Annotated in this window: 58 protein-coding genes and 1 tRNA gene (1 of these 59 running past the window's edge); 24 read left to right on the forward strand and 35 right to left on the reverse strand. The window is 37.1% G+C overall.

From position 1 onward, the window contains the following. Positions 1 to 58 precede the first annotated feature (58 nt). The 3 genes from PXG98_RS08315 to PXG98_RS08325 form a co-directional block, all read right to left on the reverse strand. A complete protein-coding gene (locus PXG98_RS08315; protein WP_276390248.1) occupies positions 59 to 991 on the reverse strand; it encodes a peptidylprolyl isomerase in 933 nt (310 codons plus the stop codon). Positions 992 to 1087: 96 nt separating this feature from the next. Next, a complete protein-coding gene (locus PXG98_RS08320) occupies positions 1088 to 2485 on the reverse strand; it encodes a M20/M25/M40 family metallo-hydrolase (protein ID WP_276390249.1) in 1398 nt (465 codons plus the stop codon). Continuing rightward, positions 2482 to 3363 carry a PPK2 family polyphosphate kinase gene (locus PXG98_RS08325; protein WP_276390250.1) on the reverse strand — a complete coding sequence of 294 codons (882 nt, stop codon included), beginning with the start codon at positions 3361 to 3363 and terminating at the stop codon, positions 2482 to 2484. The genes PXG98_RS08320 and PXG98_RS08325 overlap by 4 nt, the downstream gene beginning before the upstream one ends. Before the next feature lie 178 nt (positions 3364 to 3541). On the opposite strand from PXG98_RS08325, the gene PXG98_RS08330 reads away from it, so the two are divergent. Beyond that, positions 3542 to 4243: a hypothetical protein gene (locus PXG98_RS08330; protein ID WP_276390251.1), complete on the forward strand. Its 702-nt coding sequence runs from the start codon at positions 3542 to 3544 to the stop codon at positions 4241 to 4243. 13 nt (positions 4244 to 4256) lie between these two features. Here the strand turns inward: PXG98_RS08330 and PXG98_RS08335 are convergent, their stop codons facing one another. The 8 genes from PXG98_RS08335 to mnmC2 all read right to left on the reverse strand — a co-directional run bounded on the left by PXG98_RS08335 (position 4257) and on the right by mnmC2 (position 12646). Next, complete coding sequence (locus PXG98_RS08335; RefSeq protein ID WP_276390252.1) at positions 4257 to 5420, reverse strand: sigma-54-dependent transcriptional regulator; 1164 nt, start codon at positions 5418 to 5420, stop codon at positions 4257 to 4259. 146 nt (positions 5421 to 5566) lie between these two features. Further along, complete coding sequence (locus PXG98_RS08340) at positions 5567 to 6445, reverse strand: mechanosensitive ion channel family protein (protein ID WP_420909564.1); 879 nt, start codon at positions 6443 to 6445, stop codon at positions 5567 to 5569. Further along, the gene (locus tag PXG98_RS08345; protein ID WP_276390253.1) at positions 6445 to 7785 is read right to left on the reverse strand and encodes an ABC transporter permease; all 1341 of its coding nucleotides are present in this window, start codon (positions 7783 to 7785) and stop codon (positions 6445 to 6447) included. The genes PXG98_RS08340 and PXG98_RS08345 overlap by 1 nt, the downstream gene beginning before the upstream one ends. Continuing rightward, on the reverse strand, positions 7775 to 8707 hold the full coding sequence (locus PXG98_RS08350) for an ABC transporter ATP-binding protein (protein WP_276390254.1): 933 nt from the start codon (positions 8705 to 8707) through the stop codon (positions 7775 to 7777). The genes PXG98_RS08345 and PXG98_RS08350 overlap by 11 nt, the downstream gene beginning before the upstream one ends. A 414-nt stretch (positions 8708 to 9121) precedes the next feature. Further along, the gene (gene dnaJ, locus PXG98_RS08355; protein ID WP_276390255.1) at positions 9122 to 10237 is read right to left on the reverse strand and encodes a molecular chaperone DnaJ; all 1116 of its coding nucleotides are present in this window, start codon (positions 10235 to 10237) and stop codon (positions 9122 to 9124) included. 15 nt (positions 10238 to 10252) lie between these two features. Further along, positions 10253 to 10816, reverse strand: a complete 564-nt coding sequence (locus tag PXG98_RS08360; RefSeq protein WP_276390256.1) for a nucleotide exchange factor GrpE — start codon at positions 10814 to 10816, stop codon at positions 10253 to 10255. A 130-nt stretch (positions 10817 to 10946) separates the two neighbouring features. After that, a complete protein-coding gene (locus PXG98_RS08365) occupies positions 10947 to 11906 on the reverse strand; it encodes a TIGR01777 family oxidoreductase (protein WP_276390258.1) in 960 nt (319 codons plus the stop codon). Between the two features lie 71 nt (positions 11907 to 11977). Continuing rightward, positions 11978 to 12646, reverse strand: a complete 669-nt coding sequence (gene mnmC2, locus PXG98_RS08370; RefSeq protein WP_276390259.1) for a tRNA (5-methylaminomethyl-2-thiouridine)(34)-methyltransferase MnmC2 — start codon at positions 12644 to 12646, stop codon at positions 11978 to 11980. A 190-nt stretch (positions 12647 to 12836) separates the two neighbouring features. Here mnmC2 and PXG98_RS08375 point away from each other — a divergent pair, with 190 nt between their 5' ends. Continuing rightward, a complete protein-coding gene (locus PXG98_RS08375; protein WP_276390260.1) occupies positions 12837 to 13904 on the forward strand; it encodes a branched-chain amino acid aminotransferase in 1068 nt (355 codons plus the stop codon). Positions 13905 to 13946: 42 nt separating this feature from the next. On the opposite strand, the gene PXG98_RS08380 is transcribed toward PXG98_RS08375, so the two are convergent. Next, a complete protein-coding gene (locus PXG98_RS08380) occupies positions 13947 to 14333 on the reverse strand; it encodes a nucleoside triphosphate pyrophosphohydrolase family protein (protein ID WP_276390262.1) in 387 nt (128 codons plus the stop codon). Positions 14334 to 14867: 534 nt separating this feature from the next. Here PXG98_RS08380 and crcB point away from each other — a divergent pair. The 4 genes from crcB to PXG98_RS08405 all read left to right on the forward strand — a co-directional run bounded on the left by crcB (position 14868) and on the right by PXG98_RS08405 (position 18403). After that, a complete protein-coding gene (gene crcB, locus PXG98_RS08390) occupies positions 14868 to 15239 on the forward strand; it encodes a fluoride efflux transporter CrcB (protein WP_276390266.1) in 372 nt (123 codons plus the stop codon). Between the two features lie 282 nt (positions 15240 to 15521). Then, positions 15522 to 15860 (forward strand): P-II family nitrogen regulator, encoded by a 339-nt coding sequence (locus PXG98_RS08395; protein ID WP_276390267.1) that lies wholly within the window; start codon positions 15522 to 15524, stop codon positions 15858 to 15860. A 23-nt stretch (positions 15861 to 15883) separates the two neighbouring features. Beyond that, positions 15884 to 17134 (forward strand): ammonium transporter, encoded by a 1251-nt coding sequence (locus PXG98_RS08400; RefSeq protein WP_276390268.1) that lies wholly within the window; start codon positions 15884 to 15886, stop codon positions 17132 to 17134. A 108-nt stretch (positions 17135 to 17242) separates the two neighbouring features. Beyond that, entirely contained in the window at positions 17243 to 18403 is a 1161-nt protein-coding gene (locus tag PXG98_RS08405; protein ID WP_276390269.1) for an outer membrane beta-barrel protein, read from the forward strand. A 77-nt stretch (positions 18404 to 18480) separates the two neighbouring features. Here PXG98_RS08405 and PXG98_RS08410 read toward each other — a convergent pair whose 3' ends face one another. After that, positions 18481 to 19143 (reverse strand): DUF1684 domain-containing protein, encoded by a 663-nt coding sequence (locus PXG98_RS08410; RefSeq protein ID WP_276390270.1) that lies wholly within the window; start codon positions 19141 to 19143, stop codon positions 18481 to 18483. A 202-nt stretch (positions 19144 to 19345) separates the two neighbouring features. Between PXG98_RS08410 and PXG98_RS08415 the strand changes: the two genes are divergently transcribed. Together PXG98_RS08415 and PXG98_RS08420 are read left to right on the forward strand one after the other, a co-directional pair. Further along, entirely contained in the window at positions 19346 to 20545 is a 1200-nt protein-coding gene (locus tag PXG98_RS08415; protein WP_276390271.1) for an MFS transporter, read from the forward strand. A gap of 95 nt (positions 20546 to 20640) precedes the next feature. Then, entirely contained in the window at positions 20641 to 21297 is a 657-nt protein-coding gene (locus PXG98_RS08420; RefSeq protein ID WP_276390779.1) for a DJ-1/PfpI family protein, read from the forward strand. On the opposite strand, the gene PXG98_RS08425 is transcribed toward PXG98_RS08420, so the two are convergent. After that, positions 21284 to 22639, reverse strand: coding sequence for an alpha/beta hydrolase (locus tag PXG98_RS08425; RefSeq protein ID WP_276390272.1), 1356 nt, complete (start codon positions 22637 to 22639; stop codon positions 21284 to 21286). The two genes, PXG98_RS08420 and PXG98_RS08425, sit on opposite strands and share 14 nt — an antisense overlap. Before the next feature lie 323 nt (positions 22640 to 22962). Then, entirely contained in the window at positions 22963 to 23409 is a 447-nt protein-coding gene (locus PXG98_RS08430; protein WP_276390273.1) for an Lrp/AsnC family transcriptional regulator, read from the reverse strand. 116 nt (positions 23410 to 23525) lie between these two features. Between PXG98_RS08430 and PXG98_RS08435 the strand changes: the two genes are divergently transcribed. Further along, positions 23526 to 23963, forward strand: a complete 438-nt coding sequence (locus tag PXG98_RS08435) for a hypothetical protein (RefSeq protein WP_276390274.1) — start codon at positions 23526 to 23528, stop codon at positions 23961 to 23963. Positions 23964 to 23980: 17 nt separating this feature from the next. On the opposite strand, the gene PXG98_RS08440 is transcribed toward PXG98_RS08435, so the two are convergent. After that, on the reverse strand, positions 23981 to 27415 hold the full coding sequence (locus PXG98_RS08440; protein WP_276390276.1) for a methylmalonyl-CoA mutase family protein: 3435 nt from the start codon (positions 27413 to 27415) through the stop codon (positions 23981 to 23983). A 141-nt stretch (positions 27416 to 27556) separates the two neighbouring features. Here PXG98_RS08440 and purU point away from each other — a divergent pair, with 141 nt between their 5' ends. From purU to PXG98_RS08455, 3 genes are all read left to right on the forward strand, one after another. Beyond that, entirely contained in the window at positions 27557 to 28405 is an 849-nt protein-coding gene (gene purU, locus PXG98_RS08445) for a formyltetrahydrofolate deformylase (protein ID WP_276390278.1), read from the forward strand. A 71-nt stretch (positions 28406 to 28476) separates the two neighbouring features. Beyond that, complete coding sequence (locus tag PXG98_RS08450) at positions 28477 to 29448, forward strand: carbohydrate kinase family protein (RefSeq protein ID WP_276390280.1); 972 nt, start codon at positions 28477 to 28479, stop codon at positions 29446 to 29448. 397 nt (positions 29449 to 29845) lie between these two features. Then, a complete protein-coding gene (locus PXG98_RS08455) occupies positions 29846 to 30115 on the forward strand; it encodes a hypothetical protein (RefSeq protein WP_276390281.1) in 270 nt (89 codons plus the stop codon). A gap of 13 nt (positions 30116 to 30128) precedes the next feature. On the opposite strand, the gene pyrF is transcribed toward PXG98_RS08455, so the two are convergent. From pyrF to PXG98_RS08485, 6 genes are all read right to left on the reverse strand, one after another. After that, a complete protein-coding gene (gene pyrF, locus PXG98_RS08460) occupies positions 30129 to 30938 on the reverse strand; it encodes an orotidine-5'-phosphate decarboxylase (protein WP_276390282.1) in 810 nt (269 codons plus the stop codon). Between the two features lie 8 nt (positions 30939 to 30946). Continuing rightward, positions 30947 to 32023 carry a peptide chain release factor 1 gene (prfA, locus tag PXG98_RS08465; protein WP_276390284.1) on the reverse strand — a complete coding sequence of 359 codons (1077 nt, stop codon included), beginning with the start codon at positions 32021 to 32023 and terminating at the stop codon, positions 30947 to 30949. 91 nt (positions 32024 to 32114) lie between these two features. After that, positions 32115 to 33113: an FAD:protein FMN transferase gene (locus PXG98_RS08470; protein WP_276390285.1), complete on the reverse strand. Its 999-nt coding sequence runs from the start codon at positions 33111 to 33113 to the stop codon at positions 32115 to 32117. Between the two features lie 124 nt (positions 33114 to 33237). Continuing rightward, the gene (locus tag PXG98_RS08475; protein ID WP_276390287.1) at positions 33238 to 33669 is read right to left on the reverse strand and encodes a QcrA and Rieske domain-containing protein; all 432 of its coding nucleotides are present in this window, start codon (positions 33667 to 33669) and stop codon (positions 33238 to 33240) included. Positions 33670 to 33769: 100 nt separating this feature from the next. Beyond that, positions 33770 to 34948, reverse strand: coding sequence for an AIR synthase related protein (locus PXG98_RS08480; protein ID WP_276390288.1), 1179 nt, complete (start codon positions 34946 to 34948; stop codon positions 33770 to 33772). A 72-nt stretch (positions 34949 to 35020) separates the two neighbouring features. Further along, positions 35021 to 37207, reverse strand: coding sequence for a glutamine synthetase III family protein (locus tag PXG98_RS08485; RefSeq protein WP_276390290.1), 2187 nt, complete (start codon positions 37205 to 37207; stop codon positions 35021 to 35023). Positions 37208 to 37416: 209 nt separating this feature from the next. Here PXG98_RS08485 and PXG98_RS08490 point away from each other — a divergent pair, with 209 nt between their 5' ends. Beyond that, the gene (locus PXG98_RS08490; RefSeq protein WP_276390292.1) at positions 37417 to 38427 is read left to right on the forward strand and encodes a glutamine synthetase beta-grasp domain-containing protein; all 1011 of its coding nucleotides are present in this window, start codon (positions 37417 to 37419) and stop codon (positions 38425 to 38427) included. Between the two features lie 78 nt (positions 38428 to 38505). Here PXG98_RS08490 and PXG98_RS08495 read toward each other — a convergent pair whose 3' ends face one another. Next, a complete protein-coding gene (locus PXG98_RS08495) occupies positions 38506 to 39444 on the reverse strand; it encodes a calcium/sodium antiporter (protein ID WP_276390293.1) in 939 nt (312 codons plus the stop codon). A gap of 197 nt (positions 39445 to 39641) precedes the next feature. Between PXG98_RS08495 and PXG98_RS08500 the strand changes: the two genes are divergently transcribed. The 3 genes from PXG98_RS08500 (at position 39642) to PXG98_RS16520 (ending at position 42322) form a co-directional block, all read left to right on the forward strand. Beyond that, complete coding sequence (locus PXG98_RS08500; protein WP_276390294.1) at positions 39642 to 40001, forward strand: BlaI/MecI/CopY family transcriptional regulator; 360 nt, start codon at positions 39642 to 39644, stop codon at positions 39999 to 40001. Continuing rightward, positions 40002 to 41666, forward strand: a complete 1665-nt coding sequence (locus PXG98_RS08505; protein WP_276390295.1) for a M56 family metallopeptidase — start codon at positions 40002 to 40004, stop codon at positions 41664 to 41666. 503 nt (positions 41667 to 42169) lie between these two features. Next, entirely contained in the window at positions 42170 to 42322 is a 153-nt protein-coding gene (locus PXG98_RS16520) for an SsrA-binding protein (RefSeq protein WP_276390296.1), read from the forward strand. On the opposite strand, the gene PXG98_RS08515 is transcribed toward PXG98_RS16520, so the two are convergent. Further along, positions 42319 to 42831, reverse strand: a complete 513-nt coding sequence (locus PXG98_RS08515; RefSeq protein ID WP_276390297.1) for an adenine phosphoribosyltransferase — start codon at positions 42829 to 42831, stop codon at positions 42319 to 42321. The genes PXG98_RS16520 and PXG98_RS08515 overlap by 4 nt on opposite strands. A gap of 100 nt (positions 42832 to 42931) precedes the next feature. Here PXG98_RS08515 and PXG98_RS08520 point away from each other — a divergent pair. Both PXG98_RS08520 and PXG98_RS08525 read left to right on the forward strand, forming a co-directional pair. Next, positions 42932 to 43005 (forward strand) — tRNA-Arg (locus PXG98_RS08520). Between the two features lie 615 nt (positions 43006 to 43620). Further along, a complete protein-coding gene (locus PXG98_RS08525; RefSeq protein ID WP_276390299.1) occupies positions 43621 to 44475 on the forward strand; it encodes a helix-turn-helix domain-containing protein in 855 nt (284 codons plus the stop codon). 217 nt (positions 44476 to 44692) lie between these two features. Here PXG98_RS08525 and PXG98_RS08530 read toward each other — a convergent pair whose 3' ends face one another. The 10 genes from PXG98_RS08530 to PXG98_RS08575 all read right to left on the reverse strand — a co-directional run bounded on the left by PXG98_RS08530 (position 44693) and on the right by PXG98_RS08575 (position 51287). Beyond that, on the reverse strand, positions 44693 to 45952 hold the full coding sequence (locus PXG98_RS08530) for a serine hydrolase domain-containing protein (protein WP_276390301.1): 1260 nt from the start codon (positions 45950 to 45952) through the stop codon (positions 44693 to 44695). Positions 45953 to 46051: 99 nt separating this feature from the next. Then, the gene (locus PXG98_RS08535) at positions 46052 to 46900 is read right to left on the reverse strand and encodes an NAD(P)H-binding protein (protein WP_276390302.1); all 849 of its coding nucleotides are present in this window, start codon (positions 46898 to 46900) and stop codon (positions 46052 to 46054) included. 67 nt (positions 46901 to 46967) lie between these two features. Beyond that, positions 46968 to 47369, reverse strand: a complete 402-nt coding sequence (locus PXG98_RS08540; protein ID WP_276390303.1) for a DUF5367 family protein — start codon at positions 47367 to 47369, stop codon at positions 46968 to 46970. A gap of 19 nt (positions 47370 to 47388) precedes the next feature. Further along, positions 47389 to 47883: an anthrone oxygenase family protein gene (locus tag PXG98_RS08545; protein ID WP_276390304.1), complete on the reverse strand. Its 495-nt coding sequence runs from the start codon at positions 47881 to 47883 to the stop codon at positions 47389 to 47391. 4 nt (positions 47884 to 47887) lie between these two features. After that, on the reverse strand, positions 47888 to 48238 hold the full coding sequence (locus PXG98_RS08550; RefSeq protein WP_276390305.1) for a hypothetical protein: 351 nt from the start codon (positions 48236 to 48238) through the stop codon (positions 47888 to 47890). 188 nt (positions 48239 to 48426) lie between these two features. After that, positions 48427 to 48957 (reverse strand): NADPH-dependent FMN reductase, encoded by a 531-nt coding sequence (locus PXG98_RS08555; protein WP_276390306.1) that lies wholly within the window; start codon positions 48955 to 48957, stop codon positions 48427 to 48429. 5 nt (positions 48958 to 48962) lie between these two features. Next, the gene (locus PXG98_RS08560) at positions 48963 to 49415 is read right to left on the reverse strand and encodes a DoxX family protein (protein WP_276390307.1); all 453 of its coding nucleotides are present in this window, start codon (positions 49413 to 49415) and stop codon (positions 48963 to 48965) included. Positions 49416 to 49427: 12 nt separating this feature from the next. Continuing rightward, positions 49428 to 50072 carry a hypothetical protein gene (locus PXG98_RS08565; RefSeq protein WP_276390308.1) on the reverse strand — a complete coding sequence of 215 codons (645 nt, stop codon included), beginning with the start codon at positions 50070 to 50072 and terminating at the stop codon, positions 49428 to 49430. A 53-nt stretch (positions 50073 to 50125) separates the two neighbouring features. After that, positions 50126 to 50719, reverse strand: a complete 594-nt coding sequence (locus tag PXG98_RS08570) for a Crp/Fnr family transcriptional regulator (protein WP_276390309.1) — start codon at positions 50717 to 50719, stop codon at positions 50126 to 50128. Between the two features lie 202 nt (positions 50720 to 50921). Continuing rightward, positions 50922 to 51287, reverse strand: a complete 366-nt coding sequence (locus PXG98_RS08575; RefSeq protein ID WP_276390310.1) for a hypothetical protein — start codon at positions 51285 to 51287, stop codon at positions 50922 to 50924. Positions 51288 to 51709: 422 nt separating this feature from the next. Between PXG98_RS08575 and PXG98_RS08580 the strand changes: the two genes are divergently transcribed. The 3 genes from PXG98_RS08580 to PXG98_RS08590 all read left to right on the forward strand — a co-directional run bounded on the left by PXG98_RS08580 (position 51710) and on the right by PXG98_RS08590 (position 55152). Next, entirely contained in the window at positions 51710 to 52087 is a 378-nt protein-coding gene (locus PXG98_RS08580; protein WP_276390311.1) for a hypothetical protein, read from the forward strand. An 88-nt stretch (positions 52088 to 52175) separates the two neighbouring features. Continuing rightward, positions 52176 to 54245 carry a TonB-dependent receptor plug domain-containing protein gene (locus tag PXG98_RS08585; RefSeq protein ID WP_276390313.1) on the forward strand — a complete coding sequence of 690 codons (2070 nt, stop codon included), beginning with the start codon at positions 52176 to 52178 and terminating at the stop codon, positions 54243 to 54245. A gap of 52 nt (positions 54246 to 54297) precedes the next feature. After that, positions 54298 to 55152, forward strand: coding sequence for a hypothetical protein (locus PXG98_RS08590; protein ID WP_276390315.1), 855 nt, complete (start codon positions 54298 to 54300; stop codon positions 55150 to 55152). An 87-nt stretch (positions 55153 to 55239) separates the two neighbouring features. On the opposite strand, the gene PXG98_RS08595 is transcribed toward PXG98_RS08590, so the two are convergent. Further along, positions 55240 to 55671 (reverse strand): RrF2 family transcriptional regulator, encoded by a 432-nt coding sequence (locus tag PXG98_RS08595; RefSeq protein ID WP_276390317.1) that lies wholly within the window; start codon positions 55669 to 55671, stop codon positions 55240 to 55242. Positions 55672 to 55792: 121 nt separating this feature from the next. On the opposite strand from PXG98_RS08595, the gene PXG98_RS08600 reads away from it, so the two are divergent. The 3 genes in view from PXG98_RS08600 to nosZ are tightly spaced (at most 35 nt apart) and all read left to right on the forward strand, a layout consistent with a single transcriptional unit that may run on beyond the window. Then, complete coding sequence (locus tag PXG98_RS08600; RefSeq protein WP_276390318.1) at positions 55793 to 56293, forward strand: c-type cytochrome; 501 nt, start codon at positions 55793 to 55795, stop codon at positions 56291 to 56293. A 10-nt stretch (positions 56294 to 56303) separates the two neighbouring features. After that, positions 56304 to 56882 (forward strand): fasciclin domain-containing protein, encoded by a 579-nt coding sequence (locus tag PXG98_RS08605; protein WP_276390319.1) that lies wholly within the window; start codon positions 56304 to 56306, stop codon positions 56880 to 56882. A 35-nt stretch (positions 56883 to 56917) separates the two neighbouring features. Then, positions 56918 to 57671: the beginning of a Sec-dependent nitrous-oxide reductase gene (gene nosZ, locus PXG98_RS08610; RefSeq protein ID WP_276390320.1), read on the forward strand. The gene runs 1205 nt beyond the window's last position; 754 of the gene's 1959 nt are visible here — the first part of the coding sequence; the start codon lies at positions 56918 to 56920; its stop codon lies off the right edge, out of view.

The following is a 57671-nucleotide window of genomic DNA, read 5'->3' on the forward strand; positions in this document are numbered from 1 at the left end:
AAAAAGGCACTTCTTTTAAAAAATTAAAGAAGTGCCTTTTTTGGTATTCCTATGGCCTTTACTTTACGCCCACCAACTCTACATCGAACATTAAAGTAGCGTTTGGAGGTATAACTCCGCCAGCACCAGCGCTGCCATATGCCAATTCCGATGGAATAACGAAACGCGCCTTATCACCAACTTTTAAAAGACTAATACCTTCGTCCCATCCCGGAATCACTTGTCCAATTCCCAACTGAAAATCTATTGGCTCATTTCGCTTAAAAGAAGAGTCAAATACTTGCCCATCCAGCAATGCTCCTTCATAATGAACAGAAACGGTCTGGCCTTTTTCGGCTTTGCTACCCTCACCCTTTTCCAAAATTTTATATCGTAAACCACTAGGGGTGGTATTGAACCCTGCAGCTACTTTTTCTAGTGCTGCCTCAGCTCTTTCTTTCTCTTCCTTTAGTCTTAGTTCTTTCGCACTTTCAAAATTGGCGAAAGCCGAAATTGCATCCCAGGCTTCTGCTTTTTCTCCTACTCTCACTATTTCTAGACTTTCTATAACATCTCCTTGAGCTATACTATCTACCACTTCTTGCCCGGAAACAACATTTCCAAAAACGGTATGTTTGTTATCTAACCAAGGCGTTGCGACGTGGGTTATAAAAAACTGACTTCCATTCGTCCCAGGCCCAGCATTGGCCATAGAAAGTACTCCAGGTGCGTCATGTGTCAGGTCTGGATGAAATTCATCATCAAATTTATAACCTGGATCCCCTGTTCCGGTACCCAAAGGACATCCTCCCTGAATCATAAAATCTGGTATGACGCGATGAAAACTTAATCCATCATAATATGGGGCTCCTATTGATTTGGCGCTATTCTCACGTTTCCCTTCTGCTAAAGAAACAAAGTTGCCTACCGTTCCAGGTGTTTTTTCATAGGTAAGATTTACTAGAATCTCTCCCTTTGTAGTATTGAATTTAGCATAAATTCCGTCTTGCATATCACATTTTTTAAATGAGTTGCAAAGGTACGTATTTTATGCTACTTTTTAATATTTAGGCGTTCAAGATAAGCGAGTTTAGCAAGTAAATTTATCTTATTTTCCAGTAGGCTTAGCTACTGCTTCTGTCACATGCTTGTCGAATAGAAAAACAAGTGATGCCATGGCGGCGGCACCAAGTTGTAATTCTCTTTTATTCACGTGTTCAAAGGTATCATTTTCCGCATGATGATGATCAAAATATCGCTGAGAGTCAGGTCTAAGTCCTGCCAGTGCCGTCCTATTATTTTTTAGTGGACCAATATCCGGTCCTGAAAACCCTTTTTCGAAAAGATGAATATAATACGGTTCGAACAGAGGTTTCCAAGAAAGAATCTGTTCGAATTGCTTGTCTGAGCAATCGAAAGAAAAGCCCCTTGGTGTAAATCCCCCTGCATCACTTTCTAAGGCTAACAAGTGATTTTCGCCAGATTTAAGGGCATTTTCGGCGTAGACCTTGCCCCCCCTTAAACCATTTTCTTCATTCATGAATAAAACTACCCTGATGGTCTTTTTTGGTTTATATCCAGTCTTTTTAAAAAGCCTAAGAACTTCCATACTCTGTACGCATCCAGCCCCATCATCATGCGAACCATCACCTAAATCCCACGAATCTAAATGGCCCCCAACCAAAATAACTTGATCTGGATAAGTACTACCCTTTATTTCACCGATTACGTTATAGGAAGTTACATCCAAGAGCTGTCTACAGTTCTGTTTAAAATAAAAGAGAATATTTGGATTGAGTTTTAAAGTGGTACTAAGTAATTCTGCAGCATTTGTGCTTATGGCAGCAGCTGGAATCCTCTCCTTTAGATCCTGGTCGCCATAACTCATTGCACCAGTATGAGGAAAGTCATCCAGGCGTAAATTCATTGACCTTACAATAATGCCCAAAGCTCCATAAGCAGCTGCTTCCTTAGCACCTGCATAACGCTGATTTACACATCCACTGTAGGCAGCGAAAGTATTTATCAGAGTAGGATCCATTGGCTTATTAAAAAAGACAAGCTTACCCTCTATTTTTGCTCTTCCTAATTTCTCCAAATCCTCAATTCCCTGTACTTCAACAACATTTGCCTTAATGCCAGCAGCTGGAGTAGCAATAGAACCTCCTAGGGCGGTGATTGGAACATTATTGGTGAATCCCGGACTGGTCTCTATATAGGCAAATTCCGGGGTTCCTCTCACCCATTTAGGAACTTTAACTTCCTGCAGCCAAACCCGATCTAAACCCAAAGTTTCCAGCTGTTCTTTTGTATACTCTATGGCTTGTTCGGCCTGTACAGATCCCGAAAGTCTTCCTCCGATTTGATTAGATAAATGATTAAGCCAATCGTATCCCTTAGCATCGGAAAGAGAGGTGTCAAATATTGCTTTTATTTGCTCAGCGTCTCCCTTTTGTGACCAAGCCGTGGTCGCGACTAAGACAAGTAATATAAAATAGTTTCTCATTCTTCTCCCTCTAATTGTGATTTATACAATTCAATATTAGCTTTTATTTCATCATCTAGCTCAGGTTCAGTAATATCTTTAAGTTTTTTTAACGATTTAAGCAATATTTCGGCAACAATCACTCTTGCTCCCTTCTTATTGTCGGCAGGTATAACAAACCATGGCGCCCATTCCTTGTTAGTTTTTAATATAGCCTCTTCATAGCACTCTTGATATTTACGCCATAATTTGCGTTCTTTTAAATCCCCAGGAGAAAATTTCCAGTTTTTCTCCTTTAAACGAAGACGCCTTAAAAGTCTTTGTCGTTGCTCTTCTTTAGACAAATGAAGAAAAAATTTAAAGATAATAGTTCCATTATCTACCAGGTGTTGTTCAAAATTGTTTATCTGCTCATATCTTCTTTCCCAAAAATCGTTGTCTATATCCTTTAAGGAATCAATTCCTGGAATATTTTCCCCTAATATATACTCTGGATGTACTTTGGTAACCAATACATTCTCGTAATGTGTTCTATTAAAAACTCCAAATTTTCCTTTAGCTGGTAAAGCGATATAATGACGCCATAAATAATCATGGCTTTTTTCTAATGAAGAGGGAACTTTAAAACTGTGAACTACTATTCCTCTAACATTAAACTCCTTAAAGACTTCACGAACCAGACTGTCCTTGCCTGAGGTGTCCATACCCTGCAGACAAATAAGAACGGCATATTTTCCATGTGCATACATGGTATTCTGAAAATCCCCTAGTTCTTTCCTTAGTTTTGAAAGTTCCTTTTTTAGCTCTTTATCCGATAGCCCCAAATCTTCATAAGTATTATAACTTTCTAATTTAGGATTGATGGTGGCTCTAAAGGATTCAATATTTATTGTCTTCATGCGATTAAGATAAAATAATTTAACTATCTAAAAAAGGTTTAGTGGAAACCTGGGGATTAGTATGTTTCTCTAATTAATTGGTTATCAACCATGCAGCTTGTCGAAAAAATATGCAGATGTCCGATATTTTATTTAATTTAATCGTCCCTATAATTTTTACTAACCTACCAATTATGCTATGAAAATTGCATTTTTCATTTTTGCCTCCTTTCCTCTCTTGTTTTCTGTATATGCCAAAAAGGACAAAGCCTGTATATACGCCGGATCAAATCTTGAATACATGGCAACACAGACAAAAATTGCCATTCAGGCAGAGCAGGTAGAAAAATCCCGGTATTATGCATACAAGGCAATAAATGCCTTTGAGAAGTCAAAAGAACAATTTAAAGATTGCGGCTGTGATTATATAAATATTTATTTAAGAGAAGGCTCGGAAGACTTAAAAAAAGCAACGCGCGTAGTATCCTTAAACGGCACGCGTATTTTACTACAAAGAGCATTGGAAAGTATAACGGAAGGCCTAACTATGCTCCAAGAACATGAAGAACATGCACATAGTGTATATGGCAATGATCTTTTGGCCCTAAATACAAAAAATACCTTGTTAAACAATTCCAAACCTATACTTCCGACAAGAGATGTTATTGAGAAGAAAATTGACATCTCCCTTGCCAAATTTGAGAAGTCCCTGAAAATTGTTATTAAAGATGTTGGCTGTGAAGAAGCCTATGATTTTTCTGAAAAAATATACTTATACTCCGAAAAACAATTGTTAAAAGAAGGTTTATCGGAGGCAAAAAAGTACTACCATCTCAGAACCAAGCAAATTACGGCCAAAGCCTTAGAAGAACTAAGACCTTGTATGAATACAGTGTTCTAGAATTAGTGGTAATCTATTTACTCGCAAACAATTTTACATCTGCTTCTGAAACTTCTTCTCCTCCCAATATAATTAGACGTTCAACCACGTTCCTTAACTCCCTTATATTTCCCGTCCAGTTATAACTCTTTAATAAGGCAATAGCCTTTTTAGAAAAGCCTTTTACGGCAACTCCCTGCTCTGTGGCAATCTGATTTGAAAAGTGTTCAATTAAAACAGGAATATCTGTTCGTCTGTCATTTAGTGCCGGAACATGAATTAAAATAACTGCAAGACGGTGGTATAAATCTTCTCTAAACCTACCTTCCTCGATTTCCTTAATAAGATCCTTATTCGTGGCGGCAATAACCCTTACATCTACCTTGATGTCTTTATCGGTACCCACCCTGGAAATTTTATTTTCTTGAAGCGCCCTGAGGACCTTCGCCTGAGCAGACAGACTCATATCGCCTATCTCATCCAAAAAAATAGTTCCTTTATTGGCTGCTTCAAATTTTCCTGCTCTGTCTTTGACCGCCGAAGTAAAAGCCCCCTTAACATGACCAAATAACTCACTTTCAATTAACTCGGAAGGTATGGCAGCACAATTAACCTCAATAAAAGGAGCACTGCTACGTTCACTTTTTTCATGGAGCCAATGCGCTACTAGTTCCTTCCCCGTGCCGTTTTCTCCAGTTACTAAAACTCTAGCATCTGTTGGTGCTACCTTATCGATCATTTCTTTAATTATGGCTATCTCAGGGCTTTCACCAACCATCTGAAAACTCTTACTAACTTTCTTTTTAAGAATCTTATTCTCAATAATCAGCTCTTTTTTCTGAAGCGCATTGCGTACGGTAGTTAATAATCTATTTAAGTCTGGAGGTTTAGAAATATAGTCAAAAGCTCCTAAGCGCATAGTATTTACAGCTGTATCTAAATCGCCATGACCAGAAATCATAATAAATGGCACCTCTGGTTTAATGTTTTTAGAACTTTGCAGCACTTCTACCCCGTCCATTTTTGGCATCTTAATATCACATAAAGCCAAGTCATAATCATTCTTCCTGATCATTTCTAAGCCAACCACTCCGTTTTCTGCTTCTTCTACCTCATAAGAGTCGCTTTCTTCGGAAAGTATTTTAACCAATACTCGTCTAATGGCGGCCTCATCTTCAATTACTAAAATCTTTGACATAATTCTACTTTATACTGTTAGTTGCAATTACAATGCCAGCTATTTCCTACTTAGTTAAATAAACCGGCTTTTAGTTTTTTTATTTTACACTTTGTTAAATCGTATTCTAATTGGTTTCATGGCAGGGTTAAATTAGCCTGCTACGGTTACTTCTTCGAAAACAAATGAACATCGCGTTGTGGAAAAGGAATAATTATAGCGGTATCACGGAAATTCTTATCAATTGCGTAACGTATTCTACTTTTAATACGCAGGGATTTAAAACTGTCTTTTACGTAAAAATGAAGTGAAAAAAGTAGTGCTGAATCTCCAAAATCGTCAAATAAAACAAAAGGTGCTGGGTTCTTTAAAACTTCCTTTTCTTCTTGCGCGCATTTATCAAGAATTTCCATGACCTTATCTACATCACTTCCGTAAGCCACTCCTACTTTGATTTCTTCTCTGGTTGTCTTGTGATTTTGGGTATAATTATAAATAACGTCACTCATAAACTTATGGTTTGGCATAATAATCACTTTATCATCACGCGTAACGGCTAAGGTAGTTCGCAATTTTATCTCTACAACCTTACCAATTTTACCTTCCACTTCCACTATATCTCCTACTTGTAAAGATTTATCTAGGATGATAAAAATGCCACCAATAATGTCCTGAAATAATTCCTGCAATGCCAATCCTAGACCTACAAAAAGTACTGCAGAGGCTGTAATTAACACAGTAATATTAATACCCGCCGCACTCATTGTTATAAGTATAACCGCTATATAAACCACATACTTAATAAATTTAAAAATGCTTACAAACTTCATCCTATCATCCCCGTCCATCTTGCGAGTAATAAAATTCCGAATAGATTTTAGAATAAAACTGGATAGAAAAAAGGCAAGAGTAAGAACAAGGAGTAAACCGATGGTAATATTAATAGAATTCTCCCCCTCTCCGATATGAATACCCCAATTTAAGAACTCCTTAATGGATTCCATAAATTCTGATCTGTTAAGCAACAAAGGTTTCCCAAAAAACATCAATATCTCAGCCATTTGTACAATTCTTTATATGTAGGTTTCTTACCATACATGAGGATTCCTACCCTGTATATTTTCGCCGCGAACCAGACAATCGCAATAAAGGTTATTATTAAAAACAGAATCGAGGTTAATACCTGCCACAACGGTACCCCGCCATCACCAATTCCACCAGGCAGGCGCATGAGCATTACTATGGGTGATGTAAGTGGAAACAGAGAGAATCCTACTGCAATTGGGCCATGTGGATTACTAAAAACAGAGAAGAACCCCACGTAAATTGCCAACATCAAGGGAAGTATAATTGGGAAAATAAACTGCTGTGTATCCGTTTCATTATCTACAGCCGCACCAATTGCAGCATAGATAGAACTGTAAATTAAATAACCCAGAATAAAATATACCAGAAAAAGCGAAATAAGAAGAACCCAGGGTATTTCCAAGAATTCCATGGCATACAATTGCATAGCGTCCATTGGCACATCCACAGGAGCTGGAGCGCCTAATGGGCTTGGTAAACTCTGTTGGGTACTTAAGCCTGTTAGATCAATTCCAAAGATCATAAAAACTGCAAAGAGTAAAAGAGAGGCAGACAGAATCCAAATAACAAATTGGGTTATTCCAGCTAAGGAAGTTCCGATGATTTTCCCTAACATTAGCTGGAAGGGCTTTACAGAAGATATTATAACTTCAATTATACGACTAGTTTTCTCTTCGATTACACTTCGCATTACAAAACCGCCATATATGATTATAAACATCATTATAAGATAGCCAAAACCTCCGCCAATTATTGCCTTAAGTTCGTTGATCCCTTTTAGGTTCTGCTTCCCCGAAAAAGTTAGGATATTGATTTCGAAAGGTTGATTTAGCAGTTTGAATTCTTCCGGAGAAACGCCGAAGGTAAGAAGTTTCCGCTGTCGAAGTCTTTCTTGAAATACATCTTCTAATGGATCTAAAACCGCAGCACTAGGGGGCTCTTTAGAATAGAAATAAGATTCCATAACCACCTCTTCTAAATTTTCATAATCTGGGATATACAGCAATCCGCTTAGACCTAAATGCAAGGTAGAATCTTTGGCCTTTTCAAGAGAGATGTCTTCAAAAAAGATATACGATGTTCTGTCGGTAATATTGAAGTCTGTAGAAAAATAGTCACTTTGATTAAGAATACCTACGACCTTTTTATCACTGTCATTTACCTTGGTGAGATACGCGATTAAGGCAATCATGCCTACCATCAATATTGGACTTAGAAAGGTCATTATTACAAACGACTTATTTCTAACCTTAGCCATATACTCTCTTCGAATGATCAATGGTAGTTTACTATTTTCCATTTTTATCCTTTACCGTTTTTATAAAGATATCACTAGCAGAAGGGACCGTCTCTACAAAGCTATTTACACTGGCAATAGTGCTCAAATCGGCTAGAAACCTCTTTGTATCATCTGAAGGTAATCGCACATTAAAGTGGCAGTGTCCATTTTGGCCCTTAATTTCATCTATCCCTATATTATAATGACTTTTAAGATTTTCTAATCCCGTATTGGTATTTTCAAAATCGGCTATTACTTCAAACGTATTATTTTTGTACTGTTTCTTAATATCGTCTAGCTTTCCATCTAAAATTTTCTCAGAATTATGTAAGAGGGCAATATACTCACAAAGTTCTTCCACAGATTCCATCCGGTGGGTTGAAAAAATTATCGAGGCACCCTGGTCTTTTAGATTAATAATCTCATCCTTAATTATATTTGCATTGATGGGATCAAATCCACTAAAGGGTTCATCAAAAATTAATAGTTTAGGTTGATGTAGAACGGTGACAATAAATTGTATTTTTTGCGCCATTCCCTTTGAGAGTTCCTGTACTTTTCTATTCCACCAATCTCCAATCTCTAGTCTTTCGAACCAGTATTTAAGTCTTTTTTTTGCTTCACTCTTAGTTAATCCTTTTAATTGTGCCAAATAAAGAGCCTGCTCCCCTACTTTCATACTCTTATACAAGCCGCGCTCTTCTGGCAAATATCCAATGGATGCAATGTCTTGGGGCCGTAAAGGTCTACCATCAAATAAAACAGAACCGGAATCAGGAAAGGTAATTTGATTTATTATTCTTATCAAGGTGGTCTTTCCAGCACCATTAGGTCCTAAAAGACCATAGATACAATTTTCCGGAATAGAAAGAGATACCTTGTTAAGTGCATATTGGTTCCCAAATTTTTTGGTTACCTCTTGGGCTACCAGAATATTATTCATCAAAACAATTTTTTCTTAAACGCAGAAATATTGCGTATGTCTAGACTAGGGTGATCTTAAAAAGCAAAAGAATTCAAAGTCTAGACCAATTACATTAAAACCGGGTCATGAAATCCCAAGTAGTACGTACTCAAAGATATAGAATTGCCTCAATATCTGTAGATATTATACAAGATTTGTAAGGAAAAAGAATGTTGTACGATTAAGCATAAAAGAAAAAGTATTTGAGCCATATAAATTGTGCCCGTAGTTCTCAACTATTCTGTAAACAGGATGCTTAGGCCACAAAAACAAAACCCACCCTTAAAAGAATTAAGGATGGGAAAAAAATTGCTATGAAAAAGAAAATTAATATTGGTTTCCCAATATTGCTCCAAATATACGTTTTTTATTTAAAAAGAAAAGGATAATTCGTTAAGAGAACATATCCTTAACCTTTTCAAAGAAAGATTTGTCTGATTTTTCTGGTTTTGGCTCAAAGTTTTCGGAATCTTGCATTTTCTCAAAAAATTCACGTTGTTCCTTGTTAAGTTCTTTCGGTGTCCAAACATTAACATGTACTAATAGATCCCCCGCGCCATAACCATTTAAACTGGAAATTCCCTTACCCCGTAGGCGTAAAATTTTGCCTGATTGTATTCCTGATTCCAGCTTTATTCTGACCTGTCCAGAGACCGTGTCTATTTCTTTAGAGGTGCCTAATACAGCATCTGAAATACTTATATACAGATCATAATGTAGGTTGTCCCCTTCCCTTTTTAATGTAGGATGGTCTTTTGTTTCAATAGCCACTAATAAATCTCCAGGGATTCCATTTCCAGGAGCCTCATTTCCTTTGCCAGACACCTTTAACTGCATACCTTTTTCTACTCCGGCAGGGATTTTAATAGATACGGTTTCCTCTTCAACTTTTAGACCTTGTGCATCTGCTCCAGCAGGTTTCTTATCTATGACTTGCCCTGTTCCACTACAAGTGCTACATGCCGCAGCAGTTTGCATTCTTCCAAGTATGGTATTTGTAATCTTGGTGACTTGCCCTGCCCCGTTACATGTTGAACAGGTTTTATAATTAACGCCCGGAGCTTGTTTCTTTCTTTTAACCTTAACTTTTTTCTCAACTCCGTTTGCCACTTCTTCCAGACTTAAAACCACTCTTATTCTGAGATTGCTTCCCTTAACACGTCTTTGTCCGCCTCCGTTGAAGCCACCAAAACCGCTAAAACCACCTCCAAAGGCACTTCCAAAAATATCTCCAAACTGGCTGAAAATATCATCCATATTCATACCCCCTCCACCGAAGCCTCCGCCTTCAAAAGCGGCATGCCCGAACTGATCGTATCTGGCTTTTTTATCCTGATCACTAAGGATTTCATATGCCTCAGCTGCGGACTTAAACATTTCCTCTGCCTTGGCGTCACCAGGATTCTTATCCGGATGATACTCCAAAGCTTTTTTGCGATAAGCCTTTTTAATTTCTGATGCCGAGGCACTTTTAGAAATACCTAAAATTTCGTAGTAATCCTGCTTCATTTGTATCTTAATCGTTTAATTCCCAACAACCACCTTTGGATGTCTTATTATTTTATCCCCAAGCTTAAAACCTTTTTCAACAACATCAATAATTTTTCCTTTGAGTTTCTTGTCTGGAGCTGGTATTTGGGTTATTGCATCGTGTACTTCTGCATCAAAGGTATCTCCTGATTTAACTTCTACTTCCTGAAGACCTTTTCCTTTAAGTGCTTCTCTGAACTTATTATTGATTAGCTCAACACCTTTAAACAAATCTTTATCAGAGGACTTAGAAATTTCATTTAGTGCTCTATCAAAATCATCCATAATAGGCAACATAGCAACCATAATTTCTTGCCCTGCAGTTTTAAAAAGATCCATGCGCTCTTTGGAAGTTCTCTTCTTGTAATTTTCAAATTCTGCAAAAAGTCTCAAGAATTTATCTCTTTCTTTAGACAAATCTTCTTCTAGCTTTTCAGTTATAGACAGTTCAGGGGTTTCCTCTTCTCTTAATTCAGAATCTTGTAATTCCCCATCATTTAGCACTTGTTCCTGTTCTAATGTCTCTTCTATATCTTCAATATTCTCCTTATTACTCATAATTGCTGTTCTTTACTCTTGTGAATATTAATTGGCAAAAGTACTGCCAATTCTTTAAAAATGTCAAAATGTCACAAAAAAAACACCTTAAATAAAAAGGTGTGCTAAAAATAAATTAAAATACCAAGGCTCATACGAACTCCTTTATGTCTAGATGTTGTTTAGAATCTGTTTTGGTATTTGTTGGATATAGGGATTCAAGGGCTTTGCAAATATTTTTATACTTAAAATGAAACCCCTTTTTTTGAATTTTACTGCAACTAACGCGCTGACTAGCGAGAAGTAAATATGACATTTCACCAAGTAGTAACTTTAAGGAGAATTCCGGCACATTTGGCAAAATAAGTGGTCTATTTAATACTTTGGCCAACTCGTTTACCATTTTTTTATTTGTAACCGGATTGGGAGCTACCCCATTATAAACACCTATTAAGTCTTTCTCCATTAGAAATAAGAACATTGCAGCTAGGTCCTCAATATGAATCCAAGACTGCCATTGACTACCAGAGCCAAATGGGGCTCCCATATAGTTTTTCACAGCCGTAGTGAGTTTCGGTAATGCCCCACCCTTGGCAGAACAAACCAAACCTGTTCTAATGATAGCCACCTCACAGGATAGTTGTTTAAACTTTTCCATTTCTAGTTCCCATGCTTCCACAACCTCTCCTAAAAAGCTGTGGTCAATTTCTGTGGTTTGTTCTGTATAATAGTTGGCAAGAGAATCAGGGTAAATTCCAATTGCCGATGAAGATATCAGCTTAAACTTTCTATTATCTGTCATTTTAGAAATAGCGGAGTAAATCGTTTGGAGACTCTTTGTCCGGCTATTTAGAATCAATTCCTTGTTTCGACTGCTCCATCTTTGTGCAATTGTGGCCCCAGCTAAATTAATTATCGTGGAAACACCCTGAAAACAATTATCATCAATTATATTCTTTGACGGATCCCAATAAAACCCTGTATAGTCTTCTGTTTTTTTTATTTTCTCCTTTGAAGTTGTAAGGTAATGCACAGAATACCCTTCTTTTAATAGTAAACTGGTGAGGGCACTGCCAACTAAACCTGTTGCACCCGTTATCAAGACTTTCATTGCTTTTTTTTGTAAAGGTATATGTTTTCACATACAGCCACGTCAGCTTTAATTTGGATTTAACAATTATCCTAGAGATTTGGCTTAATTGCGCGGAGCATTTCTCTTTTTCCCGGAGGACCGGGTATCTTTTCCACAGTAAAACCTGTGGCTATCATAGCCCGCCGCACACTTCCTTTGCAGGAATAGGTAACTAAAACCCCTCCCTCCTTCATAGCACTAAACACCTTTAAAAACATTTCTTGGGTCCATAGTTCTGGCTGTACACGAGGGCCAAAAGCATCGTAGAATACTAGATTGTATTTACTTTTATCTTGCAAATCACGAAAGTCTATTTGTCTTTTTTCAAAGGTAAAATTATCGGATAATCTTATAGCATCATCCCATGGAGCGCTATGCATTAATTGAAATGTTTCTTCTGCAAAACTATTTTTGAGGGAAGCCACATAATCTAATTGAAGAAGTTCTTTAGATTCAACTGGGTATGCCTCTAAGGTAGTATAAGCTACTTTTATTTGTTCTTTTATTGCCTCCAAATAGGTCATCAATGCGTTTAAACCTGTCCCGAATCCAAATTCTAAAACCGACAACTCCTTTAAAGCAACCTTCTTAAATCCAGAATTTATATAGACATGCTGGGCTTCCTGTATAGCACCATGAGTAGAGTGGTAGGACTCATTCCATTCTTCGAGGTGGATGGTTTTAGAACCATCTTTAGTAATAACGACCTTTCTTTTCAATTAATCCATCAATTTTTTATATGGTATGTACCATAGCCTAGACTTTCTAACAAAAGCACAAGCAATATGTTAAAAGTTTTCATTATTCTCAAAAATCTATTTACATATACAAAACTGAGGATTTTTGGTTAAAAAAAGAAGGTTGAGAATGTTATTATTGCTTACATTTAATCTATTAAAACTGGAATAGATGGAAACAACCACTAAAAATTTGATTGTTGAGAAAGCCCAAACATCAAAAATTACCAAGGTAGATTTTAATCATCTTCCTTTTGGTGCCTATTTTACAGATCATATGCTTGTCTGTAATTACAAAAAAGGGCATTGGGAAACCCCGAGAATTATTCCTTATCAGCCACTCTCCATGGAACCTTCTTCCAGAGTTTTTCACTATGGTCAGGCGGTTTTTGAAGGAATGAAAGCCTATAAAGATGATGAAGGAGGCGTTTGGCTTTTTAGACCGGACGAGAATTTTAAGCGTATTAACAAATCCAGTGTAAGACTAGCAATGCCGGAATTTCCGGAATCGTATTTCTTTGATGGTCTAAAGAAGTTATTAGAATTGGACAAAGCTTGGATAAAACCAGGACTGGGAAACTCTCTTTATATAAGACCTTTTTCTATTGCCTCAGAGGCAGGAATAGTCGCTTCACCGGCTGAGGAATTTACTTTTATCATTATTTGCTCCCCGGCACAATCTTATTATGGAGGGGAGGTTCGCGTAAAAATTGCAGAGAAATATAGCAGGGCAGCAGACGGTGGTTTTGGATTTACCAAGGCTGCGGGAAATTATGCCGGACAATTTTATCCCACTAATCTGGCGAAAGAAGAAGGATTTCAGCAAGTAGTCTGGACCGATGCCAATACCCATGAATATATTGAAGAAGCTGGTACAATGAATATTTTTGTAAGACTAGACGACAAACTAATTACCTGCCCTACGGGAGATAGGATTTTAGATGGGATTACGCGAAAGAGTATTATTGAATTAGCCAAAAAGAAAGGAATTGAAGTAGAAATTAGACCAATTAAGGTAAGTGAATTAGTGGAAGGGATAAAAAACGGACGTTTGAAAGAGCTATTTGGTAGTGGCACAGCTGCTGTGATTAATCCTATCCTTGGATTTGGATATAAAGGTGAACGTTACGAATTACCTAAGGTGGAAAATGCTTATTCTGCTTCTTTAAAGCAAGAATTGTTAGACATACAATACAACAAGGCGGAAGATCCATTTGGCTGGAGGTACGCGGTCATTTAATAATTCCAAGAGCTTAGAAAAGCACTTTTGTAAAGTGCTTTTCTAATTTTCTAGAATTTCTTTAATTTTCGGTTTAAAATATAACGGCCCCTTTAGTACTTTGCCATCTTCGCGATAGATAGGCTTGCCATTTTCATCAAGTTTACTCATATTACTTTTCTGGATTTCCTCAAACACCTCCTCAATTTTATGTTGCATTCCGTGCTCTAAAATAGTTCCACACAAAATGTATAACATATCCCCTAAAGCATCAGCAACCTCTACTAAGTCGTTATTTTGAGCTGCTTCATAATACTCTTTGTTTTCTTCGTCCATTAAATTGAATCTTAGCGTATTCTTGGCTTCTCCCAGGTTAGCCTTCATGGTCTGGGATACTCCGAGACCAAAAGAATTATGAAACAACTCTACTGCGGCAATCTTATTCTTCATAAAATATTTAGTTTTGTGTAAAAATAGCAATTATGTTTAGCAAGGGACAACTCCTTTTCGCCTTATTATTTATAATAAGCTTTTCTATAATACTAATTCGAACATATAGAAAAGACAAAGAACTGCACTCCAAAAATTATAAAGGTGTTAAATGGGTTGGATTATTTTTTGCATTATTCATAATATTTTTATTCTCAATTAAGTACCTCCTAAAAAATTAGGACACATATTACTATTGGCATAAAAAGCTGTAAATAAAACGTCTAATTTTAATTTCTATACGTATTACATAAGAAAATACGTACTTTTGCGTTAGAGAACTACAGATAATCGATAAATGACCATTTTTTTAACCCTTGTTCTTATTCTAGTTGTGTTGAATATTTCAATACTTATTGCGAGTATTTCTTTTATTGGAAAACAAATGTTTTCTAGTAGTAAAGACAGCGCAGACGCAAGCCTTACTAAAATCTATCCAATAGATTTAAATAGCAGTATCTACAAAAAAGCTATTTAGTTTTTTACCTTTAAGGTATGAAACAACTACTATTAGTATTTATTGGAGGAGGAATAGGCAGTTGTCTTCGATTTCTGATTAGCCGAAATTTCAATGCTTATTATGACAATTTCTTTGTTGGAACCTTTGTAGTCAATATAATTGGAAGTTTAATTATTGGTTTTGTTTTGGGTTGTTCCTTAAAAGGTAATTACTTTTCAAAAGATCAAATTCTTTTCCTAGCCACAGGATTCTGTGGGGGCTTTACAACTTTTTCGGCATTTGCGTTTGAAAAACATGGATTATTACAGTCCGGAGAATTACTCTACTTTACTATTTATGCTCTTAGCAGTATTTTTGTGGGGGTACTAGCTATTGCCTTTGGACTATGGCTCTCACGGCTTATTTAAGGCCCTGAATAACTTTTTAACACCTATTTACATCTTTTCTTTTTAATTTTAACTTCTTGTTATTGAAGCAGTTACGCTTTATTAATATTTTTCTTACTTCTTTCATTCTGACCTAAACACAAAATATCTAATTCTTCAATAAATCAAAATTTTATTAATATACCCTTAAATTTTAGGGGTATTAATTATTATAATTATAAAAATTATATATGTACCCCCTAAATTTTAGGGGTAATCTTTTTTATAATATATATTTGTCGAGATCAACAATAAAATTTAAAAATGAAAAAAGTTGAAGCAATTATTAGAAAATCCAAATTTGACGATGTAAAGAAAGCATTGCATCAAATTGAGGTAAACTTCTTTAGTTACTGGGACGTAACGGGAGTGGGCAATGAAAAACAGGGACATGTCTATCGAGGCATTTCCTATAGTACAACAGACATACAGCGTCGCTATCTGGAGATAGTAATATCGGACGAGTTTTTAGAAAAAACCGTTAACGCTGTATTGGAAGCCGCATACACGGGAAATGTGGGTGACGGTAAAATATTTGTATCTGATGTATTAGAAGCCTACAGAATTCGAACCAAAGAAAACGGCCAAGCCGGAATTAATTAAAAAACTAACTAAACCTTAAAAAAATGGATGCAGGATTATTTACAGCCAATAACGTTTGGATGATGGTATGTACAGCCTTGGTATTTTTTATGCACACAGGCTTTGCCTTCTTAGAAATTGGGCTTACCAGACAAAAAAACACAATAAACATATTATTTAAAAACATTTTTATCATCACCGTAGGTCTACTACTATACTATATAGGAGGCTTTAATTTAATGTATCCTGGCTTTGCAGAAGGTTCCAGTGGCATTATAGACTTTGCAGGATTCGGTATTGCAGCACCTGAAAACGGAATGACCCCTGAATATGCAGATGGTGGATATACTTGGTGGACAGACTTTCTCTTTCAAGGAATGTTTGCAGCTACAGCGGCAACCATAGTATCAGGAGCAGTGGCGGAAAGAATTAAAATAGCTCCCTTTATGATATTTACTATTTTATATGTTGGACTTATATATCCTATTGTTGGTTCATGGCAATGGGGTGGTGGTTTTCTATCTTCCTTAGGTGGAGATGAAGGATTCTACGATTTTGCGGGCTCTACCCTAGTTCACTCTGTTGGAGGATGGGGAGCACTTATCGCAATTTATTTATTAGGTGCCAGAATTGGAAAATTTGACTCTGATGGGAAGCCAAATGCGATCCCTGGTCACAACATCCCTATGGCAACAGCTGGGGTACTTATTCTCTGGTTAGGCTGGTTTGGTTTTAATGGAGGTTCTGTACTTTCTGCAGACCCTGAAGCTACCTCCCTAGTATTAGTTACCACATGTTTAGCAGCAGCCGCAGGTGGTGTTGCCGCTATGTTAACCTCTACATTTATGTATAAAAACATGGACTTAACCATGTTCTTAAACGGAATTTTGGGTGGTCTAGTAGGAATAACCGCCGGTGCAGATCTTATGTCACCAACCGAAGCAGTAATAATCGGTCTTATCGCTGGTGTAATCATAGTCTTAGGAGTTGCCTTCATTGACAAAATAAGACTGGATGATCCGGTAGGAGCCGTAACAGTTCACCTTATTTGCGGAATCTGGGGAACATTGGCAGTAGGATTATTTGGAGCCAAAGCCGGAGCACAACAACTAATATACCAGCTTACTGGTGTAGCTGCGGTAGGTGTTTTCTGTTGTGTAACTGCCTTTATCATAATATTCGCCCTTAAGAAAACAATGGGAATAAGAGTAGACAAAGAAGAAGAAATAAATGGTTTAGATCTAATTGAGCATGGAATGGATGCTTATTCAGATTTTAGAATGAACCAGCATTAAAAAAAGCAAACGGAGCGTTTGGCAGAACGCTCCGTTATGTAAATCATTCGGTCAAATCAATAATCATATTAACAGCTAACCCCTAAGGGAAAGCATAAACATTGAGTTATGAAATCATTTACAAATACAAGTTACATAAAAAATCTGTTTTTATTAGCAGTGCTTATTCTTGCCTCCTCAGCATTTGCACAGGAAGAGGAAGAGGAGAAAAAAATGACATTCAATTTTAGTGGATCGGTAGATGCCTATTACAGAACCAACTTTAATGGCCTAAATAGTAAGGTCCCTGTTATTGAGAATGGTGTAGAAATCGGCGAAATAGAACCTAGTGCGCCTGGAACCTCTTTTGCAAATGACCATGGTTTTTCCATTGGTATGGCAAACTTAATCTTAGGTTATGAGGGTGAAAAAGTAGGCTTTGTGGCCGACTTAGTTTTTGGTCCAAGAGGAGAAGACGCTGTATTTAATGATATAGGGTCAACTAATATTGTAAACCAATTATATGTGTATTGGAATGTTAGTGAAAAAGTTACCCTAACCTTTGGTAATTTCAATACTTTTTTGGGATATGAAGTAATATCTCCTGTTGCTAATTTCAATTATAGTACTTCCTATATGTTCTCTTATGGTCCCTTTTCTCATGCGGGTCTTAAGGCCGACTTCGATTTAGGAAACGATTGGTCAGCAATGGTCGCTATTTTGAATCAGACAGATTTCACCTCTTCGGCCAGAGTAAGTGATTTTAGTTTTGGAGCGCAAATTGGCTATGCCGGTCAGTACTTAAATTTTCTTTATGGAAAACAAGGTATAGACAAAGTTTTAATAGATGGAAACATAGTGGAACCGAGTATATCTGGTCTATTTCAAATAGACTATACCGGCGGCTTTAATTTTGGAGAAGACTTTTTCTTAGGAATTAATGCAACCTATCAAGATACAGGAGATGTTGGCTTTGACGAATTTACTCCAGATGATCTTGGATTCTATGGGGTAGCCCTTTATCCACAATATACTACCTCTGAAACCTTTACAATTGGGTTAAGAGGAGAATATTTTAGTGAAATTGGAGATTATGGAGCCATTGGTACAGGAGTAGAAGATTCTAATGTTTTTGCCTTAACCGCTACAGGAAATATTCAACTTGGGAATCTGGCAATAAAACCAGAAATAAGATTCGACACAGCTTCCGATGATGCCTTTTTAAATTCAGATCTAGTAGCTCAGGATAATTTATCCTCCTTCTTATTGGCTGCCGTTTATGCCTTTTAGAAAAAGCTTAAAAATACCGCCTTTAGTTTAGTTTTGTTTAGTTAAATTACCCAACCCCGGCAACCAAGTTGCTGGGGTTATTTGTTGGTTTTATCAAATCGTTTTACCCCTGCCTTTATCTCGGTATTTAAGTAATTCTCTTTAGGAACAATAGGACAGGAATACTTCTTGTTATACACGCAATAAGGATTATACGCTTTATTAAAATCTAAGGTTATTGCATCTCCTTCCGGTATCGATAAATCTAAGTACCTACCCCCTTCGTAAGATTCCACACCATTTGTTTTATCTAAAAAAGGTAAAAAAAGGTAATCCCGAAATCCTATGGAGTCCCTTAGTTGAACATTCTGATACACTTCTAAGGAATAAGCTTTGTTTTGAAGCCTAAACTCTATGATACCGTACACAGTCTCCTCTGAGAACCTTTCTGTATTGGTTGGCATCATAAACGGAATTGCATTGGGAGTTCTTTTTAATATCCCCTGAACAATAAACTGTGTATCTGGTTTAAAGAAATCCAAGCCGTCAAAATCTTTTCTAAATCTGTCCGGAAGTGGGGATAAATTTGGATCCTTAAAAGTCTTATTTAAATTCTGCTGAAATTTAACTATTTCTTTTATCTGCGCAGGATACAAGGATACCTCCTGCTCTTTAGCTTCATCATGATAACGCCTCTTATCCCCACAGGAGGAGAAGACAACCACTATCAACAGCCAAATAACTCCAATACCTTTTTTCATTCGTAATTATTTATGGTAAAATTACAATATCTATATTTTTTATTTACATTTACAGCATCTTAAAACCAAAAGTACAATGACACATAAACAAGTAACATCGATTCTTTCTTCTAAAACAAAAGACCAGTGTTGACTTGTGATCACTATATCATAAAAAAAAGCCTGGCTAATTAGCCGGGCTTTTTTTATTCAATTATAATTTATGAACCGCCTAATCCACAGCTATTTAAATTCTTTTAAAGGCCTCTCTAAAGAGGTATGGTGGCTTGCGCTCATTACCCTGATAAATAGAGCTGGCACTATGGTAATTCCTTTTTTATCTCTTTACCTAACCCAGGATTTGGGTTTTAGTCTGGAAAGAGTTGGAATTATAATGAGCTGCTTTGGACTTGGTTCCCTCTGTGGTTCCTGGCTTGGCGGAAAACTAACAGATGTCTACGGCCCCTATAAAGTTATGTTCTACAGTCTGCATCTGTCGGGTCTTTTGTTTATTTTAATACAATTCGTCGCCTCTTTTGAAATTGTTTGTCTGGCCATATTTATTCTGATGGTGGTGGCGGACGCCTTCAGACCAGCTACTTTTGTTGCCCTTAGCACCTATAGTAAACCAGAGAATAAAACTAGATCGGTAACCTTAATTAGACTTGCCATAAATCTAGGTTTTTCTGCCGGACCAGCTATAGGCGGACTAATTATTGGATTTTTAGGATATGATGGGCTTTTCTGGGTAGACGGAATTAGTTGCATCATAGCAGCTTGGCTATTATTGGCAGTTCTGAACCCTAAAAAAGTTAAAATACTGGATAGCACCATAAATACCAGTCCAATATCTGCTTATAAAGATGGGGCTTATTTACTTTTTGTACTTACCATGGTTATTTTTGGATTTGTCTTTGTGCAGTATTTTTCAACCATTCCACTTTTTTACAATGAGGCGAGAAATTTAGATGAGGCCGAAATTGGTCTTCTGCTTGCCATGAATGGTTTTTTGATTTTTGTATTTGAGATGCCACTCATTAAGTATCTTGAAACAAGGGCAATTAGCAAAATAGGCCATATGATTGTAGGCTTGGCACTGGTCACTTTAAGCTTGTTAGTGTTAAATCTATCTTCTTGGAACGGGGTATTAGTTATTGGCATGTTAATGATGACTCTAGGTGAAATGATTGCCTTTCCCTTTTCCAATGCCTTTGCTATGGAAAGAGCCAAAAGAGGTAATCAGGGAGAGTATATGGCCTTGTATAGCATAGCATTTTCAGCTTCACACATCTTTGCCCATAATAGTGGATTTTTATCCATTGCAAATTTTGGCTATTCCTTTACTTGGTATGTTGCATCTGCGATTGGCCTAATTGGTATTTTGTTACTTTTGCTATTAAATAGAGTGCTAATTAAGAATTAAAAAAGAACATGAATACTAAATTGTGCCTTTTGCTCTGCCTATTAACCTTCTTACACCTTGGTTGTAAAAATAATGAGGAAGAGAAATCTGTGCCTATGGAAGTATCAGCCTACAAGTCTACTCTTGTTGAAAATAGATATAATGTAGCTTTTCTTATTATGGAAGGCACCTACAACACCGAATTTACTGCCCCCTACGACATCTTTCAGCACACTCAATTCAGAAAAGGGATAAAGGCTATGAATACTTTTACAGTTGCCAATACGGATAGGGCGATTACCACATTTGAAGGCCTGAGAATACTTCCTGATTTCAACTATTTAAATGATAGTATTCCAGAAATTGATATACTGGTAGTTCCAAGTGCTGAACACCATCTGGACTCTGATTTAGCAGATACTGCTATGCTAGACTTCGTTAAAAAGGTAGATAAAAATGCCATGTTAGTTACTTCACATTGCGATGGCGCATTTGTATTAGCCAAAGCAGGCCTGTTAAATTCCCATTGGTCTACAACTTTTCCAAGTGACATAGGTACATATAAGAAGATGTTTCCCGAAATTAGAGTAAAAGACAGCGTCCTATTTGTTCATGACGGGAAGTATATTACTTCAGCCGGAGGGGCAAAAAGCTTTGAAGCCGCTTTATATGTTTGTGAATACTTATATGGAAAAGAAATTGCCGAATCTATAGCCGGCGGTCTAGTCATAAATTGGGACCTGAAGCAAGTTCCTAGGTTTATTTCTCAATAATTCGATCGTATCTGGAGCTTTTGAGATATTTATTTACGACGGAATTAAATTCCGGCATAATTCTCAATAGGGCAGTGTCTTCTAAAGAATATAATTCTTCCTTATTGGTATAGCCCTGTTTTAAAAGTTCTTCCAGATAGAAAAGTGCTGTCCCATAATCTTCATACTTAGAACTATCGGAAATAATATTTAAATAATATTGATAATCTAACGGGTCTGTTATGGTTTTAATCATCCATAAATAACTAAGGACCTCATCGTTTACAAGCTGTTGCGATTTTTCCAAGTCTATAAAATCCTCCACTAGGGCGTTTAGATATCCAATCAAGCGTCTTCCCATTTGTACTTGCAAAGAATCCGTTTTGCTGTCATATTTCTTTAATTCCCCTACTTTATAATTCCACCAGCCAAGGTTATTATAATTAAGAGAACTAATATCTTCGCCTAAATTATACTCAAACTCTTCACGGATAAGAGATTCCTGAAATAGGGTATTATTAAAGGCTCTATTTTGAATCTTATAGGTCTTATGCTTTTTCACAGTTCGTAATTCATCCTGTAAAGAATCTACATTAATTAAAGGCTGGTATACTGAAATAATCTGAGACAACCCTTCCTTGGCCCTATACTTATTACCTTTGCTAAGCAATCCTCTATATTGTTGAAAGTCTTTGGTATAGTTCTCCATTATAAACTCTTCATCCCTTGCCAAGTTGCCTTTAGCCATAGAGGATAAAACAAGAATTTCAAACGATTTGTTTATTGCACTTGAATTATAGTCTTTAGCACCACCGTCGAATACTATAAGATTATTAGGAAACTTAAGTTTCCCCAAGATTGGTTTTTCTTGAAGCATATCGGGATAGTTAAAGTCTTCATTCCCCACTATTCCGACAAAATGGTAAGGCCGCTTTGTGTTCAAAAGCTCCATATTTGGTACTGGTGAGCCTATGGAAATAACACCTGCAATTTGCTTTATAAATGATGGTACAATGGTGGCAAACTTTGCACCGGTTCCAAATCCTCCGGTATATGCCCTGTTCTTATCTATAGGTAAGACCGATGACACATTTCTTATCATCCTGCCAGTGATTAGAATATTTTTAGAAATTGAGAGACTATCACTCACGTTGTTAGAAGAGGCAAGTATAAAACGATGGTCCTCAGCCGCCTGCCTAAACATAGACAATACTCTCTTGCTTTTACCTTCCATACTAAAAACAAAGAGTACAGGCCATTTCCCTACTCCATCAAATCGTTTTGGTATATAAAGATTATAAGATTCGGATATGCTATCCTTTATTTTAACAGAATCTATTATTCTTCCTTTGGTAAAACTCATTTGTTTTTCTTGGGAAATAGCTCCAAAAATGGGGTAAATCAAAAAAAGTAGCACAAATACATACCTCATAAAAAGAAAATATCAAAAACCTAGCCAAAAAAAACCATTTGTAAAAAATTGGCGGTAATATCTAACAATTTCAACATTTGAAAATACAAAAACAAGCTCCAATGGTCACTAGCTAATTTAAGTAATAAAAGACAAGTCTAACAACTATTAGATTTTAAATGTTTTTAAAAGATTAAGCTATAAGATAGCATCTAAAATACCTGCTTTAGTACTTCAACTACATAAATCTTGGATGTATTAAAAACGATTTAATGTTAAATTTGTTTTATTGGGGCTTGAGAAACTACATCCGAAAGAATAATATGGGTTCTGGTTTCACCATATCTAATCAATTGATCAATAAATTCTTCCAAATGCCCCTGATCTTTTAATACTACTTCCATCACAATGTTCTCATTACCCGTTATTCGGTAACAATTGGTTACCTCGGGAAGCCCAGGTACCATTTCCAAAAATGGCTTAAGTTTCCCCATAAAAGCCCTTAAAGTTATGATAGCTTTTAGTTGATAACCTGCCTTAGCGTAAGAGACTTTCGCCTTAAAGCCTTCCAATATTCCACTGTCTTCCATTTTTTTAATTCTCTCCGCCACAGCAGGAGGTGTTAGTCCTACTTTTTTCCCTATCTCGACCAAAGATTGTCTCGAATTTTGCTGCAGTATGGCAAGTATTCTCCAATTCAAATCGTCTATCTTATCTATCATAACAAATAATAATAACTAATAAGTATTTTAAAGTAAAATAATTCTTTTGCTTTAAATAACAAAGCAAACTTTACAGTTTTGCACGTAAATTTATATAAGAAATAAGGAAAAATAAAATGCCCTACAAGAACTTAAGGACGATTCCGGTTTATAGAAAATCTATAGAGCTATGCTCTATGAGTAGGGAGATTGCATCTTTTGTATCTAAAAACAAAGATTTGCTAACCCTCTGCCAATCAAATAGTTTAAGAGATACTATTGCCGATTCTTTGTTAACAGATGCCATATTGATTCCCCAGCAAATTGCCAGAGTTGAGGCTTCTGAATCTTACAATGTTAGGATGAAATCCATTTCCTTTATAAATATTATGATTCGAAATATTATTTCGTATTGTAATGGATTGGAACAGGATGGCCTAAAAGAAAGAGAATATATAGATTTAATGCGCAAAGAAATTCTAAGCTTTAGGCGCTCTTTCAAGAAATGGAGAAAGTCTTACGGTGGTTTATCCGGAAATTCCACTTGGGGTTTTAACGATTACAGGGGCTACTGATCAGAAGATTTAGCATACTACATATTTCTTCTGTATTGACCTCCAACTTCAAAAAGAGAAGTGGTAATCTGGCCTAAAGAACAGTACTTTGTAACCTCCATTAATTTTTCAAAAATATTTTGATTCTTTACGGCTGCTTCTTTCAGCTCGTCTAGCAGGGAGCTGGCTTTCTCCTCATTCCTTTGGTGTAGATTCTGCAATGTTATTATTTGATCCTTTTTTTCTTCTTCTGTCGCTCTAATCACTTCTGCGGGTAAAATAGTTGGGGAACCTGTAGAACTAAGAAATGTGTTTACCCCTATTATTGGATAAGTACCATTGTGTTTTAAGGTTTCATAGTACATGCTTTCTTCTTGAATCTTAGATCTTTGGTACATAGTCTCCATAGCTCCTAAAACACCCCCTCTTTCTGTAATCCTATCAAACTCAATTAACACAGCCTCTTCTACTAGATCTGTTAACTCTTCAATAATAAAAGAACCTTGCAAAGGGTTTTCATTCTTAGTTAGTCCTAATTCTTTATTTATAATTAGTTGAATAGCCATGGCTCTCCTTACCGATTCTTCCGTCGGTGTAGTAATAGCCTCATCATAGGCATTTGTATGCAGAGAATTACAATTGTCGTAAATGGCATATAGTGCTTGCAAGGTAGTTCTGATATCATTGAAGTCGATTTCCTGAGCATGCAAACTGCGACCTGAAGTTTGAATATGGTATTTAAGCATTTGAGCCCGAGGACCTGCCCTGTATTTTTCCTTCATTGCCTTAGCCCAAATCCTTCTTGCCACTCTACCAATAACGGCATATTCCGGATCTATTCCATTCGAAAAGAAAAAAGATAAATTCGGTCCAAATTTATTAATATCCATTCCTCTACTCAAATAGTATTCTACATAGGTGAAACCATTAGAAAGAGTAAAGGCCAATTGTGTTATAGGGTTTGCTCCGGCTTCTGCAATGTGATATCCGGAAATAGATACAGAATAAAAATTTCGAACCTTATTGTCTATAAAATAAGCCTGTACATCTCCCATTAAGCGAAGTGCGAACTCCGTAGAAAAGATACATGTATTTTGAGCCTGGTCTTCTTTTAATATGTCTGCCTGAACAGTTCCTCGAATAGTAGCTAAGGTGCGAAGCTTTATTTCATTGTATATGTCTTGAGGTAAGACCTGATCCCCAGTTACTCCCAAAAGGAAAAGTCCCAAACCATTATTCCCCTCAGGCAGGTCTCCTCTATACGCAGGTCTTTTATCTATGGCCCCTTTATAGATTGCCTTAATGGTTTTTTCTACTTTCTCTTCTAAATTGTTCTGGTGTATATATTTCTCACAGCCTTGGTCTATAGCAGCATTTATAAAAAACCCTAGAAGCATCGGCGCCGGACCATTAATTGTCATACTTACCGAAGTCATTGGATTACTTAAATCAAAACCAGAGTACAGCTTCTTAGCGTCATCCAAACAACAAACTGAAACTCCCGCATTCCCGATTTTACCATATATGTCGGGCCTATAATCTGGATCATTTCCATACAAGGTAACAGAATCGAATGCAGTAGAAAGTCTTTTAGCCGGCATGTCTAAGCTCACATAGTGGAATCTTCGATTGGTTCGTTCGGGACCACCTTCCCCCGCAAACATGCGTGTAGGATCCTCTTCGGTACGCTTAAAAGGGTATAATCCGGACGTATAAGGAAATTCTCCCGGCACGTTTTCCTGTAGTTCCCATAAAAGAAGATCTCCCCATGCCTTATATCTAGGCATGGCTATTTTTGGGATTGAAAGTTTTGAAAGTGATTCTACATGTGTTTCTATAGCTATTTCCTTACCTCTAACCTTAAAGACATACTGTTCTTTCTGGTATTTTTCCTTTTTAGCATTCCAAGAAATAATCCGCTCCCAATTATATGGATTGAGTTCTAACTTTGTTGCGTTAAATTGCGACAAAAGCATCTTAACAAAAACGTCTATGTCTTTCTTTTCACCAGCCGTATTTCCTAGAACTAAACCTGTTTTGTCCAAATCTACCTCAGTTTGGGAAATTCCCTTTATAGTAGTATAAAGGCCATATAATTTCTGTGCAATTTCTGCCTGTCTCTGACTCTCCAAGTCATAGGCTTTAAGCGTTTCTGTAATTTCGGAAAGGTACCTGGTTCTAGAAGGCGGGACCACATAAACTTTTTCTTCCATTTCCTTATTTATTTTAAGACTGGAAACAAGCTGTGTAGCGGCCTTTTCTTTTATCACTGCCATAACGGCCTTATAAAGCCTATTCATTCCCGGATCGTTAAATTCGGAAGCAGTGGTACCGAAAACAGGTAAGGAATCTTCCTCTACATCCCAAAGGCTATGATTTCGAACATACTGCTTTTTAACATCTCGTATTGCATCTAATGCCCCCCTTTTATCGGACTTATTAATGGCCACTAAATCGGCATAATCCAGCATATCAATTTTCTCCAGCTGGGTGGCCGCTCCAAATTCAGGGGTCATCACATAAAGAGAAACATCGCTGTGTTCAATAATTTCTGTATCCGACTGACCAATTCCCGAGGTCTCTAAAATAATTAAGTCGAACTCCGCTTGTTTTAGGACCTCAATGGCTTCATTTACGTGTTTGGACAGTGCCAAATTAGACTGCCTAGTAGCCAAAGACCTCATATATACTCTTGGCGAATTGATGGCATTCATTCGAATTCGATCTCCCAATAAAGCGCCTCCGGTTTTTCTTTTAGAAGGGTCTACTGAAATAATTCCTATGGCCTTTGATGGGAAGTCTATTAAAAACCTCCTAACCAATTCATCCACCAAACTAGATTTCCCGGAACCCCCTGTCCCTGTAATGCCAAGGACTGGTACATTCTTACCAGAGTCTTTTAGCCCATTAAAAACTTCATCAAATTCTGATGGTCTGTTTTCTGCCAAACTTATAAGACGTGCCAATACCCCGGCTTGCTTTTCCTTAAATGCCTTTATAAGCGCCTTACTATTATCTAATCCCAGTGGTGGCACCGGAAAATCTGCCTGAGAGACCAGATCATTAATCATACCTTGCAAGCCCATGGTGCGTCCATCATCCGGCGAATATATTCTACTGATACCATATTCCATTAGGGCCTTAATTTCTGCCGGCAAAATAACACCACCTCCCCCTCCAAAAATTTTAATATGCGAGGCTCCACGCTCTTGCAATAAATCAAACATATATTTGAAATACTCATTGTGCCCCCCTTGATAAGAAGTCATCGCAATGGCATTCACATCTTCCTGTATGGCGCAGTTCACAACCTCATCCACACTTCTGTCGTGTCCCAAATGGATGACCTCAACCCCTGTAGATTGAATAATACGACGCATAATATTTATAGCGGCGTCGTGCCCATCAAAAAGAGAAGCAGCAGTTACAATTCTTACTTTATTTTTAGGTGAATAGGGCTTTTGTTGTTGCATTATTAAGCGGTGTAAGTCTTATCCTTGGCAATTTACGATAAATGCAAAAAAGAATTGATTCTTCTGTCTATTTTGAAAAAATTCAAGACAAAAAGGTACATACGACATCTATTGTCTAAATTTACCACCAAATTTTGTGCATTGAGAACAACTTTACTCATAAATTGCCCCGACCAAAAAGGGATTATAAGCAGTGTTACCACCTTTATTCAAAAAAAAGAGGGAAATATTATCTATTTGGATCAGCATGTGGATAAAGAATTAGGCGTCTTCTTTATGCGTTTAGAAAGTGATTTTGAGGAGGAAGTGTTTCCAGAACATTTTAAAGATCAGTTTGAGCTTGAAATTGCCAAACCCTACCAGATGAAATGGAGTATGCATATGGAGGAGGTAAAACCTCGAATGGCTATTTTCGTTTCCAAATACAATCACTGTTTATACGATTTACTGAGTCGCTATAAATCTGGTGAATTAGAAGTAGATATTCCTTTTATAATTAGTAACCACGAACAAGCCAAGAGTATTGCAGCCCAATTTGAGATTCCATTTTATCATATTCCAGTAAGCAAAGATACAAAGGCAGTAGCGGAGGCTGAGCAACTAAGGCTATTGCAATTAAAACAAATAGATTTTATTGTTTTAGCGCGCTATATGCAAATAGTGAGTAAAACAATTATTGCGCATTATCCCAATAAGATTATTAACATTCATCATTCCTTTCTTCCTGCATTTGCAGGTGCCAAACCGTACCACGCAGCTTTTAAAAGAGGAGTGAAAATAATTGGAGCGACAAGTCATTATGTCACAGAAGAACTAGATGCAGGTCCGATTATTGAACAAGACGTAACTACCGTTTCGCACGCTCATAGGGTAAAAGACTTTATTGCAAAGGGCAGGGATTTAGAGAAAATTGTGCTTTCGCGAGCGGTTGAATTGCATATTAAGCGGAAGACCATGGTCTATCATAATAAAACAGTAATCTTCTCTTAGGCTTAATTTTAAGTTTTTAATTGCCGGTTAATATTTAGTATCTTAACCTCACGAACAAATTTAAACTATCTATGATTAAGATTGCCGTTTTGGGCCCTATTCCAAGGGACACTATATATACCTATCAAAATGAAGTAATACGGAAATATGGCTGTGTAACCCATCCGGTAATTGCCCTCTCTAAATTACTTGGCGATAAGGGTGAGGTAATACCAGTTTCTAAAATTCATAAAAAAGATCATAGTGGTATTATGGATGTTTTTAATCCCTACCCAAATATCAATACAGACCATGTAGATTCTAGTTCAAATCGGGGAACCGTTATTGAGCTCAAGTTTTTAGATCAGAACAATCGTTTAGAGAAACAAACGGCTTGTATGCAACCCATTTTACCTGAGGATGTATCTGATTTACAAAATGTTAATGCCTTTGTTTTTGTTCCTATCACGGACTTTGAAATTTCACTAAGCACTTTAAAATATTTAAAAGAGAATTCAGAAGGTGTTATAATTTTTGATGCACATGGGCCAACCACTACCATGAGTATGACAGGGGATCGCTACCGCAAGTTCTGGGTAGACATGGACGAATGGTTGCCCTATATTGATATTCTTAAAATGAATCTTGAAGAGTCCCAGGTGTGTTGGTTTAAGGATGAATACGAAGCAGAAGAAATGAGTAGTTATGATGAAGAAAAAACAGACCATATGGATGATATGGCGGCTCATGTTCTTCAAAAAGGCGTATCTTACTTTTACGTAACTCTAGACTCTCGGGGGTGTGTACTTTACTATTTGGAAAAAGGAAAAGTGGTAAAAACATTTATCAAGTCGGTCTTTATGAAAGATGTCATAGACACCACAGGCTGTGGAGATTCTTTTGCGGGAGGATTAGCCTATGGGTTTTCCAAATACAATGACCCGGTAAAAGCAGCACAATATGCAAATACCCTAGGAGCTCTCAGAACCCAAGGCAAAACCTTTGATGTTTTTAGAAACAAGACGGAAACCGAAAAAATAATTGAACGGCATTATTCTGAATAATCACCTTTTGTCAGGTATATCTTTTTATCTCAACTATCTATTTAAAGCGGTGAATTCCCACAATATTATGAGCAATTTCTCGTTAAGAATCTATAGGGTAACACCCTTCTTATGGCACCTTTAATAAATCGAAGTAGCGATTTTAAAGGAACTATTTTGAGTTAGTATTTTTTTGAGTTATTTAGTTTTAACCGGTGGAAACACCGGTTTTTTTTATTTAGTAAATTCCCGAATATCTAATTATGGGGATTTAATAAGAAGCTTCTCAACGGAGAATTTACTCTCTTCATCTTCTTGAATAGAGGTTGGCCTATTGTCTATTTCATTAAAAAGCCATAGAATTTACAGTAAAAATGTAATCGAAAGGTTAAAAAAAAGTCAAATCAACTGATTTTTCATGGAATACATAGAAAGAAAACATCCAAACCTCCCTTTCGGCCGTATATTTGGAAGAACAAAGAATGTGATCATGAACAATCAACATTGCAAAGTGGGTTCAATTACCCCAATCACCCAGACGCAGCATGCTTTCTCCCTTATGGAGTATCAGTATCAGAATTTTCTAGAAAAGGCTTCGGATTTAAAATATTCCGATGACAAACTTGCCGCTTTTTTTGAGTTAAAAGCTCGAAAACTAAAAAAGTTGCTAGAGAACTTTGTACAGTAATCTTTAAAGGGCGTTAAAGGTAAACAGCCATTTGGTCTCTGAGTAATTGAGCCTTTTGCGAAGCTTTTATGGAGAAATCTTGTCCTTGCGAGGCATAAATAATTCCTCTGGAAGAGTTTATAAGAAGTCCAATTTGTGCATTTAAGCCATGTTTACAGACCTCTTGCAAACTGCCACCTTGGGCACCCACTCCTGGCACCAATAAGAAATTATTTGGTACAATTTTCCTTATGTCTGCAATGTATTCGGCCTTAGTGGCTCCTACGACATACATTAGGTTTTCAGAATTTTCGTATCGTTTAGAAACTTCCAAGACCTCTTCATAAAGATAGTGATCTCCCATTTTTTTTGTTTGAAAATCAAAGGCTCCTTTGTTAGAGGTTAAAGCTAATAGTATTGTATGCTTCTCTTTGAATGCTAAAAACGGTTCTATAGAATCCTTTCCCATATACGGAGCAACTGTAATTGAATCGAAGCCCATCCCGTTAAAAAATGCCTCTGCATAACGCGAGGCAGTATTTCCAATATCCCCTCTTTTCGCATCGGCTATTGTAAATATATTTGGGAAATTGCTGTTTAGATAGTCCATTGTCTTTTCTAAAGCTTTCCAACCTTTTAAGCCATAGGCTTCATAAAAAGCCATATTGGGCTTGTAAGCCACACAAAGATTATGGGTTGCATCAATTATAGCCTTATTAAATGAAAAAATGGGATCTTCCTCTTTTAACAGATGCGGAGGGATTTTTTCGAGGTCCGTATCCAATCCAATACATAAAAAAGATTTCTTCTCTCTTATTTGGGCAACTAAAGCTTCATTGGTCATAGTATAAGTTAAAAAATCTCAGAAGCCTCTTTTAGTTTTTCCGTGTTTTCAACCAACATAAGCTCATCAATTATTTTTTGAACATCTCCGTTAATTATATTCTGCAAGTCGTATAGAGTAAGTCCAATACGGTGATCCGTAACACGACCCTGCGGGTAATTATAGGTTCTAATTTTTGCTGACCTATCACCGCTGCTTACTTGAGAATTTCTTTTGGCGGCATCTTCCTCTTGCTTTTTGGCCAACTCCATGTCATAAAGACGAGATCGTAATACCCTGAAGGCTTTGTCTTTATTCTTATGCTGCGACTTTTCGTCCTGACATTGGGCAACTAAACCAGTAGGAATATGTGTAAGCCTTACAGCCGAATAGGTTGTGTTAACCGACTGACCCCCTGGACCAGAAGAGCAAAAGAAGTCTATGCGCACATCCTTTGGATCAATCTGTACATCAAAATCTTCCGCCTCGGGTAAGACCATCACCGTAGCGGCACTGGTATGTACTCTGCCCTGGGTCTCTGTTTGGGGTACTCTCTGAACTCTATGAACTCCGGCCTCAAACTTTAAAGTACCATAAACATCTTCTCCGTTAACTTCAAATTGAATTTCCTTATAGCCTCCACTCGTACCCTCACTTAGGTCAATAATATTTGTTTTCCATCCTTTAGATTCACAGTATTTGGCATACATCCTATATAAATCTCCTGCAAATATACTGGCTTCATCCCCTCCGGTTCCGGCTCTAATTTCCATTACCACATTCTTCTCATCCTCCGGATCTTTTGGTATCAGAAGAAGCTTAATCTCCTCTTCCAAAGCAGGCATAGCACTCTTAGCTTCATCTAGCTGTAGCTTAGCCATTTCCACCATTTCCTCATCACTACCATCGGCAATGATCTCCTCGGCTTCCGAAATATTATTTGTTAATTCAAGATACCGTTCACGTTTATCTACTAATAGACGTAAGTCCTTGTACTCTTTATTAAGTCTTACATAACGCTTTTGATCACTAATTATGTCTGGCTGAATAATCAGGTCAGAAACCTCATCAAAGCGTTGTTTTACAATATTTAACTTATCTAACATATACCTTCCTTAGGAATGCGAATTTACAACTTTTTTAACGTCTATAATCGGAGATTCAGGCAAGAAATAGGCAAATTAAAAAATTGATTTGTTATTTAGTTGTTTTGAGAAGGAGTCCGCTACTAGTATCAATTCTATTAAAATTATCAACAATTATAACTTCAATTCCACCTAATTGGTTTATAAGCGCCAGACCTCGTTCCTTTCCCATTACATATACTGCTGTGGCTAAAGCATCGCATAGTTCAGCGCTTTTTGAAAAAACAGTGACTTTCTTTATACCAGTGCTGGGATATCCAGATAATGGATCCAGATAATGCGAGTACTTCTTTCCTCTAAAAGTGATATACTTCTGGTATATTCCACTAATGGAAACGGAAGACTCTACCAACGGTAACCAGGTAAAAAACCGACTATCCCTATCGGGGTTATCTACACCAATAAGCCATTTTTCACCTGTCGATTTTGTCCCCCATGTTGTTATATCGCCGCCGGCATTTATCATTCCCCCAGGAACTTGCTTAGACATTAATAGTTCTTTTACTTTATCGGCCGCAAAACCTTTACCTATACCGCCAAAACCAATTTTCATGCCTTTCTCCTTTAAATAAACACTATGGTTCTGTTTGTTTAGCACTATGCTTTTATAGCCTACTCGGGAAACGCCATCACTAATTTTCTCCGGACTTGGAAAAGATGTCATTCTACCATCAAAGTCCCATATCTTATCCATAGACGCAACACTAATATCGAACATCCCTGAAGTTAATTCCGAAATTTGCACGGCTCTTTCAATAAGCGCATACAGTTCATAGTCTACAATCACAGGCTTAATTCCTGCGCTTCTGTTAATTTCAGAAGTTTGTGACATAGGGTCCCATGAGGAGATTAGTCTTTCGAGGCGCCTAATTTCGGCAATTGCCTCTTCAATATTGATATAGCCTATTTCTTCATTGGAGGCTACTACTGTTATCTCAAAAGAAGAACCCATGAGGGTGAGAGCTCTCTTCACCGTGACAAATCTTTTTTGTTGCGCGGTACCGGAAAACCCAAAAAAAAGGGACAATATGAGAACAAGTCCTATCCTCATAAAGTAGCCGGATCTTTAAAATAAAGCATCCATAAGCTACCTAATGTTGTTAAAAGGAGAATGCCATAAATAGGAGATAAGAATTTGGGGGTATTCTTCATAAGGACTGCAAATAAGTAATTAATTACTCAAATACCCTCAAAATATTTCCATTAAGCTCTGTATTGAATATTTTAAGAGGATTATTTGTAATAGTATTTAAGGGCGTTCCGTTCTGATCAAATTCAGAACCATGGGTAGAGCATCTAAAAATACCCCCATTAGATTCTATAAAACGTACTTGATCCGTTTGTTGGTGGCTGCATATCTGGCTTGCGGCGACAAACTGCCCTGTTAAATTCTTTACCACAACTATGTCGTTCTTTAAAATATAACCCCCGTTCTCTGCCAAAGGTGCTCCTTCAGCAGATTCTAGATCAACTGTAAAATCTACTCCTTCTGGGATGGGAATAACCGGCCCTTCGCCATCATCACTAGAACATCCCTGTAGGCAAGGGAAAGTTATTGCAAAAGCCGCACCAGCACCAAGACTTCTTAAAAATTGTTTTCTTTCCATGATAATTTTTCTTACTCTTATTGAAAGGGGTAGTCAAAAACAGATATATCCCTTAAAATATTATTACTAAAAGAACGTATTTTAGGAAGGAATCGTATGTTTAATATTCAAAGGTCCCGTAGGTACTTTTTATCGTAAGTTTTTTAGTTGTACTAGCCTCTACTCTACCAATAATTCTGGCTTCTACCCCTAAGGCTTCCGAAATAGACATAATATCGGCAGCAATATTTTCATTTACATAGAGCTCCATTCTATGACCGCAATTAAATACCTGATACATTTCTCTCCATGCGGTATTTGATTCCTCTTGAATAAGCTTAAAAAGAGGAGGAACATCGAACATATTGTCTTTTACTATATGCAGCTGGTCTATAAAATGTAAAATCTTGGTTTGAGCCCCGCCACTGCAGTGGACCATTCCATGAATATCCGAAGCATCGTATTTTTCTAAGATATTCTTTATCACGGGAGCATAGGTCCTAGTAGGTGACAAAACCAACTTACCAGCATTAAGCGGTGCATCTTTTATAGTATCGGTTAGTTTTACTTTGCCAGAGTAAACTAGTTCTTCGGGGATTTGTGCATCGTAGCTCTCAGGATACTTTTCGGCTAAATATTTGGAAAACACATCGTGTCTGGCAGAAGTAAGTCCATTACTACCCATACCACCGTTGTATTCTTCTTCGTACTTTGCCTGTCCAAAAGAGGCCAAACCAACAATTACATCCCCTGCTTTTATATTTGCATTATCAATAACTTCGCTCCTCTTAATACGGGCTGTTACTGTAGAATCAACTATTATGGTTCTCACTAAATCCCCAACATCAGCAGTTTCTCCTCCAGTAGAGTAGATAAATATGCCATATTTGGCCAGGTCAGCAATTAACTCTTCAGTTCCGTTAATTAGGGCAGCAATGACCTCTCCAGGAATTAGGTTTTTATTCCTACCAATGGTAGAAGACAACATTATGTTATCGGTAACACCTACACAGAGTAGGTCGTCTAAATTCATTACTAAAGCATCCTGGGCTATTCCTTTCCAAACAGAGAGATCCCCAGTTTCTTTCCAGTACATATAGGCCAAAGCCGATTTGGTTCCTGCACCGTCTGCATGCATTACCAAACAATACGCATCATCTCTGGTAAGATCGTCCCTAACAATCTTACAAAAGGCTTTAGGAAATAATCCTTTATCAATATTTTTTATAGCATTGTGAACATCTTCTTTGGAAGCCGAAACTCCTCTTTGATCATAACGTTTGCTAGCCGAAGAATCCATTTAATTAGGGTTTTGGCAAAAATAGACAAACCTTTAAAAAATTAAGGAGTGAAGTGCACAATTAATTACAAATTATTTAATGTAGAGGAGTTCATGGTATTTTGCAAGGGGCCAGGAAGCATCTTCAACTAATTGTTCCAACTTATCGCTGTGGTATCTAATTTTTTCAAAATACGGTTTTACATTATCCCCGTAGGCAAAGGCTTTTTTATTTACATCCTTTATGCCATTAGCACTTTTTCTGGCGTTTGTCATATCATCGGTAAGGCCTTTAAGAGCTACTAAATGTTCTGAAATCTGTTCTATAAGGGTAAGTCGAGATTCAGATAGTTTCTTGTGAGCAGCCCCATAGATTTCTTTTAGACCAATGACATTCTGGATAAGCTTATTTTGATAGGCAACCGTTGCTGGTAAAATATAGTTATATACTAGTTCATTAAATACTCTTCCCTCAATTTGTGTTTGTAGAATAAAGGTTTCCAATTCCACTTCTTTTCTCGCCTCTACTTCCACTTTACTCATTACCTCTAGGTCATCAAACAATTTTAGACTTTCCACAGAAGTTAGTACTTGTAGTGCCGAAGGAGTATTTTTATTATTACTTAATTTGCGTTTTGCTGCTTCCTTTTCCCACTCCAGACTATAGCCATCCCCATCAAATCTTATCCTTTTGGAGGATTTTATATACTCCCTCAAAATATTGAAAACCGCCTCATCTTTTTTAAGGTTCTTCTTATTTATTAAAACATCTACTTCCTTTTTAAAATCGATTAATTGTTTGGCAACAATGGTATTAAGTACCGTCATTGGTTTTGCGCAATTCGTCTTGGACCCAACTCCCCTCATTTCGAATTTATTCCCTGTAAAGGCAAAAGGAGAAGTCCTATTTCTATCTGTATTGTCTAAGAGGATTTCAGGTATTTTCCCAACTACATTTAGTTTTAACTCTGTTTTCTCTTCTGGAGATAATTTTCCTTTAGAAACTCCTTCTAACTCATCCAGAACATTGCTTAATTGTGTTCCAATAAAAACAGATAGGATAGCTGGGGGGGCCTCATTTGCACCCAGTCGATAATCATTGCTAGCAGAGGCAATGGAAGATCTTAATAAAGACTCATAAGTATCCACTGCTTTGATGGTATTTACAAAAAAGGTTAAGAATTGTAGGTTTTTCATTGGTGTAGAACCCGGACTTAATAGATTAACTCCGGTGTCTGTTGCCAGAGACCAATTATTGTGTTTACCCGAACCATTTATTCCAGCGAAAGGTTTTTCATGAAAAAGCACTTTTAAACGATGGCGATCAGCTACCTTTTCCATCACATCCATCAACAATAAGTTATGATCTACTGCGAGGTTAGCCTCTTCATATACCGGCGCCAGTTCAAACTGATTTGGTGCCACCTCATTATGTCTGGTTTTAATGGGTATCCCCAAGGTCAGACACTGCTTTTCCAAATCGCTCATAAAGTTAATCGCCCTGGTAGGAATTACACCAAAATAATGATCGTCTAGTTGTTGCCCCTTTGCAGGTAGGTGCCCTACTAGTGTTCTTCCTGTTAAAATTAGGTCTGGTCTTGAATTTGCCAGTGCCTTGTCTACCAGAAAGTATTCCTGTTCCCATCCAAGGGTAGCATATACTTTAGATACATTCTTGTCAAAGTACTTCGCTACATTGGTTGCGGCTATATCAATGGCGTGCAGTGCCCTTAATAATGGTGCCTTATTATCTAAAGCTTCTCCCGTATACGAAACAAAAACTGTTGGAATACATAGAGTTGATCCGTATACAAAAGCCGGAGATGTCGGATCCCAAGCGGTATAACCCCTTGCCTCAAATGTATTTCTTATTCCCCCACTTGGAAAGCTCGATGCATCTGGCTCCTGCTGTACTAGTTGAGAGCCACCAAATTTCTCAACTGCTCTACCATCAGGTATTAAATCAAAAAAGGCATCGTGTTTCTCTGCCGTTGCACCAGTTAGGGGCTGAAACCAGTGTGTATAGTGCGTAGCTCCCATAGAGATAGCCCAAGCCTTCATAGCTTCAGCTACCTGGTCGGCTATTTTTCTATCTATTTTAGAACCCGATAAAATAGCATCATTTACCCTTTTATAGGCCTCTTTTGTAAGATATTGTAACATCCGCTCTTCATTAAAAACGTTTGTTCCAAACAATTCCGACCGCCTTCCATGGTCCTCGAGTGCCAATGCTGTTCTTTTAGTACTTTCAGCAACTGCTTCAAATCTATTTATAGCCATAAACAAGAAATTAATTGTAGACCAAAGATAAATTAAACAATTAATAGAAAATGGCAAAAAATATGATAATTTTTCAAAATACCCTTAAAAAAAAGGGGGTGTTAATAATTATACCATTTTTTTTCATATTTACCCCTTACATTGTTATGGCAATAGCAATAAAAAATATATTTTTGAAGGTCTTATTTTTATTAAAAATTCTTGTTATTATGAGCAAATCAAAATTAGAATACATTTGGTTAGATGGGTATGAGCCCACTGCCAACTTACGAAGTAAAACCAAAGTTGAAGAAGATTTCAGTGGAAAATTAGAGGATTGCCCCATGTGGTCTTTTGATGGTAGTTCTACCCAGCAGGCAGAGGGAGGATCCTCTGACTGTCTTTTAAAACCAGTTGCTATTTATCCAGATCCTGCCAGAAAAGATGGATTCCTAGTTATGACGGAGGTTTTAAATGCTGATGGTAGTCCGCATGCTTCCAATGGCCGTGCCACCATTGATGATGATGACAATGATTTCTGGTTTGGTTTTGAACAGGAGTATTTTATTATGGATGTCGAAACTCAATTACCATTAGGATTCCCAATTGGTGGATACCCGGGCCCACAGGGTCTTTACTATTGTTCCGTAGGTGGAAGAAATACTTGGGGACGAGATTTAGTTGAGGAACACGCTGATCAATGTATAGAGGCTGGTCTGAATTTTGAAGGTATTAACCAAGAAGTTGCTGCCGGACAATGGGAATTTCAATTATTTGCAAAAGGCGCTAAAAAAGCTGGAGACGAAATTTGGATTGCACGATATTTACTTAATCGTCTTACCGAGAGCTATGGCTACTATATAGAGCTTCATCCGAAACCTGTTAAAGGAGACTGGAATGGTTCAGGAATGCACGCAAATTTTTCCAATACTACTTTGAGAACTTGTGGCTCTCAAGAAACTTATGAAAAAATATGTGAAGCTTTTAGACCTGTGACCAAAGAGCATATAGCTGTATATGGTGAGTTTAACGATCAAAGGCTAACAGGCCTGCACGAAACTGCTGCTATTACCGATTTTAGTTATGGTGTTTCCGATAGAGGAGCTTCAATTAGAATTCCTATAATGACCGTAGAAAAAGGATGGAAAGGCTGGTTAGAAGATAGAAGACCTGCATCTAACGGAGATCCTTACAAAATTGCAGGAAGAATCATCAAAACTGTAAAATCAGTAGAAGTTTAAATAAAGCCTACAAGAGAGAACAGTAAGAAAAACGCTTTGACGCTGTCAAGGCGTTTTTTTACACCTCAATTTCATACCCTAGCTGAGGGTAAAGTATATAAAGGAAATATATACCCCAATTAATACGATCCCGTCTCTCCATCCAAGGCGTAGTCCTTTTGGGAAAAAAACCAGGGGTAAAATAAGGAATGAAATGCCTAGCATCCACCAAATATCATTGGAAAGGAGTTGCTGATCAATAACATAGATTGGGGTTATTAATGAAGTAATTCCTAAAACTGCCAAAAGATTAAAAATATTAGAGCCAATTAAATTGCCAAGAGAGATAGCTTTCTCCTTTTTTACTATGGCAATAATGGAAGCCGCCAATTCGGGTATACTGGTGCCAATAGACACTACGGTAATACCAATAACTCGCTCACTCACTTCGTAGAAAGTAGCCATCCCTACAGCCCCGGAGACTAACAATTCTGATCCACTCCACAAACCGGCTCCCCCGAGGCCCAAGAATAATACAGCCTCGTATAGCCGCATGGGCTTATCATCTAAATGTTCCTCTTCTACGACAGCAGATTTTTGAAATTTGAGTAAAAAAACCAAAAACAGGAAAAGGAATAAAACCATTATACCCCCTTCATAAGCCTCCAACACCCCGTCAAAATATAGGAAAATAAAAAAGAGTAAACTTGCAGCCATCATTACAGGCCAATCCGTGACATAAAAGTTTTTTCGAACTTCTATAGTGCCCAACAAGACCACCACCGCCAACACCAAACCCAAGTTGGCAATATTGGAGCCAACTACATTGCCCAAAGCCAAATCCGGAAAACCGTCTAGAGCAGCATTGATGCTAACAATAAGTTCGGGAGCCGAAGTGGCAAAAGAAACAATGGTCATCCCAATAATTATTCTAGAAATCCTAAGTCGAAGTGAAAATGCTACTGCAGCTTTCAAAAGCCAGTTACCACCTAAGATGAGCAAGGCTAAACCCAAACCAATAAACAACAAGTTGAACATATAGGATGTTTTTAACAAATATAAGGGAATCCACCATGTGCCGGTTGCCTCTCCAATTAAAAAAGAAACGAACGTAAACTTTCATTCATCACTAAATTGCTGGGAGTGTTAATATAAACCAAAAATATAGTTAAATAACTATATTTATAGTTGAATAACTATTATTTTAGTAGTATGTTTGAATCAAATCTATAGTTATGCTCCGACTTACTAATAAAGAAGAGGAAATAATGAAGATCATTTGGCGACTAAATAAAGTCTTTGTCAAAGAGATAAAGGCCGAAATGAAAGAAGAGGCCCCTCACTATAATACCCTATCTACTATTGTTAGAAATTTAGAAGAAAAGGGGTTTGTGGGTCATGAAGCCTTTGGCAACACCCATCGTTATTTTCCAATAATCCCCAAAGAGTCTTACAGAAAACGCTTTATAAACAATTCACTGGTAGCGTATTACGATAATTCCTATAAGAATATGGTGTCCTATTTTGCCAAAGAACAGAAGATATCGATTGAAGAATTAAAAGAAATCATTGCCTTAATTGAAAAAGACAAATAAATGGAAATTGTTTTAATTCATCTGACAAAAGCAGCGGTAATTCTAAGTCTCTTTTATCTAGTGTATCAGTTATTATTAAAAATGGAGACTTTCTATGTTTTTAACAGGATCTTTTTGCTAATTGGTTTAATCGTAGCTTTTGCCTTACCCTTTATACGTATTAACTCCTATGAAGAGGTCTCTAGTATTGTCCTTGAACCAATGGAATTAGTAAGTATTAATGAAAGTTCAAATGCTCTTACAACTATGAACTGGACGGGCATTCTCTTTTATATATATATCCTAGGTGCCTTATTATTAGTGTTTAGAATGGGCCTACAATTGATGTCTATCCGAAAGGTAATAAAGTGCAGCCATAAAATTAAAAAGGATGGTTTTTATTTGATAGAAAGTCAAGAGAAGACGGCTCCATTTTCCTTTTTTAAATATATATTTTACAATCCGCAAAACTATAGTCAGGAAGAGCTTGAAGCAATCCTGAAACACGAAAAAGCACATAGTGCACAGTGGCATTCTTTAGATCTTCTTTTAGCCCATATTACCAATATCCTCATGTGGATAAATCCATTTAGTTGGTTATACAAAAAAACCATAGAACACAATCTGGAATTTTTGGCAGACCAAACAGCCATTCAAACCATAGCATCCAGTAAAACTTATAAATACACACTTCTAAAAGTATCAGGCAATAATTTTATTTCATCCATCACTAATAATTTCTACAATTCATTAATCAAAAAACGAATAGTTATGTTACACAAATCAAAATCGAATCAAACAAAAGCTTTAAAAGCATTAGTTATGCTTCCATTATTGGCAGTCTTCCTATTAAGTTTTAATACGCGTACCATTTATGTTCCCACTGAACGGCCAATATTACCTAAGTTTAGTATGGCAGAAGGTCAGAGTATTCAATTACGAATCGACAAGAATACCAGTAATGAGGAGTTAGAAGAGATGAAGCAGGACTTAAAAAAGAAAGGTGTAGACTTTTCTTATACGGTAGTGCATAATGAGAAAATGGAAATTATTGAAATCGAAATTGATATGGTAGCTAAGGAGGGAAAAGGTAAGAGTTTCCGAGGTTCCTCTTCCTTTGATAACGAGGGCAAACCTATAGATCCAATTACTGTATTCTATGATGAGGAGAGCAATACTTTTTTTGCAGGGAACAAGGATGCGGAGAAACAAATGAATAAAAATTCTACTTATGAAAAAGCAGATATATACAATGGTCAGGGCACATCCCAGCGTATTGAAATTACCGAGGAAAATGGTAAACGGGTGGTAGTTGTAAATGGAGAAGAAATGCTGGATGAAGATATAAAGATAGTAACCAGTGTTGACAATGATAAGGTTCAGCATATTGTAATAGACGTAGAAGACGATGTGGACTACCATAAGGAAATAATCATCAACGGAGACGAGGAAGTGAAAATAGAAACTAGTGGAGGCGGAAATGTATTTGTATTGGATACCGAAGAAGATGGTAAAAACATGCTTTACCTTCTAAATGGAAAAAAAATAAGCAAGAAAGAGTTTAAGAGCATTGCCGCAGATAAGATTGAAACAATTAGTGTTTATAAAGGAGATAAGGCCAAAGAGAAATATGGTAAGAAAGCTGCAGATGGGGTTGTTGAAATCACGACCAAAAAAGAAAACTAGATCAAAACAAAGCATTTTTTACGTATTATGCATAATGCCGATCCATGTAAATCGGCATTTGTTTTTTAGAATGGTTTTTCCAAAAACAGCCGAAAATCGTGCTTTTTATCCCTTGCCATTCTAAAAACACCTCAAAACAGCCCTACAAATATTACAAATTTTAACGTATAAAATACTTATATGTTACAAATTGTAACTTACAGCAAGGCCCAATGTTTTAATAAGTAGTACTAAGTATTTATATACTTTCAATTTTGTATGTAATTACATTAATAATTGGCAAAATACTTGTTGGCATTAAGTCCTTCTTATATCTTCCCAAAAAGATTTAACAAAAAGAGTTTAAACCACAATAAATACTTATAACTATGATTTCAATTGCTAAAATTTTAATACACCTAATTGTATTACTTTTTTTAATTATCTTATAGGAGTAAATTGGATTAGCTATCTATTAAAATGGCCGTTATTTACGGTCATTTTGTGATTGGAATATATTCTGAATGAAGAAACTATTTTTTAAAACTCTTTCCAGGGCCAACAAAATGCTATTGCCCTCTTATACAAAAAGAAGATTGGATTTAGCGCGGGCATCCAAAATTCAACTGGCTATTATTGGCTGGAGGTATTATATCACTTCAAGAGCCTTGGACTAATATTGTACAAGTGCCTTAACAGGATAGCCGTTTAACTTGGCCGCTCCATTTAAAAATTTTAGTTCTAACAAAAAGTTGCATTGCACTACAATACCCCCCAAACCTTCTATTAACTCTGCCGTGGCCTTTGCAGTGCCTCCCGTAGCTAAGACATCATCGTGTATTAGAATACGCTCTCCTTTCTCTATACTATCGGCATGTATTTCTAGAGCGTCTGTTCCATATTCCAAGGCGTAGACCTTTCTAACTTTTTTATAGGGTAGTTTCCCCGGTTTCCGAACAGGTACAAAACCGGCATCTAAACAAGAGGCTAGCAAAGGTGCAAAGAAAAACCCTCTACTCTCCATCCCAACCACTTTATCAACCTCTACGTTACCTACTAATTCTAGCATGGCCTCTGAAGCAGCCTTTAGTGCTGTCTTATCCTTAAGTAAAGGAGTTATATCTTTAAAAGTTATTCCTTCTATGGGAAAGTTTTGAATATCCCGAACATAATTCTTAAAATCCATATTTACAGCCCTGTTTTATTTTGCCTTAAATTTAAAAAGAAATATATTTGCACCCCGCTAAGAAAAGATTTTAATCAACTATTCCTAAGCGGAACAGAAAGGCCTCGTGGCGCAACTGAATAGCGCATCTGATTACGGCTCAGAAGGTTGCAGGTTTGAATCCTGCCGAGGTCACTTAAGAATGAAAAGCTCACCCTTGGTGAGCTTTTTTATTTGAATGCGTTCTGAACTTGTTCAAGGAACGAAGTAAAAATAAAAAAGTGCCCAATCGAAGATTTGGGGCTTTTCATTTAGACTACGGAACACAAAGGAACACGAGCAAAGCGAGTAATCCTGCCGAGGTCACTTAAAGCGCAAACCCTGTATGAAAATGCAGGGTTTTGTATTTGTACGAACATTAAAAGTGTTACTTTCAAAAGTGAGTAAGAAATAGAAAACCGCAATGCGATAGCGTTGCAGCATTGCATTTTCGGGAGGCATCCAAAGGATGTTTGCACAGCAAACAATCCTAATCGGCTGGATACCCCCGCACAAGCGGTCAGTTCTCTAGCGTAGGTCCGCTATACCATTGATTATTTCCTTGTTTGATGTCTAGGTAACATATAAACCATTAAAAATCAAAATATTTGTGGGGCTATCATTGTCTAAACCCCAATATTTTCAATTGAAATATACTAGCAAGAGATCAACGGGGTCGACGGACTAAACGGAAGTTAAGCCCTGTATCAGAATTTATCTTTTATCATTTAGAAAGAGTTGTATTGAATTTCCTTAAATTTAAGAACATAAATGACTCGCGATTTTATACATATAAACGACTTCGTAATTTTAGTTGAAGAAGCTAATTCAACTAAAACAGAACTGGATTCTTGTTATTTTGATGAACCCGTAATTGCCGTAGCTTTTTACGGTTCCGGAAATGTGGATTTAGCTGTAAAATATGGTCAAAATCAAAAAAAATTTAAATATACCAAAGGTTTGGCATTGTCATTCTATGGTAACGAAAAAGTGGAATTCGAACATACTATCAGTCCCAATAGAAGTTTAAAATGTATTGTTGTGGCTACTAAGCTCAGTAATTTAGAACAGCTCCCAAATCAAGAAGGTGAATTGTTTTCTGACCTGCTGAAAGAGTTGGTTAATCCCAAAGATCATTATGTAGAAGGTCCTAGCTTTTTTATGACCCCTGAGATGGACAACATCGTGGATGCATTTTTCTCCAATGGCTATTCTGGTAAAACCAAAATGATGTTTTTTAGAAGTCAGATAACTGCTTTGCTATCTCACTTCTTCGGACAGCTGGCATTGAAACAGCAGGAAGCCTCAAAACCGAATCATAGAGAACAACTCAACAAAGCGCGAGACATCTTATTGGAAGATCTGGAAAATCCTCCTTCTCTTTCAGAACTTTCAAGTGCTATTGGGTTTAATACTACAAGACTCAAAAAAGAGTTCAAGGCTATATTTGGCGTTCCCGTCTTTAAATATCTTCAGAACGAAAGACTCACCTCTGCGCATAAACTTATTAGTGAGCAAGAAGCTACTGTGCAAGAAGCAGCCTGGCAAGTGGGCTATGACAGTCTGAGTTCTTTCTCTAACGCTTTCGCCAAAAAGTTTGGTTACCGCCCCAGCCAAATAAAGTAGGTAAGCCTGCGTACAAATTCAATGGCCAAATACCGTATTAGTCAAGAGATAAAAACCTTAGGCTGACACAAATATTAGTTAACATATACCCCGAAATGGGATATTCAAAACCAAAAGCTAAGTTCGTATATCTAACTATAATTGCCTGGCTAAAGATCTATACTATCTTGAGTTCATTAAGGAATATCAGAATAGCATTAATTTGTGATTTTAAAGCTTATTGTTTTACTCTTTGAATCAAGGCGATGGATGTTATTAGAATTAAAATGACAATTGCACCAATTACTATTATCTGGATCAATTTACTCTGCTGCATCACAAACAGAAGAGCATCAACTTTTCCAGTTTGAACAAAAACCCAGTCACTAGCAATTCTGGTTGCAAAGTCAACACTACCAGTAGTTAAAACAATTATACCATCATTGGTTACAGTATTATATCGAAAAGCTGTGTTGATAGGTGGATTGTTTTTTCCATCGTGACCGATAATAAACTCACCATCTTCAATTTCAGTATACAGAAATGTTCCTAATCCGTAAATTGGTGCTCCCAGTGTTTTTGCCTCAACTTGCCACATTTTTCTTAGAAATTCCATCGACAAAGGTTTCTGTAGATCCCTGTTATTATCAAAAAAATAGAAAAGCCTTTCCAAGTCTGCCAAAGTGGTATAAAGTGCACTCGCGGCTTGTGCTGTATAGAATCGATGCTGCGCCTTTGAACCGTCCGATTTGTAAAAATTGCATAATCTATCTTCAAAAGTTTCATCCCATTGATAAAATGAAGATTTCATTTGCAGGGGCTGAAAAATTTCGGTTTTCATATAAGCATCGAACGTTTGTCCGCTTATCTCTTCCACAATGAGTTGCAGTAGAGTAAAACCTCCACCTGAATAGCGCCACTCGCTTCCCGGGGTTACACCCACTTTTGTTACCCCATCGCTACCCGGGTCTGCATCCTTGGCTTTGGTAAGTGATGCTTCCAAAGGCTGAAGAGCTTCGAAGTTTTCAAAACCTGCATAGCCGAGGCCATCAATAAGACCGGCAGTATGACTTAGCAATCTTCTTATAGTTACCTCATTAGTATCAAAATCACTTTTGGGTAATTGCCACCTAGTTAAATATTGACTTGCAGGTGCATCCAAGTCTAATTTCCCATTTTGTACAAGTCTCATTACACCTAGTGCCGAAACAAATTTTGAGAGCGAGGCTACTTGAAAAACGGTGTTCCTATTTACAGCGATATCTTTTGAGTGAAAGGATTCTGATTCCAGTTTCCCATCTTTGAGCACTGCTATGGCCATATTGCCAACAAACTCGCCCTGTACTTTCTCCTGTACTGCTGCAACAAAGTTATTAGAATTGGTTTCCATCGTAAATGGTATGTACCACCAGCCCTTATCTGTGCCCATAAAAACAATTGATATATAAATACCCATCAATACAACTGTAAGGGCCAAATATTTTAAGAATCGTTTCATTGCGTTGGTTTTAATAGGTAAATAGGTATTGGATATAAATTGTTTTATTGATTGAAAAAGCTCCGATGACTAATCTTAATTCATCGGAGCCTATTAAATTCATTCGTGGGTCTGTGCTATAGATGTATTCCAAATACCGGTTGCCGCAACCTTGGTCGCATATTCTCTAAAATCGATAGGTTTTCTACCGAGTATTTTTTCAACATCACTGGTTACTTCTGCCAGTTCTGGATTGCCTAATACTTCGGTAAATAAATACTCAATAAGCCATGCAAAATCTTCGGGCACCCCTGCTTTTCGCATTCCATCTCCATATTCTTTAATGGAAACAGGAACAAATTGTATCTCGCGATTACTAGCTTTAGCAATTTCTGCCACCGCCTCACCAAATGTAAGGGTACGCGAACCAGTAAGTTGGTAAATTTTACCGTTGTGTCTGTCTTCGATTAAGGCCTTGGTGACTACATCTGCAATATCGTCGGCATCCACCCAAGGAATTTGTGCCTCGGCTTGAGGTAAGACTACAATACCTTCTAACACCGGTTCTAGTAAAAAGTTTTCACTAAAGTTTTGGTTAAACCAGCTCGCCCTCACGATAGTGTATTCTAGCCCCGAATGAATGATTACCTGCTCACACAATTGGGCTTCTCGCTCTCCTTTACCCGAAAGAATCACCAATTTTTTTACATTGGCTCGCTTCGACTCTTTTACCAATTGCTCAATTGACTCTAAAGCACCCGGTACTGCCAGGTCTGGTTGATAGGTAATGTACACTTTGTCTATTCCTTCCAAGGCTTGTGCCCAGCCATCAGGTTGATGCCAATCGAATGCAGGCGAGGCACTACGCGAACCAATTCGTACGATATGACCGAGTTCTTCTAAGCGCGTCACCACTCGTTTTCCTGTTTTTCCGGTTCCTCCAATTACTAAGATGTTTTCTGTTTTCATTTTTACTTGTTTTTAATTTGATATTAATTATGCTTTAAATAGTTAAAGATTTTGATATTGCTTTCTATTAATAAGTTGGGGTTATTCTTTTGTTATAAACTTTGAGATACCAATACACAATTGTGGTAGTTACAAACTCTAGCCCAATGAACCAAAATCCAAAATCCACAAAGAAATCATAGTAACTACCCCCATAAGTAAGTATGGTAAACGGCACTGTAATGAGCGCGTCTAAAACTGCGGAGATTGTAAAGAAAATTAGTCCTGTTCTAAGTCCGTGTGTATGAGCACCATTTCTATAATACAGTTTTGATCCAAACCAAACTAAGGGCACTATGATTATTGACAGCCATATATTGGCCTGTTGTTCTGCATTTTCTAAGAGTGGCACGTAATAGGAGAAAGCATATAAACTAACACCGATTATCCAAATTAGTATTCCGACAAATAGTACTCTTGTATTTTTCATAATTGTTCGTTTTTCATAATTATTTGTTATTGATGATCCCGACGAGTAGCAAAGAAAAAGCCATAATAGATGTCAGTGTCCGTTGCATGTGCCATCTGTTCCAGGGCTTTTCAAATCTGGCTCTCAGCTCTTTAAGTTCTATGGACGAAAGATTTTCCAGGACGGTCTTGTCTAACATTTCGTTTAGGGGTACATTTTTGAATATGGTGATAAGACCTATACCTATAAAAAAGAGCACCGCCGCCAGTAGAAAAGACCAAAACGTAACTGGATGGGCATTTCTATGTAAAAAAGCATTTACAGTAAGAAATATTACCGGGGTAAAAAATACTATCAGAAAACTCGGGTTGATAATTACCCGATTCATTGCTTGAAAAGACTGCAAGAACCCTAAGTCGTCTAACCTTCCAATTCCTGCTGTGATAGCATTAGACCACGTAAAACACAATCCTGCCGTAAGTCCTGTAAATAAAATGCCCAGTAGTAATACGATAATTTTAAAATTGATTTCCATTTCTTTAATTGTTTTTTAAGGATGATATCCAGGTTAATAAATCTTGATATTCTATACTGCTGAGTTTAATTTTCTTGCCTTTAGGCATTCTTTTTTTGATGAATACCTGTTGGTAGACATCGTTTGCCCAAAGGTTCATATTCTCTTCGGTAAAGACACGTCTGTGGTTACGATACGCGTGGCACACATTGCATTTGTTCGAAAGGATTTCATACGCCCTTTGTTGTGCAGAATAGGTTACCGACTTATGAATCGGAGCATCAGTAAGAGAGCTCTGAGCCGAGTCACTTTTTGGGTTCTCTACTGTCAGGAAAGAGAGTGTGATTCCGAGTATACTATTTACCAGTATTGTCATTATCATATGGTTTATTGATTATGATGACACAAAATTGCAGAGATAAGACATCAATCATTTATTCGAGCGGAAGTATGATTTGTTCGAAAAGTGCATTCACATCGATGGCTATTAAAAAATCGCAGTGGCAAGGAGATGATACAAGCTGCTTCCGCATGAGTTTCCGAAGGCTTTATCTGAAGAGCTCATTAGAGTTCTTTGAAAAATCTGTCTATTTTCCCTTCTAATACCCTTCTAAAATTCTCTTCTATAATTTCGCCTTCTCTGAAGTTGTCATAAAAAGACGGTAGCGAATATGTCTCTATGATTTTTGCTCCCAAAAATGGAAAATTTAAACTTGCTGATTGCAGTACGCCAGAACCACCTCTACCCCCAGGGGAAGCTGCCATTAAAAGCATAGGCTTTTCTCGCCAAATTTTCATATTTATACGTGATAACCAGTCTATCGTATTCTTAAACACTGCTGTATATGAACCATTATGTTCTGCTAGTGAAATTATGAATGCATCGGCAGTATGGATTATTTCATCTAATCTTTTTACTGCTGTGGGCATACCATTTTCAGCTTCAAAATCAACACCATAAATGGGCAGAATATAATCGTTTAAGTCGATTGAAATGAATTCTACATTATCCAGTAAACCGGATGTATAGGACAGTAAACTTTTGTTGATAGATTTCTGGCTATTGCTTCCTGCTATTGTGATTATCCTTTTCATCGGTATTACTTTTTTGAGATTAAACTATCTATAGACCATTTTCCACTTCCATTTATTAATACACTCAATGCAAGACCTATAATTAGAAGAGAATATTCATAACCTTCACCCGATTGGTTACCATACCAATTCATAAAAAAGCCATGCGCTAATTGCGTGGTAATTATGATCCCCGTGAACATAGCCGAAAGCGATAATGCCCAAAATCGTGAGAAGAGTCCTACTACTAATGAAATAGAACCAAAAAATTCAATTATAATTACTGAGAAGGCCACAATACTGGGCAAGCCCATTTGGACAGTCAGAGATTCCATCGTTCCAGCATAACCATATCCTTCAAAGAGGCCTAATAATTTTTGTGCTCCGTGCGGAAACATTACTAAACCAAGGGTTAAACGTGCGATACTAAATCCCAAATTCGGATGTGTTGTAATAATTTTTTTTGATAGAGTTTTCATAATATTTAAGATTTATAATGTTTTACGGTAATACAATCCGAAAGAGGATTTTTTAATCGGTTTAGGACCGTATTGGTCAAAATCTAGCCCAAGCCCCAATTGATGTCCTTTGAAGGACAGACCTAAACGTATTTGTTGGAAGCTTCTGGAGTGTGTTTTAAACTTGTCCCAAACCGTGAGAAACTGTCCGTTGCACCACAACGAAATCTTGTCACTCAGGGGTTTGTGAAATTGAAATTGAGCGAATATTTCGCCGAGACTAGCATCTTTCTTTTCTGAGTGTGCAACTGTAGGTATGACCACCAACAAAGTCTTTGTATTCTTAAATGTGAATTTGGCTGAAATTCTTTCCGAAAACCCACCAAAGCTGTTGTAGTATAGGGAAGGTCCTAGAGCAATATTCTTGCTAACTGTTAAGAATAATGTTGGTTGTACGCCTACCTCATCAAAAATTCTATTTTCGCTCTCTCTGAATTTCTGAAAGAAAGCGAGGGTGGTAACACTTAGTGTATTACTCTGATTTATTGAATAACTAGAGAGTAGATTGAAGTCTGTTTTCTCGAATCCTGAAAACAGCTCTATTTGTGTGAATTGTCCTTGTAAAGTGCTTACAAAAGCAATTGTTACTATTATTTGTATGAGTTCTACCTTTTTCACACTTCAAAATTCCGATAGGAAGGCATGAAAAAAAATGAACTAGTTTAAGACTTTTACATTCGATTGACTTTTGAGATAATTTTGCTTATAAATTCTGGTGTAATGCCGATATAGGCAGCTAAATCTTTTTGAGTAATCCTAGTAACTATTTTTGGATATTTCTTTTTAAAATTGATATACCTTTCTTCTGCTGTCAAGGATATTCCGTGATTGGAACGTCTGATGTAACTGACTAAAGACCTTTGATATAGAATGCGATAAAACCTTTCGAACTTTGGTATCTCTTGGAATAATATCTTATAGTTTACCCTCGAAATTCCTAATAGTTCTGAATTTTCAGTGGCTTTAATATAATATCTGGAGGGTTCTTTTGTCGTAAAGCTAGAAATATCCCCCGTCCAGTAATCCTCAATAGCAAACATTGAAATATGAGGTATGCCATTTTCATCCAAGGTATATACTTTTAAACAACCTTTGACAATAAAATATTCATATTTGGTAACCTCCCCTGCCTGCATCAGGAAATCTTTCTTTTTTACCTTAATTTCGGTCAATAAAGAAGTGTATTTCTGCTTTTCTAGCTCAGTTAAATCAATAAACCTGGATATATTATTCAGGATAAGTGTATGTGATTCTTTATAATTCAAAGATTCAATTTTTTGATTGAACTTAATTTAAAGAATAAATCAGAAATTAAAAAGTGATTATTTATATAGCAATTAAATAAAAGGGCTTCTTAGTTACTTTTGAAGGTCTATAGGATTAAATAGAGGAAATTCGCTTAGTTCTTTGCCTAATTAAGGCTTTTAAGATCTTAAAACAATGTGCTGCGGCATAGTCTAATCGAAGCTAGTAGTTGTGTTTTATGTATATCAGGATGTCGGATGTGTCGTTTTTAAGTTTTTGGAGTACATTTTTCCGCTTTCTCTGTCTTAGGTTATTAGAAATTAAGGCGAACAAACCCAAACTCAGAATTGCAAATAAAATATACCAGTAGCCTAGGGTAACCTGTTCTTCAGGATAATCAATAGACAATTCGGCTATACGTTCCTTAATGGCTGTATCTAAGGAACTGGCTTTAACCTGATTCTTGAATCTGTTAAATTCAATTATTAACTGATTTAATTCGTCGTTGGTAACACGGCCGTCCGCAAGAAATCTGTCACATTCACCAAAAACAAAAGCCAGATACTTATTACATAATTCGTTGGTCATAGATTATCTAATTTAAAAGAGTATGCCTAAGTTAAAAGAGCATTGGCTTGCTAAACTAATTCTAAATTGGGAGAATGCTAGACTGCTATATATCTTTTTAAAAATGGAAGGTAAAAAACTCTTTGGTAATTGTAACTTTTTATGGGCATTTGTTTTTCTCTTCATTTAGAAGGAGGCTTCAGCTTTTTTTAATGGTAATTTTTGGTCTCCTCACCAAAATTTCAGCTTGTTAAAACCTATATTGTCATATAACAGAAAGTGCTCAAAGGAACTAGCAGATATTGTTTAAAATACCTATTTTGTAAATAGCAGAAGACTGTCTTTGTGTTCATTTGTTCCTGATTTTTATAAAAAGATATTTTTATCCTTTATCCTGACAAATATCATATTCTTCGTACAGTAACGGCACTACATTTGTACTCATGAAAGCGGTTGTAATTCTTTTTGTTGCAGTGCTAATGCTAGCCAAACCTTTATGGCCCATAGCGGAATACATAACCAACTATGACTATATCGTAACCGTCCTCTGCGAAAATAGAGACAACCCTCAACTTCAATGCAACGGTAAATGCTACCTGTCTAAGCAATTTACCAAAGAATCCAAAGAAAATAAGAAAAACCCCTTTGGAGAAAAACAAGTAAACGAAATACAACAACTTCTCTTTCTAGAAGATTCAAAACCAATAGACCTGAACCTACTTAGGTCTATCGACCTAAAGCATACCAATTGGGAAAATTTCCATTTTCTATCCAGACTCGTCTGTTCAGATATTTCCGAGCCTCCGGAAGGCATAGGCTAATCTTAATTCTATATGCCTAATAATCGGTTGAAATCCTTTCTTCCTATTTGCATATACGCCAAAGTCTAATAGTCTAAATAATCCGAACATGAATACGGAATTCATATATAAGGTATTCGGTTACCTAGTCGGTGGTTCACTAAGAAATACCGTAGCACTAGTTCTGCTCTGCACCTTTGCTACAGCAGAGAGGACTACTGCACAAGAGCCCATAATAGATAACTCCATAGATTCCATACTGCCTATCAACCTCCAGGAAGTAATTGTGATATCATCCTATAAAAAGGATTTGGAACATAGTGCACATGCCAAACCGCTCTCCACCCTAGATGAATATTTAGAGGCTTCCAATAAAGTAAGCCTTATTAAGAGAGGTGCCTATGCGTGGGAACCTATGTTAAATGATATGAGTACAGAACGCTTGTCGGTCACCATAGATGGCATGCGGATTTTTGGTGCCTGTACCGATAAAATGGATCCGATAACTTCCTATGTAGATGTTTCTAACCTTTCTGAGGTTCAGATTCTAGGAGGGCAGCAGGGTGCGGAACATGGGACCACTATTGGTGGGTCTATCGACATGCAATTAGAGAAGAGTAATTTTAATCCAACAGACTGGCAAGCTGCTATTGAGACAGGAGGTGAAGCAAACAACGCCGCCCGAATTATTGGCGGAGAACTAAATTACTCGGACGAAAAATTTTATGTCGATACCGATATCATTTATAGAAAGGCAGAGAATTACGTTGCCGGAGGTGGAGAAGAAGTTGCCTACTCCCAATACGAGAAATACAATTTTTCAATTAACGGAGGGGTTAAAATTTCTAATAGTCAAAAGCTGTTGGGCAGTTTTATTTTTGATGAAGCCAGAGATATTGGATACCCAGCCTTGCCAATGGACGTTTCCCTGGCTCAGGCTTTCATTGGCTCCATTAGCTATCTCCAGGACTTTTTTATTGGACGACTTACTGACTGGGAAACCAAGTTGTATGCGAATAGCATTACCCACATTATGGACGACAGTCAACGTCTGGATGTGCCAATTAGAATGGATATGCCCGGATGGAGTGATACCTATGGCTTTTATTCGCAAAGCCAACTGAAGCATGAAGACCATCGCTTTTTATTTAAGCTAGACGGTTTCTATAATCGATCCCTTGCCGAAATGACCATGTATCCCAACAATTCTGAGGAGAGAGAAATGTTTATGCTTACTTGGCCAGATGTCCGTTCCATTAATACAGGTTTCTATGCAGAAGATGTTTTGTCCTTTGAGAATAGCTATTTGAAATTCTCTACAAGATTTGCATTTCAAAGTTTTAATGTAGCCAGTGAAATGGGTCTAAATTCTCTTAGAATCTTTTATCCCGATATGGAACAACGACAAACCCGGATTCTTAAAAGTGTCGCGGCCAGATACCGGATTGAGGGGGACAATTTTCAGTTCACTGGAGGACTCTCCTACGGGGATCGCGCCCCCTCAGTTTCGGAAGGTTTTGGGTTTTACCTCTATAATAGTTTTGATAATCACGACTATATTGGAAACCCGGACCTCAAGAACGAATCGGCCATAGAAGTCAACGCTTCCTTTGTAGTACCCATAAATGAACTAAAGATAGCCATGGAAGGGAATTATTTTCACACCTTGAATTTTATACTTGGAGAAGTAAATCCAGAACTGAGTGTAATGACAATAGGTGCAGATGGTGTTAAAGTTTATAAGAACCTTCTCTATGCCAATTTGTACAATATTTCCTTAAATGCGACATACCAGCTAAGCAACGCATTTTCTTTAAGTGGAAATGCCTCCTACCATAGAGGCACGGATCAGGATGGGGAAAATTTACCTTTTATAAGTCCCTTCACTTATGCTTCTACCTTAGCGTATACGCAGGAGAAATTAATTGCTTCATTTACTGTGAACGGAGCCGCTGATCAGGTAAATTTTAATCCAGATTTTGGGGAGGACAGAACGGATGCCTATACCATATTTTCTCTCGCCGTAGGCAGAAACTTTAAAATAAATGAAGACAAATTGTATATAAAAGCGGGTGTAGAAAATGTTTTTGACACCAATTATTCTACCTATACCGATTGGAACAACATTCCACGGATGGGAAGAAACTTTTTTGCAGCTATTACCTACTCCTTTAATTAATATTTAATCTAATATCAATAATCTCTTAAAGAGAAATAATTAAATAAATACCATGAAAACCATAAAAACAATTATTGCAGTGATCCTTTTGAGTATCAGTATAACTTCCTGCTCAGAAGAAGATAAAGATCCAATAATCATTGATGAAAATCCCCTGGCAGAATACAATTTGGTTACCAACGTGGATGCGAACAACCATAGTATTGAAATTTATTCGGAACAAAAAGATTTTACCATCGGCTTTAATCAGTTATTCATTCGCATCAAGGACAACGATATGGATACCTATATTTCCAACGCCTCAATCCAATGGAAGCCGGTGATGCATATGACAGAAATGATGCACTCCTGTCCAAAATCGGATGTAACCAAAACAGAAAACGCCACAGTCTATACTGGCTATGTAGTATTCCAAATGCCAGGAAACTCAGAAGAGTACTGGGATCTGGAATTGGAATATACCGCGAACGGGCAGGTTTATAATGCGATAGAGAAAATAAATGTAAAAGCACCCCTAGATGGCAAAAGACGCGTCAATAGTTTTGTCGGTGAAGACGATAGCCGTTATGTTATGGCCATGATGCCTTTCCAGCCAGAAATTGCTGTAAACGATTTTGAAATAATGGTTTTCAAAATGGAAAACATGATGAACTTTCCGGTTGTTAAAAATCATAAGATTGTCTTAGACCCAAGAATGCCAGGGATGGGTAACCATGGGTCACCCAATAATGAGGATTTAGTATTCGATGTAGGGAGTGGTCTTTATAAAGGAAAACTATCCCTGACCATGTCTGGCTACTGGAAGCTCAATTTAATCTTAGTAGATGAGAACGCTGCCATTATCAAAGGAGAGACTATAACCTCCGATAACGAGAGTAGTAGTTTATTCTTTGAAATTGAGTTCTAGCAAGATTTCAAATAAGAGCCAAGCTAACAAGCGTGGCTCTTATTTAATACAAGCATGATGGGTTTGCCCTGCATAAAGCACCAATTTCTAGAGTGGAAAAAAAACTTCATCCTTACCCAGGTTTTTGGTAAGTTCTGCAATGGTAGTAGTTTCAAAGGATCTTAAAAACTCCATTTTGCTTGATGCCACTAAATTGTGCAGTAGGCAGGGATTGTTCATATCACAGTCACTTACCCCTAAAACACAGGAATGTATACGATTCTCTCCATCAATTACCTTAATAATTTCCAGTAAAGACTGCTCTTTTTCTTTTTCGGTAATATAAAATCCTCCCTTTGGTCCTCTTATGGAACTAATAATATTGCGCCGTGCCAGCTCTTGCAAAAGTTTGGCAAGGTAAGCTTCAGAAACGTTAACAGCCTTGTAGATATCTTTTACCATTATCCTTTGCTTTTCACTAGAGTTTATCGCTAAAAAAAGCACAGCCTTTATGGCGTATTTGGAAGAGTTAGACAGCATAGTAATTGGCGTATTTTATTCATAATAAAGTAAAAAAGATATTTTTATCCTTTATATGACAAATATCATATTTCAATCTAAAATCTGAAAGTATTTTTGAGCATTATTTAAATGAATTCATATGAAAATTAATAAATCAATTTACAGTATCCTTTTCGCTGTTTTACTACTGGGTTGTGGTGGCAAGGAAGAAAAAAAAGAAGGCTTTAGTGTAGATCGTGCCAAGGAAGTTGACAAGACATTTGAAACTCCTGTTGTGGACGAGGTGCCTGCTTCACAGCGTGTTACCTTAGACGAGAAAGGTGTGGGCCCAATAAAGGATATAACACTAGATCCAGAAATAGACCCGGAAATGGCAGCTGCAGGAGAAGCACTCTTCAAAACCAATTGTACGGCCTGCCATAAACTAGATAAGCGATTTATAGGTCCTTCGCCAAGGGGTATTATGGAACGAAGAAGTCCTGAGTGGATTATGAATATGATACTGGACCCAAAACTGATGACAGAACAGGATCGTTGTGCGAAAGATTTATTAATTGAGTTTAATGGTGCTGCCATGGCAAACCAAAACCTTACCGTGGAAGAAACCAGATCCATATTAGAATACTTCAGAACCTTATAAAAACAATCCTATGAAAACAACCAACATGAAATTTATTTTCGGGACCTTATTCCTACTATTTTTTATTGTAAGCTGTAAAAATGAAAGCAAAGCCGACAGTACTGACCCTACTACCACTAACAGCACGGCTGCGACCAAGACTTCTGGGCAAGCATTTATTGAAGAAGATGGCTCTACTCCGAATGTGTTACAAATAGCTATTGGTTCGCCAGACCATACCACTTTGGTTGCTGCTGTTCAGGCCGCAAACCTTGAGAATGCTCTGGTAAACGCAGGACCTCTAATGGTCTTTGCACCCACCAATGAAGCCTTCGATGCCTTACCAGAAGGGACTGTTGAAAATTTACTTAAACCAGAAAACATGGAAACCCTGGCTACTATTCTAAAGCATCATGTAACTGCGGGAAACTATTCCAAGGATTTTCTAAAAAAGTTTAAAAAATTAGGACAGGCAGATGACACCAATGCTACTGTAGAAGTTAAAGGAGAGGACGTCTATGTAGGTGGTGCAAAAATAATAGCCAGTATCCCAGCAGGAAATGGTATTGTACATGTAGTAGACAAAGTAATATTACCCGCTTCAGAGTAAAAAATTGATATAGAAATAATTATAAACAACAAGAGATGAGAAAGTATAGTTACATTTTAATGCTCTTTGGTATAACTGCTTTTTTGAGTAGTTGTGGTAACCAGGGAGATAACAAGAGTTCTAACGGGGCTCTTTCTTCTAGCGCTGCAGAAAAAGCATATGTAGCTCCGGGAGAGCACGACGAGTTTTATGCCTTTATGTCTGGTGGATACAGTGGAAATATTACTGTTTATGGTCTACCATCGGGACGTCTATTCAAAGAAATTCCGGTATTTTCACAATTTCCTACCTCGGGCTATGGATATTCTGAAGAGACCAAGCCCATGTTAAATACTTCTTTCGGTTTTGTACCGTGGGATGACGCCCACCATCCAGATATTTCTCAGACTAATGGAGAATTGGATGGAAGATGGATCTTTATTAATGGTAACAATACCCCAAGAATTGCGCGGGTAAGTCTAGAGACCTTTGAAACAGAAGAGATCATTGAGCTACCAAATAGTGCAGGTAACCACAGTTCTTCCTTTATAACGGAAAACACAGAGTATGTCGTTGCCGGAACTCGATTTTCTGTGCCGGTACCACAAAGAGACATGCCTATCAATGAATACAAAGGGAATTATAAAGGAGCTCTTTCCTTTATTAGTATTGCACCGGATAATGGTAGATTAAATCTGGAATTCCAAATGATGATGCCCGGTTTTAATTACGACCTTTCGCATCCTGGTAGAGGTAAATCTCACGGATGGTTCTTCTTTACTACCTATAACACCGAGGAAGCGCATACCT

The organism is Eudoraea chungangensis (assembly GCF_029360665.1).
In the GTDB taxonomy this organism is placed as follows: domain Bacteria; phylum Bacteroidota; class Bacteroidia; order Flavobacteriales; family Flavobacteriaceae; genus Eudoraea; species Eudoraea chungangensis.

Excerpts from the sequence above, each read along its gene's own strand:
- PXG98_RS08315 (WP_276390248.1), bottom strand. The coding sequence starts at position 991 with ATGCAAGACGGAATTTATGCTAAATTCAATACTACAAAGGGAGAGATT.
- PXG98_RS08320 (WP_276390249.1), bottom strand. The coding sequence starts at position 2,485 with ATGAGAAACTATTTTATATTACTTGTCTTAGTCGCGACCACGGCTTGG.
- PXG98_RS08325 (WP_276390250.1), bottom strand. The coding sequence starts at position 3,363 with ATGAAGACAATAAATATTGAATCCTTTAGAGCCACCATCAATCCTAAA.
- PXG98_RS08330 (WP_276390251.1), top strand. The coding sequence starts at position 3,542 with ATGAAAATTGCATTTTTCATTTTTGCCTCCTTTCCTCTCTTGTTTTCT.
- PXG98_RS08335 (WP_276390252.1), bottom strand. The coding sequence starts at position 5,420 with ATGTCAAAGATTTTAGTAATTGAAGATGAGGCCGCCATTAGACGAGTA.
- PXG98_RS08340 (WP_420909564.1), bottom strand. The coding sequence starts at position 6,445 with ATGTTTTTTGGGAAACCTTTGTTGCTTAACAGATCAGAATTTATGGAA.
- PXG98_RS08345 (WP_276390253.1), bottom strand. The coding sequence starts at position 7,785 with ATGGAAAATAGTAAACTACCATTGATCATTCGAAGAGAGTATATGGCT.
- PXG98_RS08350 (WP_276390254.1), bottom strand. The coding sequence starts at position 8,707 with ATGAATAATATTCTGGTAGCCCAAGAGGTAACCAAAAAATTTGGGAAC.
- dnaJ (WP_276390255.1), bottom strand. The coding sequence starts at position 10,237 with ATGAAGCAGGATTACTACGAAATTTTAGGTATTTCTAAAAGTGCCTCG.
- PXG98_RS08360 (WP_276390256.1), bottom strand. The coding sequence starts at position 10,816 with ATGAGTAATAAGGAGAATATTGAAGATATAGAAGAGACATTAGAACAG.
- PXG98_RS08365 (WP_276390258.1), bottom strand. The coding sequence starts at position 11,906 with ATGAAAGTCTTGATAACGGGTGCAACAGGTTTAGTTGGCAGTGCCCTC.
- PXG98_RS08375 (WP_276390260.1), top strand. The coding sequence starts at position 12,837 with ATGGAAACAACCACTAAAAATTTGATTGTTGAGAAAGCCCAAACATCA.
- PXG98_RS08380 (WP_276390262.1), bottom strand. The coding sequence starts at position 14,333 with ATGAAGAATAAGATTGCCGCAGTAGAGTTGTTTCATAATTCTTTTGGT.
- crcB (WP_276390266.1), top strand. The coding sequence starts at position 14,868 with ATGAAACAACTACTATTAGTATTTATTGGAGGAGGAATAGGCAGTTGT.
- PXG98_RS08395 (WP_276390267.1), top strand. The coding sequence starts at position 15,522 with ATGAAAAAAGTTGAAGCAATTATTAGAAAATCCAAATTTGACGATGTA.
- PXG98_RS08400 (WP_276390268.1), top strand. The coding sequence starts at position 15,884 with ATGGATGCAGGATTATTTACAGCCAATAACGTTTGGATGATGGTATGT.
- PXG98_RS08405 (WP_276390269.1), top strand. The coding sequence starts at position 17,243 with ATGAAATCATTTACAAATACAAGTTACATAAAAAATCTGTTTTTATTA.
- PXG98_RS08410 (WP_276390270.1), bottom strand. The coding sequence starts at position 19,143 with ATGAAAAAAGGTATTGGAGTTATTTGGCTGTTGATAGTGGTTGTCTTC.
- PXG98_RS08415 (WP_276390271.1), top strand. The coding sequence starts at position 19,346 with ATGAACCGCCTAATCCACAGCTATTTAAATTCTTTTAAAGGCCTCTCT.
- PXG98_RS08420 (WP_276390779.1), top strand. The coding sequence starts at position 20,641 with ATGGAAGTATCAGCCTACAAGTCTACTCTTGTTGAAAATAGATATAAT.
- PXG98_RS08425 (WP_276390272.1), bottom strand. The coding sequence starts at position 22,639 with ATGAGTTTTACCAAAGGAAGAATAATAGATTCTGTTAAAATAAAGGAT.
- PXG98_RS08430 (WP_276390273.1), bottom strand. The coding sequence starts at position 23,409 with ATGATAGATAAGATAGACGATTTGAATTGGAGAATACTTGCCATACTG.
- PXG98_RS08435 (WP_276390274.1), top strand. The coding sequence starts at position 23,526 with ATGCCCTACAAGAACTTAAGGACGATTCCGGTTTATAGAAAATCTATA.
- PXG98_RS08440 (WP_276390276.1), bottom strand. The coding sequence starts at position 27,415 with ATGCAACAACAAAAGCCCTATTCACCTAAAAATAAAGTAAGAATTGTA.
- PXG98_RS08450 (WP_276390280.1), top strand. The coding sequence starts at position 28,477 with ATGATTAAGATTGCCGTTTTGGGCCCTATTCCAAGGGACACTATATAT.
- PXG98_RS08455 (WP_276390281.1), top strand. The coding sequence starts at position 29,846 with ATGGAATACATAGAAAGAAAACATCCAAACCTCCCTTTCGGCCGTATA.
- pyrF (WP_276390282.1), bottom strand. The coding sequence starts at position 30,938 with ATGACCAATGAAGCTTTAGTTGCCCAAATAAGAGAGAAGAAATCTTTT.
- prfA (WP_276390284.1), bottom strand. The coding sequence starts at position 32,023 with ATGTTAGATAAGTTAAATATTGTAAAACAACGCTTTGATGAGGTTTCT.
- PXG98_RS08470 (WP_276390285.1), bottom strand. The coding sequence starts at position 33,113 with ATGAGGATAGGACTTGTTCTCATATTGTCCCTTTTTTTTGGGTTTTCC.
- PXG98_RS08475 (WP_276390287.1), bottom strand. The coding sequence starts at position 33,669 with ATGGAAAGAAAACAATTTTTAAGAAGTCTTGGTGCTGGTGCGGCTTTT.
- PXG98_RS08480 (WP_276390288.1), bottom strand. The coding sequence starts at position 34,948 with ATGGATTCTTCGGCTAGCAAACGTTATGATCAAAGAGGAGTTTCGGCT.
- PXG98_RS08485 (WP_276390290.1), bottom strand. The coding sequence starts at position 37,207 with ATGGCTATAAATAGATTTGAAGCAGTTGCTGAAAGTACTAAAAGAACA.
- PXG98_RS08490 (WP_276390292.1), top strand. The coding sequence starts at position 37,417 with ATGAGCAAATCAAAATTAGAATACATTTGGTTAGATGGGTATGAGCCC.
- PXG98_RS08495 (WP_276390293.1), bottom strand. The coding sequence starts at position 39,444 with ATGTTCAACTTGTTGTTTATTGGTTTGGGTTTAGCCTTGCTCATCTTA.
- PXG98_RS08500 (WP_276390294.1), top strand. The coding sequence starts at position 39,642 with ATGCTCCGACTTACTAATAAAGAAGAGGAAATAATGAAGATCATTTGG.
- PXG98_RS08505 (WP_276390295.1), top strand. The coding sequence starts at position 40,002 with ATGGAAATTGTTTTAATTCATCTGACAAAAGCAGCGGTAATTCTAAGT.
- PXG98_RS16520 (WP_276390296.1), top strand. The coding sequence starts at position 42,170 with ATGAAGAAACTATTTTTTAAAACTCTTTCCAGGGCCAACAAAATGCTA.
- PXG98_RS08515 (WP_276390297.1), bottom strand. The coding sequence starts at position 42,831 with ATGGATTTTAAGAATTATGTTCGGGATATTCAAAACTTTCCCATAGAA.
- PXG98_RS08525 (WP_276390299.1), top strand. The coding sequence starts at position 43,621 with ATGACTCGCGATTTTATACATATAAACGACTTCGTAATTTTAGTTGAA.
- PXG98_RS08530 (WP_276390301.1), bottom strand. The coding sequence starts at position 45,952 with ATGAAACGATTCTTAAAATATTTGGCCCTTACAGTTGTATTGATGGGT.
- PXG98_RS08535 (WP_276390302.1), bottom strand. The coding sequence starts at position 46,900 with ATGAAAACAGAAAACATCTTAGTAATTGGAGGAACCGGAAAAACAGGA.
- PXG98_RS08540 (WP_276390303.1), bottom strand. The coding sequence starts at position 47,369 with ATGAAAAATACAAGAGTACTATTTGTCGGAATACTAATTTGGATAATC.
- PXG98_RS08545 (WP_276390304.1), bottom strand. The coding sequence starts at position 47,883 with ATGGAAATCAATTTTAAAATTATCGTATTACTACTGGGCATTTTATTT.
- PXG98_RS08550 (WP_276390305.1), bottom strand. The coding sequence starts at position 48,238 with ATGACAATACTGGTAAATAGTATACTCGGAATCACACTCTCTTTCCTG.
- PXG98_RS08555 (WP_276390306.1), bottom strand. The coding sequence starts at position 48,957 with ATGAAAAGGATAATCACAATAGCAGGAAGCAATAGCCAGAAATCTATC.
- PXG98_RS08560 (WP_276390307.1), bottom strand. The coding sequence starts at position 49,415 with ATGAAAACTCTATCAAAAAAAATTATTACAACACATCCGAATTTGGGA.
- PXG98_RS08575 (WP_276390310.1), bottom strand. The coding sequence starts at position 51,287 with ATGACCAACGAATTATGTAATAAGTATCTGGCTTTTGTTTTTGGTGAA.
- PXG98_RS08580 (WP_276390311.1), top strand. The coding sequence starts at position 51,710 with ATGAAAGCGGTTGTAATTCTTTTTGTTGCAGTGCTAATGCTAGCCAAA.
- PXG98_RS08585 (WP_276390313.1), top strand. The coding sequence starts at position 52,176 with ATGAATACGGAATTCATATATAAGGTATTCGGTTACCTAGTCGGTGGT.
- PXG98_RS08590 (WP_276390315.1), top strand. The coding sequence starts at position 54,298 with ATGAAAACCATAAAAACAATTATTGCAGTGATCCTTTTGAGTATCAGT.
- PXG98_RS08595 (WP_276390317.1), bottom strand. The coding sequence starts at position 55,671 with ATGCTGTCTAACTCTTCCAAATACGCCATAAAGGCTGTGCTTTTTTTA.
- PXG98_RS08600 (WP_276390318.1), top strand. The coding sequence starts at position 55,793 with ATGAAAATTAATAAATCAATTTACAGTATCCTTTTCGCTGTTTTACTA.
- PXG98_RS08605 (WP_276390319.1), top strand. The coding sequence starts at position 56,304 with ATGAAAACAACCAACATGAAATTTATTTTCGGGACCTTATTCCTACTA.